This window comes from Niameybacter massiliensis (assembly GCF_001282685.1).
Lineage (GTDB): Bacteria > Bacillota > Clostridia > Lachnospirales > Cellulosilyticaceae > Holtiella > Holtiella tumoricola.
In genome coordinates, this window is the sequence record NZ_LN875035.1 from 901,053 (window position 1) to 958,723 (window position 57,671).

Genomic DNA, 57,671 nt, shown 5'->3' on the forward strand with positions numbered 1-57,671 from the left:
TCCTTGGCACTGACCTTCCTTAGCTTCTAGTTTTCCATTAACAATACCACTTCCACCATACTCCGTTGCATCACTTGCAAAAATTTCTTCATAAGTTCCAAGTTTATCAACACCAATATAATGTTCCTTATAAACTTCTGGTGTAAAGTTAACAACTATAATAAGGTCATCACCTTTTTTCTTACCTTTGCGCATAAACGCAATAATACTTAAATCTTTATTATCACAATCAATCCATTCAAATCCTTCATAAGTATCATCTAACTGCCATAAGCATTTCTCTTTTCTATATAGATGATTAAGGTCTTTTACATAGTGTTGCATTTGTCTATGTGGTTCATATTCTAAAAGGTCCCATGTTAACTCACGGGCTTCTGTCCATTCATTTGTCTGAGCAAATTCATTGCCCATAAAAAGTAACTTTTTGCCTGGATGCATAAACATGTATCCATAGCAAGCTCTTAAATTGGCAAACTTACGCCATTCATCACCTGGCATCTTATAAATCATAGGACTCTTACCATGTACAACCTCATCATGAGAAAGCGGTAAAATAAAGTTTTCATTAAAAGCATACATCAAACTAAAAGTAATCTTGTTATGTTCATACTTTCTAAAGAAAGGATCTGTTTCCATATACTTTAAGTAGTCATTCATCCAACCCATATTCCATTTAAATCCAAACCCAAGTCCACCTTGATCAACAGGATGTGTAACTCCTATCCAATCTGTAGACTCTTCTGCAATCATCATGACACCTGGATATTTTTCATATACCACCGTATTAAGACGTTGTATAAACTCTACTGCCTCTAAGTTTTCTCTTCCACCATATTTATTTGGAATATAACTTCCTTCTCTTCCAAAATCTAAATAAAGCATAGATGCTACTGCATCTACCCTAAGTCCATCAATATGGTAACGATCAAACCAAGACAAAGCACTATTAATAAGGAATAAACTCACTTCTTTACGTCCATAATTAAATATTAGAGTTCCCCACTGCGGGTGACATGCCTGTTCTTCAAGAAAATGCTCATATAAAGCGCTCCCATCAAACTTTTCAAGTCCAAAGGAATCTTTAGGAAAATGGGCAGGTACCCAATCCAGTAAAACCCCTATTTGATTACGGTGCATCACATCAATGAAGTATTTAAAGTCATCTGGTGTCCCATATCTGCTTGTAGGTGCAAAGTAACCTGTTACTTGATATCCCCAAGACCCATCAAAAGGATGCTCCATTGTACCAATAAGTTCAACATGGGTATATCCCATATCTTTCACATATTTGGCTAATGCATCCGCTAATTCACGGTAAGTGTAGAACGTACCATCTTCATGTTTTTTCCATGACCCCATATGTATTTCATAAATGGATATAGCTTCTTTGTACCATGCTTTTTTCTCTCTACGCTCCATCCATTTTGTATCATGCCATTTATAACTTTCTTCCGGGAAAATACAAGAAGCTGTATTGGGTCTTAATTCACCCATCATAGCATAAGGGTCTGCTTTATAAATCACCACATCATATGCTGTCTTTATTTCATATTTATAACAATCTAAATCCTTTAACTCTGGAATAAAAATCTCCCATACCCCTACTGATGGAATAAAGCGCATAGCATGTCTTCTTCCATCCCATAAGTTAAAGTTCCCTACTACACTTACACGTTTTGCCTCTGGTGCCCATACAGCAAAAAGTACGCCATCTACGCCATCTCTTGTTGTAAAATGTGCGCCGAGTTTTTTATATAATTCATAATGTGTACCTTCCTCTAAAAGTGTAATATCTTCTTCTGGAAGAAGTGTTGTAAAACTATATGGGTCTATATACTCCCATGTATTCCCCTGTGCATCTGTACAAAATACCCTATATTTGAAAAGATGCTTTCTTCTTGGCAAAGCTCCAAAGAAAAGGCCTTCACCCATTGACTCTAATTTATAACGTCTTTGTCTGTCGTCAATTGGTGCTATTGCAACTTCCACCGCCCCCGGCATATAAATGCACGCTGTAAGTTGTTCTCTCCCTTTTATCTGATATGTATGTAATCCAAGTAAGGAATGTGGCGCTTTGCATTCACCTTTTAATAGGCTACTTACTAAATCTTGATTTAATAAATTAAATTTTTCCATTTTTATCACTCCTTAACACTATTCTAACTACTTTTAGCAAATAATTCAATAAATTAATCCATATTTTTACAACCTGGATAGAATTAGACTTGCAACTTCTTTATAAATTGTATATTCTTAATAGAGCATTAAACGTGAAAGGAACAATATACTATGGATAAAAATCAAAAATCTATTTTTGCTGCTATATCTTATTCTTATATCTCTATGATAGAAGATTATTTAAATGTATTAAAAAATCCTTGTGCTTCTACTTTTGAGTATTTTGATCAAGATGTAGCTGGCATTTTAAAAGAAATGGGAACACTTTTCTTAACCCTTCCAAACCTTCTTAACGGTGAAAGTGAATTCAAAGAGACTTATGCAACAAATCTTGTTAACTACCGCATAGCTTTAGAAGAAAAATACCGTAGTCTAAATGCTTATAAAAGAGAGCTTATGCATCTGACATCTCTTTATAACTTAAAAAGTTCAATTACTGAAAGTACTTATGAAGACTATCATCTGACAGAAGATGATGCAAAAGATATGGACTTTGGGTTACTTGCTAAAGATTGTAGCACTTTTGTATTTGCAGAAAAAACTTCAAAAAAACGTCAAGAACGTGCAGCAAGTTTACTTCCATACGTTCCAATGCGTATGACAAAAGAAAGTTTCTTAGCTTACGTAGAAAAAAGTCTTGCTAAAGTAAATATTGAAGATTCAGTAGAAAGTGCTGAGTTTTTAACAAGCGTACTTCGTCAATTATTTGATGGACGCCTTTACACAAACTATGGTGAAAGCTTCCAAGATATTTATCATGGTTTAGAAGACTTAGCAGCAATTAATGATGCTGAAGAATTCTTCGAAGAAGCTGACCTTACAAATGAAACAATAGATTTCGCATTAGATCTTATTCAAAATCTTTATCATATGATTTGTACTTTTAGTACCTTGCTCATTTTTGATGAACTCACTTTTGAAACACTTACAGACTTACACGTAAGTTTCTATGACTTATTCTGTACCATTCAAAACATCTTAAATGAGAGTGAAGACAAAGATATCTTCCTTGAATCACTTCCTGAACGTGTATCTACACTTAAAGAAGAAATCTATCCAAACTATAAAAAAGCTTGTGAAACACGTAATCCTGGTCCAATCTTCACTCTGATCCTAACTTACAATAGCATGTCTGTTAGTCATGTATTTGGATTTGATGCAAGTAAGCATCGTCCATACAGTGAAGCTGTTCTAACCATTTTTAGTGACTTTATAAGTGATTTACGTAATAGATTATCTTCAATGGAACCTGTACCTCGTAAATTACGTATGCAATACTTCATGTCAGTTGTTCCATTCATTATGAATGAAGAAACTTTCTACAAATATATCATGCAAGGTTTCCAAAATGTAAGTGATCCAAAACGCAATCTCTTCACAATGATGTATTTAAGTAATGTACTTGAAGAGAGTGGTTACTTCCAAGCATTACCTGGTGGTAATGATGAAGGTTATGTACCTTACGACTCTGAATATGATTACCATGATGACAGCCCACTTTATGGCACTGAAGAACATTCACATGATCATGAATGTTGCGGTGGACATGGGCACCACGATCACGACCACGACCATGAATGCTGTGGTGGACACGGACACCATGATCACGACCATGAATGTTGTGGCGGACACGGACACCACAATCACGACCATGAATGTTGTGGCGGACACCATCATCCTGAAGATAATAAATAAAAATAAAGGAGGTATTGCCAAATGCAATACCTCCTTTATTTCTTTCTTTGTTTCTCTCTTCATTTCTAACATTGATTCACTTCTATGACCTGCTTAGCATCTTCTTGTGCTAAAACTCTAAATACAATTATAAATGCAAATACTAGCATAATAGCATCTGTAATAGGTTGTGCATAAATAAACCCTTCAAACCCTGCTAACTTATTTAAAATGATAAGAAGAGGTACATATAAAATGCCTTGACGTGCAATAGAAAGAATTAAGGCAGCTATACCTTTACCCATAGCTTGTACACTTGTTGTTGTAACCATTTGTCCACCAATAAAAGGAAGTGAGAAAATTAATGCTCTTAAAATAGTTGTACCAATCTCTACCACTTCTTGGTCTGGTGTAAAGACACTAATCAATCCACTTGCAAAAATACCAAATAAAGTAGCTAAGCATACACCTATAATAGAAGTAATAATAATTCCTTTTTGAATGATTTCTTTCACCCTACTATGATTTTTAGCACCATAGTTAAAGCCTACTAAAGGCTGACATCCTGCTGCAAATCCCATGAACACAAATGTACCAATTGTCATAATCTTCATCGCTACGCCCATTCCTGCAACAGTTAACTCACCATAACCAATAGCAATATTATTGGCAATAATCGTTGCAAAACTCATGAGCATTTGATTAAGTGAAGCAGGTACACCAATCTTAAAAATTTCTCCATAAATTTCTTTATCAAAACCAAATTGCTTTGGATGTATGCGTAATAAAGTCTTCCCTTTTGCGAAGCTCCATATATAATAGGTAAGACCAAGGAAGTTACCTAGTACAGTTGCTAACGCTGCCCCTACTATACCTAAATCAAACACAAAGATTAAGATAGGGTCTAAAATGATATTGGCAACTGTTCCAATCATCATACCGATCATTGCCTTCATTGCATCGCCTTCTGCACGTAAAAGTTGGCCAAATGCATAGTTACACATAACAGCTATACTACCCATAAACATAATACTTACATATTGTTTAGTATAGGTGAAAGTAAGCTCTGTTGCACCTAGCATCTTAACTATTCCATTTGTACTCAAGAGACCACCTATTGTTACAATAATACTTAAGATAACAAGTAAACCTGTAGCAATAGTCGTAACGCGATTAGCTTCCTCATAATTTTTATTTCCTAAGCATCTTGAAATATAGGAAGAAGCCCCTGTTCCTATAATACCTGCTATAGCCATAAGCATCATAAAGATTGGCAGTGCCATATTAGATGCTGCAAGCTGATTTGCATCTCCTAGTCTTCCTATAAAATATGTATCCACTAAATTATAAAATACTTGTACCATCATGCCCATTACCATAGGTATAGACATCTTAAAAATTGCTTCTGCTACTGGTGCCTCACTCATTAATCTAATTTTTTTATTATCCATTTTTATCACCCCTCAACTTTTCTTGCAAACTCTGCAAGCACATGCACTGCCTGCTTTATTGCTTCTAAATCTTCTTTATTGGTTGTATGAAACATTTTTCCTGCTTGATTCCCCATGTGTTGTTGCATCGTCGTGGCAACTTCTCTTCCTTCAGTTGTTAAAACAAGAGAAATTTTCCTTCTATCTTCTTCGCTACGTATACGTTCTAAATAACCTTTTTGAATCAAGCTATCTACAACTGTTGTAAATGATCCTTTCTCAAGACCAACTTCCTCACTTATCTTTGTCATTGTATTTACATTATTTTTTGCAACTGCCATCAATACGTGAGCCTGAGTACGATTTAGATCTACCTTCATCTCAACTGGATTGCAGCTTTTATGAAAATTTCTTATAAACTGATGTAATACACTTATATCTTCAAAAAATCCTTTATCCATCATAGATCCTCCATGCCTATAATTAGTTCGAAAAAATACTGTTAGATTTCTAACCTTTTTTAGTATACTCCCTTTCATACTTTTCATCAAGTCTCATTTTATTTTCTATCCATATAAAAAGGTACATATATAATAGGAGGCTAATAGCCTTCTATTATATATGTACCTTTTTCATTCTATTGAATTAGCTTTTCCATGGTCTTACTTTTCCGAGCCATCCCATCTTCTCCCAATGTGCTACATCTACATCATTGAGACCTATTTTCTTTTGCATAAGTCTACACCCATAGAACATAAGCTTTACTTTCACTCTAGGTATCATAGTATCTTGTCGCCTTTTGATTTTGGTGGCAACCTTTAGAATATCTTCTTTCATTTTATCTTGTTGGTCTTTTTTTATTTCTGTCCAATGGGCTGCCCATATAGGTTTTTTATAACTATAAACCCTTCCTACTCCCCAAAAATCCAAACTATCCTTTACATCCTTAACTGTAGATTTCATGCCCGCCCCTGCTGCTGTACTAATTACAAGAGCTTGTTTGTGAAACATCTTACCATTTAATTGATGTACCATCCACCAAAAACCAAAGTGATCAAGGAGCACTTTAACCTGCCCTGGTACATGGAAAACATAGACAGGTACAGTAAAAATAATAAGCTCTGCTTCCTCAAATGCCTCTTGAATAGGTTTTATCTGATTATAAGCTAGACATTTCTCTTGATGCCCTTCAAAACATTTAAAACATCCTGTGCAAAATTGGTTCATATCTTTCGGCAGAAAGAATGTTTTCACTTCATCCTCACCTTTTAATGCATCTATTACAGTCTGAGCTAAATGATAAGTTGTTGAACGTTCCTTACGTCCTGTACCATAAATAACGGTTATTTTCATGCCTTTCCCCCTATTATTATTAAGGTGCTAATTCAATATCATAGGTAAAGTAATTAATATTAGAATCTTCATAGATTGTCTGGTATTTAAATACATCTTTAGTGGGATCAAATTCATAACTTATAATACGTATGCCTGCTCCTTGTATATCATATACCACTAAATTCAAGTTATTATTTTCATCTAGATAGGTTGAATAATCTATCTTACCTAATTGATTATTCACGGGCCCAAAGATTGGATAAACTTTGTCACCTTCACGCACAATAATCCCCCATCTTTGTCCATCATCTAATACAAATGCTCCCTCTTCATCTATCCCTGCATCTGTATATCCTTCTATACTAAAATGTCTCTCTCCAATCGTACATGCTTGTTTTCTAAATAAGTTCATCCCATCCATGTCATTTCCTGAATGGGTCGCTACAATTTCCTCTACCCTATTCTCTACAGGATTACTCACTTTTACAACGGGAATAGCAACTTGCTCATTACTCTCATTCACTTGATTTTCCATCATTTCTTCAAGCTTATTAAATACTTTAGAAGCCATGTCATCGGACAAATTTTCCAGTTGTTTTGCATTCAACGTCACTGTATCTTCTTGTGTAAAATTAGGTTTTAAATTGACTGAATCACTCGCTTTGCTATAAGTTGCCTGACACCCTCCAAAGGCTAAACCTAAAACTAAAATACCCCCTAAAAGTACTTCCGTTTTTCTTCTCATGGTACTCCTCCTGCATTGCTTATTTTTCCTCAAAAGAATTATACCATATTTTACCATATTTTTAAATTCTTTCTACTTGTTTATTCAAATCTTTTAATTCATTTATAAGTTATAGCCTTTTACTTATAGGCCACCTCTCTTTCTAATCCCTTTTCTCTACTGTTTTGAAAGTACAAAAAAACTACCCTAACTTTCTAGGGTAGTCCTTTTTTAATCTCTAAATTTAATAAATCCTTCACCCATCTCTTCTACAATTGCAAGAGATTCAATTCTTAACCCTTGCTCCCTTAATGCATCACCTCCACCTTGGAAACCTTTTTCAATAGCAATACCAGCACCTACTACTGTTGCACCAGATTGGCCTAAAATATCAAATAGTCCTATAAGAGCTTTTCCATTTGCAAGGAAATCATCAATAACAAGTACACGATCCTCTTCAGTAATAAACTTTTTACTTACACGAATCATATATTCTTTTTGGTGTGTAAATGAATAGACTGGGCTTGTATAAAGATCGCCATCTAAGTTTTTTGATTCAGATTTTTTTGCAAATACTACTGGCACATCAAAATGTCTTGCTACAATACAAGCAATACCTATTCCCGATGCTTCGATAGTTAAGATCTTAGTAATTTTTTCGTCTTTAAATCTTCTTTTTAACTCCTCACCCATGGCATCAAATAAAGTAATATCCATTTGATGATTAAGAAAACTATCTACCTTTAATACATTCCCACTTTTTACTACACCTTCAGTTAAAATTCTATCTTTTAATACTTGCATTTTCATTCTCCTTTTCAAAATATGTCCAATCCTCTTTAGTGTCTAAGTCTTGAAGTTCTCTGGCATCTTCTATTTCAAAGTAAGTGACATCTTCTAAATGTTTCTTAAGAATAACTTTGCCACCTTTATCACCTTGTAACTTCTTAAGCTCCTCCACATATTGATGGTGGAAAAATACTGGATTGCCTAAGTTTTCACCTTTTTTAGCACATAATATGCCTTTTTCTGTAACCTTATACCTCTCAATCATAGCCTGTATAGTATCTATACTTAATGCTAATTGGTCTGCCACTAAGAAGCCATATACATCTGCTTCTCCTGCTGCTTCAAGACCTAGAAAAATAGAATGGCTAATGCCTTCTTCTGGTACAGGATTAAGTACAACTTGTATCTTCTTGCCACATGGGTTGACACCTTTTAGAGTTGTTTCATTGGTTACGAGTATAACCTGTTCAATTCTAGATTCTCTTTGTGCAAGTTCTTCAATTTTTTGTATGAGGCATCCAATGACTGTACTTCTACCATAGGACTGAAGCAATTTGTTTTCTCCAAATCTTGTGCTTTTCCCAGCGGCTAAAATGATCAATTTAAAGATATAAGGCACTTTGCTTTCCATTTCTCTCTCCATCTCATTTTTTAGTTATGTAGACTTACTTTTGTTGATTGTATAAGTATCACCGCTAACATAATTGCCCCCATAAAAGAAGTCAAAATGCTAATCGGTAACTCTGCTGGAAAGAGTGTCCTAGCACATGTATCTGCTCCTAGAAGTAGTATTCCTCCAAAACACATAGATGCGCATGCACAACTTAAATCTTCCCTTTTTGTATAAAGCTTAGCAAGATGTGGGGCAATAAGGCCAATCCAACTTACTAAACCTACTACTGAAATAATAGTTGCTACGATTAAAGTAGCCATACCTAGTGCTAATAAGCGTACCTTTTTTACAGATACACCTAGTGCTTGTGCTTGTTCATCTCCTAGCATCAGCACTTTAAGCTTCCATCTTAAGCTAAATAATATAATCATACCAACTGCTACACAAAGGCCTACTAGCACTACTGTATTATAATTGGCATTATAAAAACCGCCCATTAGCCAAAATTCAATACTAGGCAAGTGCTTTGTAGGATCTGCACTATATTTCATAAGCATAAGACCTGAGGATGCAATAGAACTCATTACAATCCCCCATAATACAAGGCTCAAAGTCTTATGCGTTGACCTTCTTGCTAAAGTTAATGTTAAAGTAACAACTAAAATTCCACATATAAAAGCAGTAGTTCCTACTATATAGAAACTTCCACCTAAAAATACCATTGCAAAAGCTGCTCCAAAAGAGCATCCCGAACCTACGCCTAATATATCAGGTGACACAAGTGGATTTCTAAAAACAACTTGATATACATGACCACTAAGTGCAAGTCCACACCCTGAAAGTATAACAAGTAATATACGTGGAATACGCATTCCAAATACAACTGTATGAGCCATTTTCTCTGGCTCTAAACCTATCAAAGTTTTTAAAACCTCTATAGGAGATAAATTATAACGTCCTAGACCTAGGCATACGATACTTAAGCCTAGAAGCATCACTACTAATACAGCTGTTTTAACCTTTACTTTTTGTAGGCTCATAGGCCAAGTGCTTCTTCAGTAACTTCAATGTTATAAAATTCCTTGTAGAAATTCTTTGCATCCGCTATGTAGGCATCTTGGCTATAAAGATCTGGATGAAGATCATTTAAAAGCCAAAGCATACCTAGCGCTGCTGAAGGCGTTGGATAATCCCATGGCTCAATTGAGGATGGGAAGAATTTAACATTTCCAGCTTGTACAGCTTGAATCTCTTTATAATTTGCCTCATCTGTAATCGCTGTCAAATCATAATCCGCATACCCCACTGCGTAGATGTATTCTGGATTCCATTTTAAAAGCTCTTCATTTGAAATGGTTTGCCAGTATCCATCTGTTAAATCCTTAGATACATTTTCACCACCTGCAAGTTCAATTAATGCATTTTGATACATTTTGCCTGTACATGTTACAAGTGGATTACCACTACCTGCAAAATAAACACTTGGACGTGCTTCTAAATCTTTTGTTGCATCTTCAACTTTTTTTGTTACCTCATCAAAATAATTTAAAAGTTTATTTGCTTCTTCTTTATGGCCAATTGCTGTCCCTATTAAATCAATACATTCTAAGAATTGATCCATACTTTCAGGTTCAATTGCAATAACAGGAATATCTAGTGCTTCAATCTGTGGAATAAATGATTCTAAGCGATAAGGTAAAATAATAAGATCTGGATCAAGTGCTAATGCTTCTTCTACGTTAAATGTTTTTCCTGAACCTACTGCTGGTAATTCTAAGAATTCTGGTGCAGCTTGTTTGTAGATTTCTCTTGTATCTGCTTTCATCTCAAGGCCAACTACTTTATCTTTTGCATCTAAAGCAATAAGCATGGATGAAGATATGTAATAAGAAGAAACAATACGGTCAACTTCACCTTCTATTGTTACTTCTCTCCCTAACTGGTCTACAACCGTTACACTATTCTTTGTGTCAACACTCTGTGCTTCATCTTGAGTATCTTGCTCTTTAGTTTGTACTGGTGCTTCATCTTTTGGCTGCTGTGCAGTATTTTGTGGCTGACTACTACATCCTACAAGTAAACTCATTCCCAATACTAAAAACATAAATTTCTTCATACTCCCACCTCATTTGTTATATTAAGATAAACACTTCATCAAATCTCTTTTTATCTCTTCTAGAATTTGATAAAAGTTTTCTCTTTTTAAAGTATATACAGCAGTATCTCCTCTTCCTTTAATATGATTTAAAAAAGGATGTGATTTTTCCTTTAGTACTCCTATTACAAGCTTATCACTATCTAGCACTTTAAAAATTGTATCTTGGAAAATATAAGCTTCTCGTTCTAATACACCTATCTCATCCATCACTATATACGGTTTCTCACATTGCATACTTGCCTCTAATAGATTTACGCCTAAAGTCTCAAAGGTACATGTAATCGGTTCACATGTCTCAGGTGTAAATTGCCATGATATAGGCTGATCATTGTTTGCAATATCTATTAGACTATGTAAATAAAACCCTCTTCTTGTAAGTTCATGATAGTACGGTAAAGTTCTAAATCCTACAACTTTATCTTGCCACTCTAAATCCCTTAATACATTTTGAAGTAAAGTGGATTTTCCTATTCCTCTAGGACCTGTAATAAAAAAGTTCTTTTTTTGCATTACTCTATTTCCCCCAAAAAATTATAAAAAAAGACTCCTCAAAAAAAGAGGAGTCTTAGGTTTTACATTAAGCAAAACTTTAAACACCTCGTAGTCCGCCAATTTAAGGTTGGCAGGTAGAAACTTTCGGACCTTATTACCGATTATATACGAATTACTGTTTGATACTTACTTAACTATTATCTATTATTATATCTAGTTTACCTAATATTTACAAGTAGGTAAACCATCTAATTTGTTAGTGCTGTTGGATCTTTTACAAAACCTTCACCTAATACTTCTCTCACATCAGCAATAGTCATAAAGGCTTTTGGGTCGATCTCTTGTACTAAGTCACGAAGTCTTGCAATTTCATTTTGAGAAACAACAACATAAAGCATTTCTTTATCTTCTCTAGAATATTTACCTGTTGCTTTAAGTCCTGTTACACCACGTGGAATTTTCTCCATTATTTCCTTGGAAATACGTTCATTCTCATCTGAAATAATGAATACAGCTTTTGCATAATCTATACCTTCTATAATATTAGAAATAATTTTATTTATCACAACTAGTGAAATAATACCATACATAGCTTTTTCCTGTCCAAAGATGAAAAATCCACTTAAAATAATACATCCATCTATCATAAGCATTAACTTTGTAATGGGGAAATTATTATGTTTAAATTTGATAATAGAAGCTAACATATCGGTACCACCTGTTGTTCCACCTGCACGAATAACAAGACCTATTCCACATCCAAGAAAAATACCTCCAAATAATGCTGGCAACAAAAGGTCTTCTGTAGAAGTAAATGGATTTGGTAAAAACTTGGTAAACCATAAAGCAAATGACACCCAAAGCACACTATAAAGTGACTTCTGAGCAAACTGAAAGCCTCTTTGTCTAATACTAATTAGAAATAAGGGAATATTTAACCCTAAGTTTGTAATCCATAGTGGTACGCCTACTCCAAACATACCTTTTGTCACTTCTTCAACAATGATAGAAGTCCCTGAAATGCCTCCTGTTACAAGTGCATTAGGAGATAAGAACCAATTAATAGCAAGTGCTAAAAGGGTTGAACCTGCTAATATCAAAAATAGTTCTTTTTTTGTAACACCAAATACTTTCATATGTACTCCTCTTCTTTTCTTTACTGTAATCATTTTCTAGCCAAAAAGAAAGAGCTGTTACTGCTTAGCAGTAACAGACTCTTGTTAGTCTTTTGTATTATAACCTAAAATTTATCTTTTGAATAGAGTATTAACCAAGCCACACTAAATCTAAGAAAAGAAAAATCAAAAAGTATCCAACTGCAAAAGCCATAACTAATGGTAAAATAGCAGCCATAACACCTTTATAAATAGCTCGTTTTTCACCTTTTGAAAGAACAATTCTTTCTTGCTCTAAGCTATTTTTCTTTTCCCCTTGTGGGGCTCCGGTATGGCGGTCACTTGGACCAGCATACCAAGGCATACCCGGTATATTCATCTCAGCTACTGTTCTTCCATCATCTTTATTGTTATTATTCATCTTATTTACCTTGGTCGTAAAGATGGCATGCTACATAGTGATCATTGCCATAATCTTTATAAACTGGTGCTTGTGTTTTACAGATTTCCATACATTCTTTACATCTTGTATGGAATTTACAACCTGCTGGTGGATTAGCTGGAGATGGAATATCACCTTCAAGAACGATACGGTTCATTTTCACTGTTGGATCAGGAACTGGAATCGCACTGAAAAGTGCTTTTGTATATGGATGTTTTGGATTAGCAAATAATTCTTCTTTTGGAGCCTTTTCTACTAAGTTACCTAAGTACATAACCCCTACTTCATCAGAAATATGTTCTACAACACTTAAGTCATGAGAAATGAATAAGTAGCTGTAGCCAAACTCTTCTTGAAGGTCTTTTAGTAAGTTGATGATTTGTGCTTGAATAGATACATCAAGTGCAGATACTGGTTCATCACATACGATTACTTTTGGTTTAAGTGCGATAGCACGTGCAATACAGATACGTTGTCTTTGTCCACCTGAGAACTCATGTGGATAACGGTCAATATGATGAGGTTGGAGACCACATTTCTCCATAACACTCATAACATATTGTCTATATTCTTCTTTTGGAACAATATTATGTTCACGTACACCTTCACCAATAATTTCTCCAACAGGCATTCTTGGGCTTAATGAACTGTATGGATCTTGGAAAATAAGTTGCATTTCTGGACGAATTTTACGAAGTTCTTTGTTTGAAAGACCAAATACATCTTTTCCATCAAATACAACGTTTCCGCCTGAGTTTTCTTGTAAACGAAGAAGTGTACGTCCTACTGTTGTTTTACCACAACCAGACTCACCTACTAAACCAAATGTAGAACCTTTTTTAATGTTAAAGCTTATACCGTCTACTGCTTTAACATGCCCTACTACACGTTGGATAACCCCAGCCTTAATAGGGAAATATTTTTTTAGTTCTTTAACTTCTAAAATGTTTTCTGACATCTATTTCCCCTCCTTTACATCATAAAGATGACAGGCAACTTTATGGTTTTCATCAATTATTTTAAGTCCAGGAATATCACCTTTACATTTTTCAATGCATTTATCACAACGATCTTTAAAGAAACAATGTGTTGGCATTTGAACTGGATTTGGTACTGCACCAGGAATAGAGTAAAGACGATCTACTGTTTTTCCTACTGCTGGTTTACTCTTAATAAGGCCCATTGTGTATGGATGTTTTGGATTAAGGAATACTTCATGAGCTGTTCCTTGTTCTACAATTTTCCCTGCGTACATAACAACAACATAATCTGCCATCTCAGCTACTACTCCAAGGTCATGAGTAATAAGTAAGATACTTGCATCAATTTTATCTTTGATATCACGAAGTAAATCTAAAATCTGTGCTTGAATTGTAACGTCAAGGGCTGTTGTTGGCTCATCTGCAATGATAAATTGTGGGTCACAGCAAAGTGACATGGCAATCATAACACGTTGACGCATACCACCTGAAAGCTCATGTGGATAGCTATCATAAATACCTTCTGCACGTGCAATACCAACTAATTTAAGCATTTCAATGGTTTGTTTTTTGATATCTTCTTTGCTCATATCAGGTCTATGTAGTGCAATGGTTTCATCAATTTGGCTACCAATTTTAAAAATTGGATTTAAACTTGTCATTGGCTCTTGGAAGATCATTGCAATTTCGTTTCCACGGATATGTTGCATTTCACTAATAGGTGTTTTAACAATATCAACTGGGCCACCTTTACGGTTATAACGAATTTCTCCACCTACGATTTGCCCTGTAGGCCCTTGTACAAGTTTCATCATAGAAAGACTTGTTACTGATTTACCACAACCAGATTCTCCTACTAGTGCAACTGTTTTTCCTTTTGGAATTTCAAGTGTTACACCATTTACAGATTTTACTGTACCCATATCTGTAAAGAAGAAAGTTTGAAGGTTATCTATTTCAATAATATTTTCTGGATTCTTCATTGTTGTTTGATACTCTGAAGGATCTACTTTTTTACGTTTCTTTTCTTTTTCAAATTTCTTAATGACTTTACTATTTTCTTTAGAAATTTGACGCATACGTTTTTGAGCTTCTTTTTGCTCAAGTTTCTTTTGTTTTTTCATTTCAGCTGTTATACCAGTCATGTTATCACCTACCTTTTCATTTTAGGGTCAAAGGCATCACGTAAGCCATCACCTACGAAGTTGAAGCCTAAAACTGTTAATAAAATACAAAATCCTGGTGGGAACCAGATGTTCATGTACTCTCTCATAATAACAGGGTCATTAACAGTGTTAACCATATTTCCCCATGATGCAAGTGGGAATGGTACCCCAATACCTAAATAGCTATAAGCAGCTTCTGCTAATATAATACTACCCATACCCATTGTTGCAATAACAATAAGTTGTGGCATTACGTTTGGAATAAGATGTTTCATAATACGTTTTGCTGGGTGAAGCCCAATTGCTTCTGTTGCTACCATGAATTCTTGTTCACGTAAGCTTAAAATTTGACCACGTACAATACGTGCAACACCAGTCCATCCTAAAAGACCCATTGCAAGCATAAGAACATAGATTTTAAGTTCTTGTGGAATTGCATAAGCTAACATAATCGAACTGATAATTAACATAATTGGTAAACCTGGTATACAGTAGAAGACATCGACTATACGCATGATAAAGTTATCTATCTTCCCTCCATAATATCCAGCTATACCACCTAATAAAATACCAAATACAAGCTGAATACCTACTACTACAAACCCGATGATAAGAGATACTCTACCACCATACATAAGACGAACAAGTACATCACGTCCATCTTTATCTGTTCCAAGCCAATGAGTTTTTGAAGGTTTCGCTTTATTATATACCTTTACACCTTCTGCAGTTGGATCCATACCTTTGTGGTCCTCTGAACTAAATTCTACACCATCTTTTACAAAGAAAATAGTATACTCACCATAGCTTGTAAAAAGTGGCCCTAAAAATGAAAACAAGAACATTGCTACAAGAATAACTACCCCACCTATAGCAAGCTTATTACGTAAGAAACGCTTCATAACAAGCTGACCAGGAGTAACGATTTTCTCAAGGTTGATATCTTTTTGTTTGTTTGTTTCTAACTTTGTATTTTCAGCCATTTTCATCACTCCTTATTTAAGTCTTACGCGTGGGTCAACCACTGCATAGAGAATATCTGATAATAAAGTACCTAATAATGTTAAAACTGCAATGAACATTGTAAAGGCCATCATAAATGGAATATCTCCAGAACGAAGTGCTTTAAGTCCTACATATCCAAGCCCCTCAATAGAGAAAATACCTTCAGTAATCATAGCACCTGAGAAAAGCCCAGGAATCATACCACCAACCATAGTAACGATTGGGATAAGTGTATTACGGAATGCATGTTTATAAATAACTTTATGTTCGCTAAGCCCTTTAGCTCTTGCTGTACGTATGTAATCTGCATTTAATACTTCTAACATATTTGTACGACTATAACGCATAAGCCCACCAATACTAAGTACAGTTAAAACTGTAATTGGAAGAATAAAGTGCCATGCCATATCCATGATGAGCGCAAAGCCTTCATAGTCCATACGTGCTGTTACCATCCCTTGAAGTGGGAACCATTTAAGTCCCATAGCAAATATTCTTTGTAAAATCGCTGCAAAGAAGAAACTTGGTAGAGAGATCCCTACTAATGCAATGGTTGTAACAGTATAGTCTGTCATTGTATATTGTTTTGTTGCCGAAATAATTCCCAACGGTATCGCAATTAAAAGCTGTAATATAAAGGATGGAAGTGCCATCCAGAAAGAAATCCACATTTTATCTTTAATAACTGCTGTAGCTGGTTTACTGTATACTAAAGAATCACCAAAATCACCTTTGACTGCATCACTTACCCAGTCAATATATCCTTCTACTACCCCTTTATTAAGTCCATAGAGTTCAGCTAATTGGTCTTTCATCTCTTGTGTAACATCTGGTCTACCTTGTGTAATTGTACTTACATAATCTCCTGGTGCTAAACGTAGTAAACCATAAACAATCATAGATACACCTAATAGTACGAAAATTGATATAAACAATCTTCGGATAATATATTGTCTCATCTATTTCACTCCTTTTCTAGAATCTATAGCATTTTGTGATTAATATCAACTTACAATAAATAGTTTTATTTCATCTATTTTACATAATTCTTATTATAGGCTGATATTAATCACCAACCCCTAAGGAGTTGGTGATTAGTTTCATGCCTTATTATTATTTAAGTCTGAATGATTCAACTTCTGCAAAGTATGTGTAGTAAGGAGTCATATCTTTTGGAAGTGAATCCATATCTACGATTTCTTGGTTGAATACATACATATTCTTTCTTTGGTATACTGGCATTTCAACCGCTTCATCCATAATGATGTCAAGCGCTTTACTATAGCATTCTTTTCTTTCTTCAATATCATTTGTTAAACGTGCATCTACAATAAGTTGATCTAAATCTGCATTTTTAACTTTGTAATGATTTGATGGACCTTCTGAGTGGTAAACTTGGTACATATCTGGGTCAACTGATGCACCCCAAGCTGCTACCCACATATCCCAGTCACTTTGGTTAAGTCTATCGAAGAATACTGTTCCATCTGTATCTGCGATTTCAAGTACAGCACCGATTTTTTCCATTTCAGTTTTCATTTGAGTAAGTACTGGAGCTGTTGGATGGTCCATAGTACCGCCACCTGGAATACCTACTTCAATACGAAGTTGTTTACCATCTTTTTCAAGACTTGGTTTACCATTTTTATCTACTTGTGTGTAACCTGCAGCTGTGAAGTACTCTAAAGCTTTAGCTGGATCAAAACCATAGTATTCTGTTGCACCTTCTGGATATGCCCAAGATACTTGTGACATTGGTCTTTCGATAACTGTTGCAAGTTCACCATAGTATGATTCAACTGCTGGACGACGGTTCATAAGGTGCATTAAACCTTTACGAACGTTAACGTCTGTAATACGTTCTGCATTCATACCGATGTATCCGTAACCTAAGTTATCTACTAATCTGTACTCAAGACCTGCATCTTCTACGTTTTTAACCATTTCTACTGATGCTGATGGGTCAGAGATATCAAACTCACCAAGTTTTAAACCTTCAAGTTTGTTAGACTCAGCTGTAACTTGGTATTTGATTGTTGGAGTAGCTGGTGTACCTTTGAAGTAACTTTCATTTGCATTAAGTGTTACTACGTTGTTTTCAAAGCTTCCAAATGTGTAAGCACCTGCACCCATTGGTTTAGCATTTCTTGATTTTGGAACACTCATATCCCCTTTAGCGTACTCTTTACCACTATCATCTACACCGTAGTAGTGTTGTGGAGCAACTGCCACACCACCTAATTTCCAGATAGCCGCTGGGTCAATACCTTTAAGTGTAACTTTTACTGTTCTATCATCTACTTTTTCAACACCGCTGATTTCTGTAGCATCACCTTTTGCATATTCTTCAAGACCTAAAACTGGTAATGTTACAAATGTAGATGGACCATCGTATGATGGATCTGCTAATACTTTATATGTAAAGATAATATCATCTGCTGTTACAGGTTTACCATCACTGAATGTAACACCATCTTTAAGTGTGAAAGTATAAACTGTTTCTGCTACTACACCATCATCACCTTTAACTTCTTCAATTGCAAATTCTGCAAGCTCAGATTGTGGTTGTGCATTACGATCTGCTTTAATAAGTGGTGCAACTACCATTTCTGCAACACCCATGTCATAACCTGTAGTTGCAAAGAATGGACTGAATATACCATTCATTTCAAGTGATGCAACAACAGTTGTTGTATATTTAGATTTAGAAGTTTCTTCTTTTTTGTCGTCTGTTTTATTTTCTGTTGATTGATTTTGCCCCTCTGGTGTTGTTTGACTGTCATTGCCATTGCTACAAGCTACAAGGCTAGTTGCTGCAAGACCAGTCGCTAATGATAATACTACGAACTTTTTAGCAAATTTCTTCATTATTAATCCCTCCATTATCTTTCTTATTGTTATTATAATTTCATTCAAAGCCTGAACGTTTTTGCAACTTAATGATTGTATACAATCATTATGCAAGACTTTATTAACAATTTCTACTTCATATTACCATAAATCTGCAAGTTATTCAATGCATTTATTTAATTATGTAGTAATTTTTATGTATATTTATAAAAAATGGCTTATAGCCATGATTTTTTACCGTTTTAATCTATCATATTTTTGAATTTAAACCTCTCATTGCTTTTCTAACAGGTACATTTGTCTATATGCCATTTCTAAATTTTAAAATTTGTCAGCCTTTTTTATCATATTTTCTATCTATTATATACAACTGCATTTAGAATTTATGACAACAACAAAAAGAAAAGGGGACTAACTAACTCTATTTCTTACTTTTCTATGAGAGAAGGATCTTTATTCTTTTCTTTCATATATGCAAGTACTCTTTTCTAATACCTGTAATTTTATAAAAGCAATCTATATCTATTCATTTCTTTTTTATATTTTTATTTCATTCAATTTTCCATATTTATTCACCTATTATTCATCAAATATTTATATCTTACTGCTATATAGCTTTGTTAAACTCCTCTAAGACCTTATTTTAGTCATATCTTTACTATTTTTCCCATAATCATTTTTTATTCATATTGACACCTAAGTATTCAAAATGTTAACATTAATTATAGTAAATTAAGATAATATTCAAGGGGGTATTTTATGGCAGATCCAAAAACTATTTCTAATTCTTGCGGCTTATTAGATGAACTTACTACTTTAGCCCTGGAGAACAATTATATTGACCCTAGCCTTTTTGGCAAATATGCAGTTAAACGTGGCTTACGTGACTTAGATGGTCGCGGTGTACTTGTAGGCTTAACAGAAATCGGTGAAGTTAACTCTTACATAGAGCAAGATGGAAAGCTTGTTCCAGCTCCTGGTCACCTAATCTATCGTGGGATTGACATTGAAGATATTACACAAGGTTATCTCTCAGATGGGCGCTTTGGTTTTGAAGAAACCACTTACTTATTACTATTTGGTAAATTACCAACACAAGAACAGCTTACTAACTTCCAAAAATTATTAGGCGAAAAGCGAAAACTTCCTGATGACTTTGTAAGAGATATGGTCTTAAAAGCACCTAGTAAAGATATTATGAACAGCATGGCAAGAAGTGTTCTTGCTCTTTATAGCTATGATGAAGGGAATCCTGATGATACTTCCCTTACTAATACACTTAGACAATGTATTAAATTAATTGCTACCTTCCCTTCTTTAGCAGTCTATGGCTATCAAGCTTATGCTCATTATCACAGCAACCAAAGTCTTTACATTCATACACCTCAGCCTGAGCTTTCTACTGCTGAAAATATCCTTTATATGTTAAGACCTGATAGTAAATATACCCAATTAGAAGCAACCCTTCTTGATTTAGCTCTTATTCTTCATGCGGAACATGGTGGTGGTAATAACTCTACTTTCACAACTCACCTTGTCACTTCATCTGGCACAGATACCTACTCCTCTATCGCTGCTGCTCTTGGTTCTTTAAAAGGACCAAAACATGGTGGCGCCAACTTAAAAGTTGTTAAAATGTTCGAAGATATGCGTGAGAACATCAAAGACTGGAAAGATGAAGAAGCTATTTGTGACTATTTAACCAGACTTCTTAATAAAGAAGCTTTTGATAAAGCTGGTCTTATTTATGGTATTGGTCACGCTGTCTATTCCGTGTCTGACCCTCGTGCTACCATTTTAAAAGAATATGCTGCTAAACTTGCAAAAGCTAAAGGTATGGAAGACGAATTCGATTTCTATACACGTATCGAAAAGCTTGCGCCTCAAGTGATTAGCCATTCACGTAAAATGTACAAAGGCGTTAGTGCCAATGTAGACTTCTATTCTGGTTTTGTTTATAGCATGTTAAACTTGCCCCTTGAACTCTACACACCTATCTTTGCTATTGCCAGAATTTCAGGTTGGAGTGCTCACCGCATCGAGGAAATCGTTAATGCTGGCAAAATCATTCGTCCAGCCTATAAGAGCGTTGCCGAAAGACGTGAGTATACCGCACTTACTGCTCGCTAATATAGTACAAATAAAAAAGAGATATCCAAATTACATTGGATATCTCTTTTTTGTTGTTCTAACTATTTATTAAATTTTTCAAGACGTGCTACTATTTCAGCAAGCATTGCTTCATATTTAGCTTGTTTTGCTTTTTCTTCTTCAATAAGTTTAGCTGGTGCTTTTGCTACGAAACCTTCATTTGAAAGTTTTTTCACTACACGATCAACTTCACCTTGAAGTTTAGCTTTTTCTTTATTTAAACGTTCGATTTCTTTTTCAAAGTCTACAAGTTCTGCAAGTGGAATGAATAGGGATGCATTTGGAATAATTGTTGATACTGCATCTTCTTCAATACCTTCTTTATCTCCTTGGATAATTACTTCTGAAGCAGAAGCAAGTGTTGCAAAGAATACTTTACCACGTTCAAAGAGATCACGTACACCAGCATCTTCTGATACTACGAATACTTGAGCTTTTCTTGAAGGTGGTACATTCATTTCACTTCTTACATTACGAATTGAACGAACTGCTTCTTTAATAAGAGAGATTTCTTGTTCTTCTGTTGCAAAATGCCATTCTTCTTTATATACTGGCCAACTGGAAATCATAATACTTTCTTCTTGATCTTGAAGTCCCATAAAGATTTCTTCTGTGATGAATGGAATATATGGATGAAGCATTTTAAGAACATTAATCATAACTGTTTTAAGTGTCCAAAGTGCAGCATGACGTGTTTTATCTTCCTTATTATAGAGACGTGGTTTCACCATTTCAATGTACCAGTCACAGAATTCTTCCCAAGCAAAATCGTAAAGTTTTTGAACAGCAATACCAAGATCGTATTTGTCCATGTTATCTGTTACTTCTACTGCAAGGTCATTTACTTTTGAAAGAATCCATTTATCTGCAGCTGTTAAGTCATCAATACTTACTTGAAGATTACTATCTTCACCTTCATAGTTCATAAGAATGAAACGTGTTGCATTCCAAAGTTTATTTCCAAAGTTACGGTTAGCTTCTACACGTTCGTAGTAGAAACGCATATCATTACCTGGTGCATTACCTGTGATTAATGTAAGTCTTAATGCATCTGCACCGTATTGATTGATTACTTCAAGTGGATCAATACCATTTCCTAATGATTTGCTCATTTTACGTCCTTCTGAGTCACGAACAAGTCCGTGAATAAGAACATCTTTGAATGGAACTTCTCCCATTTGCTCAAGACCTGAGAATACCATACGTACTACCCAGAAGAAGATGATATCATATCCTGTTACAAGTACACTTGTTGGATAAAAATGTTGAAGCTCTTCTGTGTTATCTGGCCAACCAAGTGTTGAGAATGGCCATAATGCAGAACTGAACCATGTATCTAATGTATCTTCATCTTGAACTAAATGTGTATGACCACATTTTGTGCATGCTTCTGGCATACTACGTGCAATCACAACTTCACCACATTCCTCACAGTAGTAAGCTGGAATTCTGTGTCCCCACCAAAGCTGACGAGAAATACACCAGTCACGGATATTTTCTAACCAGTTAAGGTATGTTTTACCGAAACGTTCTGGTACGAAACGTAAATCCCCTTTTTTAAGTGCTTCAATAGCTGGTTTAGCCATTTCTTCCATACGTACAAACCATTGTGCTTTAACCATTGGCTCAATAACTGTTTTACAACGGTCATGTGTACCTACATTGTGCATATGTGGTTTAATTGCAATAAGAAGACCTTGTTCTTCTAGGTCTTTAAGCATTGCTTTACGTGCATCATAGCGATCCATACCTGCGTATTTACCAGCTAAGTTGTTCATTGTACCATCATCATTCATGACACAGATTTCTTCTAAATCATGACGACGACCTACTTCAAAGTCATTAGGGTCATGTGCTGGAGTAATTTTAACAACACCTGTACCAAATTCCATATCAACATAGTGGTCAGCAATTACTGGAATTTCTCTATCTGTAAGTGGTAATTTAAGCATTTTACCAACTAAGTGGCTATAACGTTCATCTTTTGGATTAACAGCAACAGCTGTATCTCCAAGTAATGTTTCTGGACGTGTTGTAGCAATTTCTACGAATTCATCGCTCCCTACTACTGGGTAACGTAAGTGGTAGAAATTACCTTGGCTTTCCATATGCTCAACTTCTGCTTCTGAAATAGTTGTTTGACATACTGGACACCAGTTAACAATTCTAGAACCTTTATAAATATAGCCTTTTTCATGAAGACGAATAAATACTTCTTGAACAGCTTTTGATAAACCTTCATCCATTGTGAAACGTTCTCTTTCCCAGTCACAAGAAGAACCAAGCTTTTTAAGCTGACCGATGATTGTACCACCGTATTGTTCTTTCCATTCCCAAGCTTTTTCTAAGAATCCTTCACGACCTAGGTCATCTTTTGTAATCCCTTCTTCAGCCATTTTAGCAACGATTTTTACTTCTGTTGCAATACTTGCATGGTCTGTTCCTGGCATCCAAAGTGTGTTGTACCCTTGCATACGTTTGTAACGGATTAAAATATCTTGAAGTGTATTATCAAGTGCATGCCCCATGTGGAGTTGCCCTGTAATGTTTGGTGGTGGAATAACAATTGTAAATGGCTCTTTCTCCTTATCTACTTCTGCATGAAAATAACCATTATCCATCCACTTTTTATAAAGTCTTTCTTCAACGGTACTTGGATCATATACTTTTTCTAAGTTACTCATTTTCATAAACCTCCTTTTATTTTTCACAACTTATAAGTTGAACTTAACACTGTTTCTATCATTTCATTTTTAAAGTCTTGCTCATATCATTGAATACCATTAAGTAATGAGTCATTTTACCTTTTACTTAACGGAGTATTAAAAACAAAATACCAACTAAAGCAACAATAAAACCTGCCACTTTGACAGCAATGACGCCACCTTGGGCAAGCATTTCCATCTCTTCTTGATCCTGCTTTTCAAGTTTGACTTTGGCAAGCACAATACGCTTTGCCGCGAAGACCAGCATGATGCCTATTACAAATAATACAAATCCAACAGCTTGCACAAAACCACCCCTCTTTCGAAATACAAAAAGGCAATAAAAAAGAGCATTCTCCTCCTAAGGACGAAAATGCTCGCGGTACCACCTTAATTCCAGCTATCACTGGCTCTTTATGCTATAACGGGCCTACCCGCTACTTTCTACTAAATTTCAAAAGTAGTGCTCCAAAGCTACCTTCTAATAGTCTTATCGTAAGAAACCTTTCAGCTTATAAGTTTCTCTCTCTAAACGCAGGGGCTATTATACTCCTCTTCTTCATTGCATGTATTTCGATATGATATTACTAACATTTTATGCATCTTGCTTTTCTTTGTCAAGTAGGCTGATATATTCTTCGATATTTTTCGCATACTGTGGATCTTCTTTTAATACAAAAAGTTCTTTCCACAGCTCTGCTTCATAAGCCTCTAACGCTTCTATCTGAAGTAATACTTTTTTCTTTTCTTCCTCTACTTGCTCATAAGCTTCAGCCTTTTTCGGTGCCATTATCCACTCTTCTAAATGATCAAACTCATCTTCATAATTAAGTGCTTTACCTTCAAATATTTCCTTAATAGATAACTCTATTTGCATCAATGCACGATTAAATTTATTATATTCCACTTCGTTATTTTTATTTTTAAGATAGCGATTATAATACATTTCCAGTTTAGCTGCACTATCTACACCTAATTTATCAAATTGGTATTGTAGATAGGAATAGTTATTGAAATAACGGATTTTTGCCTTATTTAAATACTTAACGGCTTTTTGCTGTAATTTAGCATTATTTCTAAGACCTGTTTCTAATTTCTCTTTTGCAAAGAGAATAGCAAAAAGAACAAATACAAGAATAATACTTACACCAGAAAGATAAACCCATATTTTATCTCTTAGCATTTGTAACATAGCAAAACCTGCAAATAACATAAAGATCATAAGTAACATAAAGAAAAAGCTTGCACCTTTTAAAAAGCTGTAACCTTGCAACAAAGCTTCTCTTTCTTCTTTAAGTTCTTCCTTCTCTTCTTCTAAATAAAAGATATCTCTTTCATTCTCTTTTACTTTACGTTCTGTCTCATTCACTTCTTTTACAAGGTAAGGCAGTTCTTCTTCATAGGCTTCAAGTCGTCTAAGTCCTTGATTATTTTTAATGAGTCTACCTTTTAAATGTTGTTTTTGTTCTTCTATACTGCGATATTGCCCCACATAAAGAACCAATTGATTGCGGTCTTGTTCATCTAACTGTTCATATACCTTAAGTTCTTCCGCCTTTTCCAATAGACGATTCATATGTTGTTGCAGGCGTTCCTTTTTTGTAGCAGTCTGATCCAGTTCTTCCATTAGACCAGCTGCTCCTGACTTTTCATATTTTACATGAAAAGGTTCTTTTTTGATTTTTGATGAATTAAAAAGTTTTTGGAACCATTTCATTCTTCAACCCTACTTTTCTATTAATAATGGAATCAGTTCACTTATTGCTTCAATTTTATATGCAGCATGTTCTACCTCATGTCTTCCAAAGCCATAGAGTGCTGCTACATAGGGTAAGCCATTGATCTTCGCGGCCTCCATATCGTGAATACGATCCCCTACAATAAGTGCATTTAAACCTTTATACAACCCTAATATTTTTTTGATAAGTTCTGGTTTTTCAAGTCCATTGTCTTTCACACATTCCGTATAATCTACATATGGCTTAACCCCTGTCACCTCTAGCGCACCTTCTAAATAAAGTCTTGAGCAATTACTATAAAGCACTAATGTAAAACCTTCTTCATAAAGTGTCTTAAAAGTCTCTATCACTCCAGGAAAAGCATGACCATATTCTGCCATAGCTTCTCTAATATGTGCTCTATTTTCTGCACGTATGATTTCCCAATTACTATAACAACTTTCATCTAGAACAGCTCTATAGAAGTCTTCGGCCGTACCACCTAAGTTATTTCTTATAATCTCTTCTGTTACACGGTAATCATACCCCATTTTTTCTAAAGTACGATTCATATTAAATGTGTTAAAACATACTGAATCAAGTAGTGTACCATCTATATCAAATATAACTAATTTTATATTATCAAGCATTTTGTCATCTCCTTTTATGCATCCATTCCTATAAAAACTACAACTAGTTTACCATGACTCCATAAAAAAAGTAACTCTCTTTACTATAAGACTCAAAAAGGGGCTGTTTATCAACAACCCCCACTTTTACTCTTTATTATTTAAATAAATCTTTGAAGGCATTTCCAAGAACATCACCCATTGTTGAAATAGACTCTTCATCTTCTTGCATGTATGCCATCATAGATGGATCAACTTCTTCTTCAACTTCTGTCATGCTTAAGCCAATTTTTTTGTTTGTTTTATCAAGTTGAATAATTTTAACTTTTACTTCTTGTCCAATTTCTAATGCTTCTTCTGGTTTAGAAATACGTTTTTCTGTAATCTGAGAAATGTGTACAAGACCTTCTACATTATCACTTAATGAAACAAAAGCACCAAAGCTCATCATCTTTACAACTTTACCTTTTACAATTTGTCCTTTTTCAAGGTTAGCTGTTTCAAGGTACCATGGATCCATTGCAACATCTTTTGCGCGAAGTGCAATTTTTCCTTTTTCATGATCAATACTAATCACTGTTACTTGAAGTTTGTCTCCTTCTTTCACTACATCTGAAGGATGTTTGATACGTGTCCAAGAAAGGTCTGTATTATGTACAAGCCCTTCTACACCACCAATATTTACAAATGCACCATAAGGCATAAGTTTTGTAACTGTACCTGTGTATTTTTCACCTTCAACAATACTATTAAAACGTTCTTTTTTAAGCTCGGCAGTTTTTGCTTTTGCAATTTCTTTTCCTGAAAGAACGATTTTTTTATTCTTAGCATTAAATTCGATAATTTCAACTTCAACTTGTTGACCTACAAATTGTGCCAAGTCTTCTACATAAGTATCAGTAAGTTGAGAACCTGGTATGAATGCACGCATACCTTGAAGTATAGCAATTACCCCACCTTTAACAACTTCTTTTACCTTTACAGTAAAATGTGCATGAGTTTTGTAAAGCTCTTCAATGTTTTCAAGAGCTACTTCAGACTCTGCACGTCTTTTAGAAACAATAATATTGCCGTCACCATCATCTGTATTTAAAACAAGTACATCGAATTTGTCACCAACTTGTACATCTTCTTTATTTACTTCTTCATAACTATATTCATTCCAAGATACGATTGCATCTGCATGTGTACCTATGTTCGTTATAATTCCAGCATCTTCAACAGATACAACTGTTGCTTCTTTAATATCGCCTTTACGAATGCGTACCATTGATTTATCAATTTCATCCATAAAGTCTGCCATTGTTAAGTTGTTTTCATCCATCTTTAAATCCTCCTTTTTACCATCTTTTCTTATTATACACATTTTACAAACAAAAATATAGTCCGAAATTTATTCAAAATAAACTTGCTATTCTAAAAATAGCATTTTAAATTGTGCTCCAATACATCTTTCTGTATAATCATACCTAATTCACATAATAACTTTACAAAAGTAAACAAACTGAACAAAAGAAAGAAGGTGGAGATTGTGAATGAAAGAGATTCTTTCTCAAGTAAATTAGGGATTATAGCAGCAGCCGCGGGGTCGGCAATCGGGTTAGGAAACATATGGAAATTCCCATATATGGCCGGTGAAAATGGTGGAGGTGCCTTTATTGTTGTCTATCTTTTAGCAACCATCCTGATGGGATATCCTCTTATCTATACAGAATTTGCAATAGGTCGTAATGCAAGAAGTAATGCGATAGATGCATTTTCTAAAGTAACAAACAACAAAAAATTTAATATTGTAGGCTACTTAGCTGTGGGGACAGTATTCTTAGTAGCAACTTTCTATGCAATGATTGCAGGATGGGTAATTTATTACTTCTTCCTTTCACTCACAGGTGGACTTTACGATGTTCAAGTAGGGATGAACGTAGCTGACCACTTTGATATGGTCTTCGCCACAATGAATCAAAACATTATCTGGCCAATCTTAGGTGCAGTTGTAGCTATTCTTGCTACAGGATTCATTAACTTCTCAGGAATCAAAGATGGTGTAGAAAAATACTCAAAAATTCTTATGCCTGTCCTTTTTGTCATCTTTATTGGACTTATCCTTTATTCAATGACTTTAGATGGTTTCAAAGAAGCTGTAACATTCTTATTCAAACCTAACTTTAGTGAACTTACACCAAAAACAGTTATTTCTGCTATTGGTCAAGCATTCTTCTCACTTAGTTTAGGTATGGGACTCTTAGCAACTTACGGAAGCTATATTCCTAAGTCAGAAAATATCCGTGCCGTATCTCGTCAAGTTGTTATTGCAGATACAATTATTGCACTTTTCTCTGGGTTATTAATCTTCCCAGCAGTATTTACATATGGTGGTTCTCCAGCAGCTGGTCCATCTCTTATTTTCAAAGCTTTACCACAAGTATTCTATCAAATGCCAGGTGGTAGATGGTTCGGGGCACTTTTCTTCCTACTTGTTATTGTAGCATCTATTACTTCTATGATTTCAATCTTCGAAATTATTATTACATGCCTTATGGAAAAAGCACATCTTAATCGTCATAAAGCAACTTTAGTGGTTGTAGCAGCTGTACTTCTTGGATGTATTATTAACATTTTAGGTGAAGGTCCATGGTCAAGTTTCACTGTAGGTGGTATGTCAATCTTCGGACTTCTTGATTACATTACTAATAATATTACTATTCCTCTTACAGGCGCACTTACTGCAATTGTTGCAACATGGTTCTGGAAATATATCAAAATGGAAAATGAACTTACAAGTGATGGTATTTACAAATCTAGTGCAGAAGGTCCATTCTTCTTCGGTCTTCTTAAATGGGTTATCCCACCTATGATCGTCGTACTTATTATCACTTCTTTATAAAAGCCTCTACCAGATAAGGTAGACTATAGCAAAAAAAGACTACTTACATAAGTTATGAGTGTTTCTCATAACTAGTAAGTAGTCTTTTTATTGTTAACACCTGTAAATGTATATAAATAGTCTTTAGTAACGCTTATTGATTTCTAATTTTCTCATCCAGCTCATTTAGGTATTCCCAGCGTGCCATCTTTTCTTCTAATGCAAGTTCTACATTTTCCTTTTCGGCCATAAGCTCACCTAATCTACTATAGTTACTTGCTTCTTTCACCATTTCCGCTTCTAATGCTTCAAGCTTTAACTCTAGATTTTCAATATCACTATCTATAGATTCAAATTCTTTTTTTTCATTGTAACTCATTTTAAGTTTTGTTTGAGTATTTTTCTTCCATGTATCTGCTTTTGCTTTAGATTCTTGTATAGACGAATTGGCTTCTTTTACTTCTTCTTTACGATAAGCAATATAATCTGAGTAGCCACCAACACTATCACGAATCACTCCATTTCCTTCAAATACAAAAAGTTTATCAGAAATACGATCCAAGAAGTATCTATCATGAGATACTGCAATCACAGGCCCATTAAAGTGCTCAATATAATCTTCTAAGATCTGAAGAGTTTGAATATCTAAGTCATTAGTCGGCTCATCCAGCAAGAGAACATTCACATCGTTCATAAGTACACCCAGTAGATAAAGACGTCTTCTCTCTCCCCCTGAAAGTTTACCAATCGGTGTATATTGCATATGAGAAGGGAATAAGAATCTTTCAAGCATTTTACTTGCAGATACTAAGCTTCCATCTTCAGAACGTACGTACTCTCCACGTTCTTTGACATAATCTATAACGCGCATGCTATCATCCATGTCTTTACTCTCTTGACTATAGTAACCAATGCGTACCGTTTCGCCAATTTCAATTACGCCACTATCAGGAGTCAGCTCACCTGTAATCAGATTGAGTAACGTAGACTTACCAAGACCGTTATTCCCAATAATTCCAATACGCTCACCTTTAATGAAGTTATAAGTAAAATCACGAATCAGTATACGATCTCCAAAGGCTTTAGATACATTTTCCATCTCAATGACTTTTTTCCCAAGTCTAGAAGTTGCAAGACCAATATCCATTTTATCTGTTTGTTTAAATTGCATATTGTCTTTCAGTTCGTGGAAGCGATCTTGTCTCGCTTTTTGCTTTGTACGACGTGCCTCTACCCCTTTACGCATCCATTCTAATTCTTGCTTGTAAAGTGTTTTTTGTTTTTCTTCTAAACGTTGCTGCATGATGGCACGTTCTGCACTGATTTCTAAGTACTTTCCATAGTTCCCATCATAAGTATAAAGTTTACCATCTTCTAGTTCTGCAATTTTATTGGTTACACGATCTAAGAAGTAACGGTCATGGGTTACCATCAGAACGGCACATTTTTTATTTTTTAAGATTTCTTCTAAATAATCGATGGTATCATTATCTAAATGGTTAGTCGGCTCGTCCATAATAAGTAAGTTACAAGGACGAATAAGGGCACCCGCTAAAGCTATACGCTTCTTTTGCCCCCCTGATAAGTTGCCAACCTTTTGATTGAAATCTGTAATACCAAGTTTAGTTAAGATTGCTTTAGCTTCACTTTCTGCCTGCCATGCATCTACTGCATCCATCTCAGTTGTTAAACTAAGAAGCTTTTCTTGAAGCTTTGTGTTATCTGGATCTTTTTCTAAAGCTACAGATGTTTCTTCATAATTTTTAAGAACTTGCATAAATCTAGATGTCCCTTTAAAGATTTGTTCAATCACTGTGGCATCTTCTTCAAAGTATGGATTTTGAGGAAGATACTCTATCATCAACTCATTAGAAGTTACAAGATCTCCTCCATCTGCTGTTTCAAATCCTGCTAATATTTTAAGGAGACTGGATTTACCTGTCCCATTAATCCCAATTAAACCAATTTTATCTTCACTATGGATACTTAAGGATAATTGATTGAAAATAACTTTTTCTCCATAGACTTTACGTATATCCGTTGCTGCTAATAAAATCATATTTTTCCTCGCTCTCACTTCTTAAAATGATATCCCTATTATAGCATATTCCACTTGTTTTGCATTGTTTTTGTAATATGTGATATACTTTTCTTAATTGGATTTAATTATATTACTAAAGAAAGCTGGGATTAAAATATGGTAAACGAACCTGTCATTAAACGTTTTTTAGACTACGTAAAAGTGGATACAACTTCTGATTCTCGGAGTACAACCTTTCCAAGCACAACTACACAAATCGAATTTGCTAAACAGCTTAAAGCAGAATGTGAAAAAATTGGTTTAACAGAAGTCACTTTAGATGAGTACGGCTATGTTATGGCTACATTACCTGCTAATACAAACAAGGTCCTTCCTACTATTGGCTTTATTGCGCATATGGATACAGCACCAGACTTTACAGGAAAAGGTGTAAAACCTCAAGTAGTAGAGAATTATCAAGGTGGCGATATCCTTCTTAATGAAAAAGAAAATATTAAACTTTCTCCTACTCAGTTTCCAGTCTTAAATGAAAAAATAGGTGAAACACTTATTACAACAGATGGTACAACTCTTTTAGGTGGAGATGATAAAGCAGGAATTGCCGCTATTTTAACAGCTTGCGAGCACCTTATAAATCATCCTGAGCTTCCTCATGGCAAAATCCGTATCGGCTTTACACCTGATGAAGAAGTTGGTCATGGTGCTGATCACTTTGACGTAGCTAAATTTGGTTGTGACTTTGCGTATACTGTAGATGGTAGTGGTGCGCCTGAGCTACAATCTCAAACTTTCAATGCTGCTTCTGCACATATTGTTGTACAAGGTGTAAGTGTTCATCCTGGAGCTGCTAAAGATAAGATGAAAAACAGTTTACTTATGGCCTATGAACTTCATAGCTTACTTCCTGCCGATGAAGTACCTGAAAAGACAGAGCTCTTTGAAGGCTTCTACCTCCTTCATGATTTAGCAGGTTCTGTAGATCTTACAACCATGGATTATATTATCCGTGACCACAGTAAAGAAATCTTTGAACAACGCAAACAAAAAATGAGTGAAGTTGTTGCTACAATGAACGCACGTTATGGTGAAGGTAGCTTTACCCTTACACTCACAGATAGCTATTACAATATGAGTGAAATTATTGACCAACATCCACACGTTATGGAACTTGCTACAAAAGCTTTCCAAAACCTAGGTATTACACCAAATACAGATCCAATCCGTGGTGGTACAGATGGTGCAAGACTTTCCTTCATGGGACTTCCTACACCTAACTTCTTTACAGGTACTTATAATGGACACGGCCGCTATGAATTCGTAGTCGCAAGTGAGCTCATTGCCGCTTATAAAGTAATCTTAGAAATCGTAAAAGTTAGTACCCAAAATTAATTTTAAAAAGAGTGCGCATAAAGTTTATGGCGCACTCTTTTTTATTCTTCTTTAGAATCTATTATTAGCACACTACATCTTTCACCAACTTCTTGACTTGTATTAAGTGCTTGAAAGGCTTTAAGCTGGCGCATAATCAAGTTATCCTTTTCATATTTAATAGACCAAGCTACTATAGGTACAAAAATCCCCCCTATAACAACACATATAATCATATCTTCCATGGTATCTACTAAACTTCCCAGCTGAGCATTTGTCCCAAAGAAGGTATCTCCAACAAATTCGCAGATTTCCCAAAAGACTGCACTTGCAGATACAGTCATAAATAGGAACCAGCCAATGACCTTATACTGTCTTTTCTCAAACAATATAAATTCTGGATCTATAAGTCTTAAAAGGACTACGCCTGCAATAACTACCAATACTGCTGAGAGGCCATGTAAGAAAATATCCCACCAACTTATATAATCATACGCTCTTAAATAGGTCCCTCCCCACTGCGCTAACATGGAGAAGATCACAAGAAAGTTCCTCATAAATTTCGTCAGTTGTATATGAAATACTTTATTTAATACTTCTGGTATAAAGGTAATAGCAATGACTGAAGTAATAATAACCATATTCAACCACTGTCCTATAAGTCCTAGAACAACTAAATTTAAGATAAGCAAAATACGTATACTATAAATAAACCACATATTGTTCTACCTATGCTTTCTATTCTATTTATTCTTATCTTATGAATTAAATCCTTCTATTTATTCATCACTATTTTAAATAAAACTTTAAAATTATCATTGACAAAAACTTTATTTGTAACTATAATCATCTTAACTAAATATTATATATTATTTATAAAATTCATTTTTGGATTTTATAAAATGTTAAAAGGGAGTAGTTAAAATATATCATCAACAATCGCGATTGCTTGCAATCTGGTGATATATACCATCTCATGGTTACAAGACTTTTAATATGATTTTCAGGTGATACTAACTGGAGATTATATTAAAGGTCTTTTTTTATTACTGTACCTTTTTTCATAGATTAAACACTCATAGGAGGGAAATTATGAATAAGTATTTTAACCAACCAACTTCTAAAGTACTCGATGAATTTAATGTTTCTTTAGAAGGACTTTCAACAAACCAGGCACAAAAGCAACTTGAAACCTACGGCCCCAATGCTCTTTCAGAGGGCAAAAAGAAAAGTGGTATTATCGTATTTCTTGAACAATTCAAAGATTTACTTGTTATCATTTTAATTGCTGCCGCTATTATCTCAATGCTCTCTGGTAATGTGGAAAGTACAATTGTTATTTTTGCAGTTATTATCTTAAATGCGATCTTAGGTACAGTCCAACACTTTAAAGCTGAAAAATCTCTGAGTAGCTTAAAAGCCCTTTCAGCACCTACTGCAAAGGTCATCCGTAATGGCTCTAAAATGGAACTTGCTTCAAGTGAAATTGTTCCAGGTGATATTCTATTTTTAGAAGCAGGAGATTTGATTGTTGCTGATGGTCGTGTACTTGAAAGTTATTCTCTACAGGTAAATGAAAGCTCACTAACAGGTGAATCTGAAAGTGTTTCTAAAATCACTGATGCTGTAGAAAAAGATGAACTTGCACTTGGTGACCAAGTGAATATGGTTTTCTCTGGCTCTCTTGTTACTTATGGACGTGGAATCATCCTTGTTACTGCTACGGGTATGCAAACTGAAATTGGTAAAATTGCTACTTTAATGAACCAAACACAACAAAAGAAAACACCTCTTCAAGCAAACCTTGATGACTTTAGCAAAAAACTTGCTTTTATTATTCTTATTATCTGTGCAGGTGTATTTGCACTCAGTATTTATAGAAAAGTGCCAGTACTTGATTCTTTAATGTTTGCTGTTGCACTTGCTGTTGCTGCTATTCCTGAAGCTTTAAGTTCTATTGTAACCATTGTACTTGCTTTAGGCACTCAAAAGATGGCTAAACAAAATGCCATCATGAAAGAACTTAAAGCAGTTGAAAGCTTAGGAAGTATTTCTATTATTTGTTCTGATAAAACAGGTACATTAACGCAAAACAAAATGACTACTAAAAAAGTATATCTTGACCACGCACTTATAGATGGTGAATCTCTAGATTATACAAAAGGCCTTGGACGTATTCTTCTCCAAAATGCTATTTTGGCTAATGACTCTACCAATCAAGGTGGGCAAGAAATTGGTGATCCAACAGAAGTTGCCCTTGTTAATTTAGGTGGTCGTCTAGGACTTAGTGAAATTTCACTTAGAAATGAATATCCTCGTCTTAGTGAATTACCTTTTGACTCCGATAGAAAATTAATGACAACACTCCATCATATTGATGAACAATATCTTATGTTTACAAAAGGTGCAGTAGATGTTCTCCTTGGACGTACAACACATATCGCTACTGCTTCTGGCATTCGTCCGATTACAGAAGAAGATATGGATAAGATTACTGCTGCAAATCAATCCCTTTCTGAAAACGGTCTACGTGTCCTAGCATTTTCTTACAAAGTCTTAGATGCTCAGAAAGAACTTACATTAGAAGATGAAAGCAATTATATTTTCCTCGGTCTCATTTCTATGATTGACCCACCTCGTGAAGAATCTAAAGCTGCTGTAGCAGATGCGCGCCTTGCTGGTATCAAACCTATTATGATTACAGGCGACCATCGTGTAACAGCTTCTGCTATTGCTAAAGAAATCGGTATCCTTGGACCAGATGATAAAGCAATCGAAGGTCAAACGCTTGATAAAATGACAGACACTGAACTTGATGAGCAACTTGAGCATATTGCAGTCTATGCACGTGTTTCACCAGAAAATAAAATTCGTATCGTTGATGCATGGCAAAGAAAAGGTAAGATTGTTGCTATGACCGGTGATGGTGTAAATGATGCACCAGCTCTTAAAAAGGCTGATATCGGTATTGCCATGGGTATTACAGGTACTGAAGTTTCAAAAGATGCTGCTGCTATGATTTTAACTGATGATAACTTTGCAACCATTGTTAAAGCCATTACAAATGGACGTAATGTGTATACAAATATCAAGAATGCTATTAAGTTCTTACTTTCTGGTAACACCTCTGGTATATTAGCTGTTTTATATACCTCTTTAATGGCACTTCCAATGCCATTTGCACCTGTTCACTTACTCTTCATCAACTTAGTAACAGATAGCTTACCTGCTATTGCAATTGGTATGGAACCTGCTAATGATGATTTATTAAGACAAAAACCTCGTGATCCTAAAGCTTCTATTTTATCTAAAGACTTCTTAATGCGTATCCTTGTAGAAGGTAGTATCATTGGTATATTTACAATGATTGCTTATTATATAGGATTAGAAGTAACACCAGCTCATGCAAGTACAATGGCTTTTGCAACCTTATGTCTTGGTCGTTTATTCCACGGTTTTAACTGTCGTGGTAAAAAGTCAATTGTTCATCTTGGACTATTCTCTAATAGATATAGCGTAGGTGCTTTTGTTCTTGGTTTCTTACTTTTAAATGCTGTACTCTTTATACCAGGTGTTAAAGATTTATTTGTTATTGCACCACTTACAATGAATCAAGTCTTCACCATTTATGGTTTAGCATTTATGCCAACCTTAATCATTCAAGTTTATAAATTTATCCGTGAAATGGTTATGAAAAATAAATAGCAAAAAAATAACCTTCATTATATAGGAGCCTCTAAACTTTGGCACTGCCTAAGTCTAGAGGCTCTTTTATTTATTATTACATAATTAGTTTATATATTTTTGATATAATAACTTTAGACCTCAAATTGAAAGGAGATCTTAGATGAAAAGAAAATTATGGGGATACCTACTTGTTTTAGTAGGTGCACTTGCGTACATTTACGTTGAATTACCTGTCTTTAATCCTCGTTTTACATCACTTTATGTGTTTGTAGCAGGTATCGCATTATTGCTCGGCTTCTTCTCTTTAAAAGGACCAAGTTTAATTACAGTTGAAGGTGATCACTCTCTCTTCAATGTACCTAAGCTTGCCAAACTCTTCTTTGGTATTGGTATACTTGCCATCATTGTAACCGTTGCGGCGCCTTTCGTCCTTTCAGCACCTTTTCTTCACTCTAGTAAATATCGTGAACTTTTAGGTACTGTACAAGAAAGTCAGTTTACTTCTGACATTAGCCCTGTCAGCGTAGCAGATATTCGCCTTGTAGACCGTGAGACAGCTATTCGTCTTGGGGATAAAAAAATCGGTGAAGTACCTGCTCTTGGTAGTATTTCAAAACTTGGCGAGTTCCATATTCAAAGTGTTAACGGCTCACTTTACTGGGTTGCACCTCTTGTGCACCGTGATACCATTAAATGGCTTACTAACTTAGGTGGTACAACAGGTTATATTATGGTTTCTGCAACTAACCCACAAGATGTTCGTTTTGTTCAAGAATTAGATGGACAGCCTGTTAAAATTGTTTATCAACCAGATGCTTATTTACATCAAGATTTAGCAAGACATGTTTACTTAAACGGCCATACCAATATAGGCCTTACTGATTTCACTTTCGAAATTGATGATAATGGTATACCTTATTGGGTTGTCACACTTTATGACCACAAAATTGGCTTCGGTGGAAGTGATGCGGTAGGTGTTGCTACAGTTAATGCCACAACAGGAGAAATTGCATCTTATAGCATTGAAGATGCACCAACTTGGATTGATCGTATCCAACCTGAAAGTTTCATTGGTTCACAAATCCGCGACTGGGGTGTCTATGTAGAAGGTTTCTTAAATGCTGTGATTACAGAAGCTAATGTACTCGTTCCAACAACAGGCATGTCACTTGTATATGGTGAAGATGGTAAAAGTTACTGGTACACAGGAATTACTTCTTCTGGAGCAGATGAATCTACTATTGGCTTTATGCTTGTAGATACACGTACAAAAGAATCTAAACTCTACAAACAACCAGGTGCAACAGAGGTTGCAGCCATGCGTTCAGCTGAAGGTAAAGTACAAGAAAAAGGTTATACCGCTACCTTCCCTGTTATGTATAACATTTTAGGACAGCCAACTTATGTTATGTCTTTAAAAGATAAAGCAGGACTTATTAAAATGGTTTCCTTTGTCTCTGTTGAGGATTATAGCTTAGTAGGCCTTGGAGAAAACAAAGAAGAAGCCCTTCGTAGTTATCAAGAAGCTCTCAAATCAAAGGGCAACCAAATTAACATTGGTAATCAAGCAACACACCTTGAAGCAAAAGGGATTATTACACGCTTTAATGCAGATGTTCAAAGCGGTAATACCTACTACTACTTCACTATTGATACCATGCCAAATAATGTGTTCATTACTAATTCTGCTCTTTCAAAAGAACTTCCTCTTACTCAAGTAGGAGATTCTATTACACTACTTTACGATGACTATGGTCAAGGCAATGTAGATCTTGTAGAATTTGATAACTTAGCACTGTCTATTAAATAATTCAAAAGGGACTCACCTATTACTGGTGAGTCCCTTTAATCTATATAAGTTAAGTTATTTTCTTAGGAAGTGTTACTTAGATAGTGTTAAAAGTTCTATATGAACTTGTTCTTCAAGGTGTAAGCGTACCATTGTGAGTGGTAATCCAAATCGTCTCTTGCCACATCCACCTGGATTGATCCAAGTAGTTTTACTTGAGTAATGTAAATCAAATTGATGGGAATGCCCACTGATTACAAAATCATATCCTTTAGGCAATATTTTTTCACTCTTTAAGTCATGTACCATATAAAATTGGTAGCCTGCTATTTCAATCTCTAATCGTTCTTTTAACCCTAAACTATCGCTATCATTATTCCCTTGAATTGCATAAGTAGTCGCTATACTTTCTAGTTGCCTAAGAATCTCTTGATCTCCTACATCTCCTGCATGAAAAATATAATCACAGGTTGATAATGTATGAATAACTTCTTCTTTTAATATGCCATGAGTATCTGATATAATACCAATTTTCATCTTATGAGTCTTTGCTCCTTTATGTCATTTGAAACCATTATCTCATACTTCTACAGCTTCTTCATCCCATTTTGTCACACATGCTTTCACATTATGTGAAAAAGCTTCTAATAATGTTTCTTTATTTTGATAATAATACTTTTGCATGCGTTTAGATACACTTGGTGGATATTCGTAACGTATTTGCTTAATCCCTGCCTCAAGCCCTGCTACTGCCAAGTCACGCATACTATTTTCATCCATTTGTGCTAAAAAACTTTCAGCATTTCCACCTATCTTTTCCTCTACCATTTGACGTACATGGTCATTGTCTGTAAGTTGTTCTTTTGCTTGATATAAAATTGTGTAAGCATCCATATGTGTTGTCATACTTACCACTCCTTTCCCCTTTAAAACTCTTCTCATAATTTACCCTTTTGTCATTTATTATTGTATTATTATTTCCAAATTTTGTAAAGCTATTTTTTAGCAAATTGCATTATTTTCTGAAATAAACATTGAGCATATATACAGTTATATAGTCCCATCATAAAAGTCACTTTTAGTAATTATGAATACATTCTATATTTCTTTTTATACATTTTGCCTTTACAACTTATTCTCTATACATTTTATCTAGTTATTGATGCTTTTTTGTTATCATTTTATAAAGTTATTTTCCTTTTAGCCAACTTTACAAGAAGTCTCTACTTCCTTTTATAATCAATTTATATTGCTATATAATCTCTATAATCCTATTTATTAATCTATAGATTTAATGATTCTGGACAAACTATATCGTATGGACAAAATTGTTATCTAGGAGGTTTTGACTTATGAAAAAAAGAGGTATCTTTTGGCTTGCGTTTCTCCTTATAATCTCAACACTGATCCCGGTTTTTGCAAGCCAAGCAGATAATACTAAAATTGACTGGTGGCTTGTACGTAGCAAAGATCATTCTACACCTCGTGTTAATGATAAACTCAATTTTCAACTTGCAGATTATGATGCCTATTATGTAGGAGATACTTCATCAAAAGTACTTTATCTTACTTTTGATGAAGGTTATGAAAAAGGTTATACGCCTCAAATTTTAGATACTCTAAAAGCAAAGAATGTTAAAGCAATCTTTTTTGTAACTTCACCTTATGTAACAACAAATCCTGAGCTTATCAAACGTATGGTAGACGAAGGACACATTGTAGCAAACCATTCCAATCACCATCCTTCTATGCCATCATGTGCAGGCAACCCTGATAAGTTTGCTGCTGAACTAAGTGATGTGGCAAGTAAATATGAAGCAATCACCGGTCAACCTATGGTTAAACTTTTCCGTCCACCAATGGGACATTACTCACAAAAAAGTTTAGCCATGACTAAAGAGTTAGGTTATAAAACTATTTTCTGGAGTTTTGCTTATAGTGATTATGATGTGAATAAGCAACCAGCACCTGACACTGCAAAGAAACTCATTCTTAATAATCTTCATAATGGTTCTATTATGCTATTACATGCTATTTCTAAAACCAACACTCAAATTTTAGGTGATGTGATTGATGAAGCTCACAACATGGGCTATACTTTTGAATTATTCCAATAACCTATTTTAAAACAAAATATGTCTTAGACCACTACTAAAGTGATCTAAGACATGTTTTATTTTTTCATATTCTATTAAACAAATAATGCATTAAAATCTAATTCAAATGGAAGTTCCTGTGGAACCTCTTCTAAAGCTTGAATCCTATCCCATACTACAGCCGCAAAAAGTTCCCCTTCTCTGATGTCATCAACCTCTATATAACTGTTTTTATAAATAAGTCTTCTTGCCTTATTGACGTTTTTACACTGCGCATAAGCATAAGCTCTATATAGACTAATACGTGTATTGTGCTTAACTTCTTCTGGTAAGTATTCACTCACTTCTATAAGTTCTGTATAGGCTTCATTTTGCACTAACAGTGACATGCAACTTTTTACTAAGCCTATATCATCTTGACGTCTTAATATAGCTTTCAAACTATATGTTACCGTTTGTGCTTGGTCTCCTTTTAGGTTCCAAGCTACAGCTAATGCATGGCTATTAAAAGCATTTGCTTCTAACCTTAAAGATTCTTTAAAACAATCGATTGCTTCATCTATTTTTTGTCTCACTAAATGATTAAGTCCTAAATGATACCAAGCATATCCATTTAATAAATCTTTATTTTGTACTACATCTTGCAATAACTCATAGTAGGTATCATCAATCATGTAGCTACCTGGTACTTCAGGCCAAGCACCTATAGTCCCCTCTTTTAAGAGTTTAATCCATTGATTGTCCACAGGTATATGACCAAAGTCTAGATGACTACTTAATGGTGTTAGTCCCTTAGATTCTCTTCGTCTATTTTCCACTGCACCAAAGATTCCACCTTCTTTGATGACTTGTGCTGGCTTTAGCGCTATACTTTCTCTTGTTTCTGATAGACACTTTTCTAGCATTTCAGCAGGCAATCTGCTTTCTAACTCCCTTGTTACCAGTTCTCTTAATTGATACCAGTCACCTTGTACAGTCTCTTTATCCACTTGCATAGGGCCATACGCTTCTATCCATTCCCATTCACTTTCTTCTGGCATAGGTAAGCAACCATATTGAGTCTTTGCTAAGCCTGCTTGAATTTCTATATACGGACCTGCTTGCTCATTGAGATACTGTTGCCATCTCTGGCTTCCTCTTGTTTGCCCCCACACAAATAGCTTACGTCCTTCTAATCTACTTGTCGACGTTTGGATTAATCCATATCCTTCTTCATTTAAGTATGTAATATATTTTCGTTTATTTTCATCAATATCAAAGAAATAATCTACAGAAATAGGAATTTCCTTTGGATTAGTAATATCTATACCATTTACCTTAGGCACTTCTACTTTGTAAACTACATTATCTGCATTAGTATAGGCTGATTCTGCCTCTACAACAAGTCTTCCTTTTTCTTGTTCATTTACAGCAATATTACTCCACCAATACATTGGTACAACTTCTTTATTAGGATTTACAATACGCATACGGCACATGAGATATCTAGAATCTTCAGGTAGGAAGAAGTCCATTTGATAAGTTACCTTACGAATACGTTCATATTCATACATACGAAGTACCGGCATACCATCCACTTCTAATTGACCCACAAAAAGTTGTTCACACGTAAAAGGTGAGTGACCAATAACACCTATATTCCACTCAACCCCTCCACTTACCCATGCATTACGTACAGCTAAATTACTTGGTCTAATGACATCATTCACATACAACAATTCTTTTTTAGCTACTTTATCATAAAGAGACCACAATCTGCCTCCTAGACTCGGTATAAAAAGTGCACATATAAAATCATTTTCTAACTTTACAACCTCTACTTCTGTTTCTTGCAATTGCCTTGTATACACATTTTGTTCTGTATAAGGGTAAATGGTCGCCACCTTTCCATAACCTATATTCGCTTTGTCATCTGGTACTAATTGACTTTCTAATGAATTTTGCAAAATACTGATTCCAGAAATAAAAGGTACTGTTGCCCCTTCATTCCACTTACTTACTCTCATCCATTGTTTCTCAAAAGTTATTGTTGTTTGCATAGTTTTCTCCTTGTAAATGATTAAAGGCTACTCTATTTTATTATAAAGTAGCGCCTTCATTATACCTATGCATTATTTTTACTTTGTTATGTATTTTTTATATTCTTTTATATTTTAGTTTTTTGTTAGTTTATGGGTATATGTTCTTAATTTAGTATCTTCAAGAAGCATATGTTGCATAATCCAAAGCTCTATATAGCTTTTTAGCTCATTGATAATAGGCAATGGCTCTTTTTCTAATTGAATATAGTTAATTTTATTAATTTCTTCTTTAAAAGCTATATGCTGTTTTCTATGGTTATCTAGCTCTAAAAACTCTGTAACTTCCATAATTTTTTCCTCTTCATAAAAGTGATATGTTGAATAATCACGTACTTCACATATCAATTTAACAAAATCATTATACTCATACTGAGAACACTTCGTCAAAACCATTTGTTCTAAGTCCCTAAGCATTCTAAAAAGTTCTTTATGTTGTGCATCTATCGTTTCAATCCCTATTTCAAAGGCATTATTCCAAGTTGAAACCATTTTAGTCCTCCCTCATTATGTCGTCCTTCTATTATATAACAAATTTTCCCATTATCAAGAACATAAAAAAGAAAGTTAAAGTTATTTTCTCTTTAACCTTCTCTTGATTACTCCCATTTACCACTTATTGCGTACACTTTCAGCAAATCCTAATAAGTCTCTTACCTTTATTTCTGTCCCATCATCTAAAATCACTTTCCCTGTATATTTCCCAAATACTTGCTGTTGATCACTTAGGATAATACCATAAGAATGATAATCTTTACGATTGACAATTGGTTTAAATTCCATTTCGAATCTGCCATCACTTGAATGAAACTTCCATAGTATTCCGACTTCATCTTGTTTTGGGACGATTGCTTTAACAGCTTCTAACTTATACTGCAAACCTTTATAGAAAAAGCAGTTTTCACTGGTTCCATTTGTATCTCCAAAACCACATCCTATATTAAAGCCTATTTCTTCATTGTCTACTGTTCCCATTGCAGCACCCCAGTACCAATGACTTTTGTAAGGCCATACACCTCTTCCCCAATCCAAGAGCGCTCTCGCATTATTTTGCCTAAAGGTTAAAAACTGCTTTCCTGCTTTTACATAACCTCTTGCACACATACCTATTATTTTTTGATTATAATAAAAAGCTTTTTTATCCTCTTTAAAAGGTGTAACCGTTACAATACTCTCTTTAGGCTCATCACTTAATATAAATTCACATTCGAAAGGCTTATCTTTCTCAAACTCTTTCATGTAACATCTCAGACGTCTTTCTTTTTTATGAGTATAAAAATGCACTTCCACCTGATGATCTACATAACGTATATCTCCTGTCTTAGATGTATGAGGTAACTTTAATTTTCCAAAAGTAAAAGGAATCATATGTGTCTTCGTCTTATAAGTCTTGTTTTTAAAATCTAATAGAGAAATACTCACAAGACCCATGTAGCTATTATCTGCAATGGTTAATGCTACGCCATAATGAGATGTTGTAATTAAGTAATAATCCCATTCCTTAATCCTCCACTTTGAGGCCTGAATATCTTCTCTATCATACTCTAATATAAGTGAAGTGCTGTACCCTCTATCACATAATTCTCCCTCAGTATTTAAAAGTTTTCCTTTTGTTGTAAGCTGTTGTTGCATAACCTCACCCTCTTTGCCCTATATCTCCTCACTAATAGTTTATGCATATGAAAATTGTAATACGCCTGTTACCAAGTATTCATTTTTTTGTGATATGATAATAAACATATAATATCAAAACACTAGTAAAAAGGAGATTCAAATATGCCTAAGCGCCTTTTTAAAATATTTATTAAGTCTGCATGTATTACTTTAGGAGGACTATTTTTAACTGGAATTGCAAGCTTTTACATTTTAATTATGTCTGGTTGGGTACGCCCTACACAAGATTTATGGGTAACAACGGCCATGACAACTTTAAATCATAAATGGCTTGCAACAGCTTTTATTAAACAAGATAAAATAGATGAAATTATGAAACGTAATGAAGTGGATGACTCTGGTTATCAAACCTCTACTGATCTTGTAGAAATTCCAAAGCAAGAAGATTCCTCAAATGAAGATATCCCTCTAGAAGATACATATCTTGCTCAAGGTTATAAAGAACTTGAAGAAGGGATTTATCTTAAAGATGTATCAGGTAGTACTTGGAAAGGTAAATTAATGCTCATCAGTGACCCTTCTCGTGTCACACTTGCCCAAACACGCTATCAATATGAACGTGGCGATCTGGTCAAAACAATGGTTGCTACCCATGAAGCACGAGCAGGTATTAACGCTGGTGGTTTTGTTGATGGTCCCAACTATGATTCAAACGGCGGAACACCCGCTGGGCTCCTCATCGTAGATAATCAACTTATTCAATCTAACGGAAATATGAAACATAGTGTGATTGGCTTTAATCAAGATAATGTCTTAGTCCTTGGCAAAATGACGAAACAAGAAGCCTTAGATGCTAACTTACGTGATGCCGTAGATTTCAAACCCTTCCTTATTGTAAACGGTGAAACCACAATCAAAGAAGGTACAGGAGGTTGGGGTATTGCTCCACGTACAGCCATTGGCCAACGCCCTACAGGTGAAGTACTCTTCCTTTGTATCGACGGTAGACAGCCAGGCTATAGTATCGGTGTAGACTTAGATGTTCTCCAAAATACCTTACTTGCAGAAGGTTGCATTAATGCAGCTATGTTAGATGGCGGTAGCTCAACTGTTATGTACTATGACAACGACTATGTAAACAAACCAAGTTTAGGACACGAACGTTATATCAACAACGCATGGATTATTAAATAACAAAAAAGATGTGTACGGCAGTAAATGCCTACACATCTTTTTCTATTTAGTCTAGTAAAAAGTCTCTGATATCCTAATTTTTGGGGAAGTAATACTCTCTAGTAGCTTATAAAATAAATATTTGGTTAAGTGTGAGGGCATGTAGGCAAGTTTATTGTATTCCAACTTCTAGTCCTCGACTTTTAAGAGAGGCTAAGTTCATTCCATCAAACTAACGGTCAAAACTCAGAAAAGAAGTTCACTTTTCTTCAGACATTTCCCTAAAACCAGTTTGATTCCATTCTCTAAGCCTCTCTAAAAAGTCTGTGGAGAAAGTTTCCATACACTAACTCACCTTACTGCCCATCACATCATAACCCTTCCGGTAGAAAGATAGCAAAACTACATGACCCATTTTCTAAACATCCTTCATATGAAAGTGCCTAATCATTTCCGAGTTTAGATCAAAAGTACTATCAATTCTACAAAGCGTGTCTTACTTAACCCAGTAGCAAAAGGCATTGATACCTGCAAGGTTTTGCCTTCTGAAGAAGAAACATTTACTCCGATCTCTTCACCACGGTGAACTACTGGAAGTGAAAACTTACCTAACTGAGTAGAAAAGGGCGGTGATGCGTGGGTGACCTCCATGTAGCTTTTTTCGAGGATGGGCTTAGAATGTGTTAACGAATATGAAGGAAGGCTTTTGTGCGAGTGTCTGAGCGTTAGCGAGTTTTCGCACATTCTGACTGAATAGGAGTTTACACATTCTTAGTCCATTTGAGCAAAAGCGAAAGGGAGAGCACATACGTAGTGCCGACCGGTCTACCTCAACTACTAAGTTTTCACTCCATAAAATATTTATTTTATAAGGCTATAATACTCTGTGTCGCCTTCTACACCCGTAATCAACCAAAAGCCTTTACCGTTTTGGTCTACATGTTCCACAAATACTTTTTGCTGAATATGTCCACTTACTTTTCCTTGAAGCATTTCATCGTATTGAAGTGTATAGACTTTATGCCCTTCATCTACTACTTCTGCTTGTTGGCTGACAAGTTTTCCAAGAGATGGACTAGAGCCACCTGTTACCCAACCTGAAAATTGCTCCATCACCTTTTTTTGTAGTGGTTCACTTAATGCACTATACTGCAAAGCACCACTTCTAGTTTGTTGTCCTCTACTCCATAAGGCAATAGCTTGTTCAGCTGTCGTTGGCTTGATCAGGCCTTCTAACGTTTTTACCTCTTCCTCAAGCTCACCCTTATCTAAATACTGAACTTGAAGTTTATCCTTTGATTGAATCTTGATAGAATCTGCTAGAAAAATAGTGTTTAGCCATTCTTCTCCTAAATACAAGGTATTGTCTGCTATTTTATAGTCATAAACTGCATAACTCGCACTATAATCTCCATCTTTAAGTTCTAAAGTAATAGACCTTTGTTCTAATTGTTGTCCATTTATTCCCTTTAGTGGATAAGGTGGCAACTCCATATTTCTAAGACGTGGAGGTAAGGGTTCTACATACTCCCTATTAGTTTCTTCTAAACCATTTAGGTAAGACAGATACAAATGTGAGAGCTTATAATCTACCTCCATAGAAAGGATATGTTCCTTTTTATTCCATGTTATAGACTTTGCTCCTAAGGTCTCTGCTACCTTTCGAATAGGTATGAGATTTTCTCCCTTTTCACAAATAATAGGTACACTCACTTCTACTTCTTTAGCTTGAATAGTATTAATCGAAGATAACATCAATAACACTGTTCCTACTAAAGCCGTTTTCTTCAAAGCTTGCTTCATACTACCACTTCCTTATATGGATTTATTTACTTTGTGCCTCTATGAAATACCTCTGAAATCTATTTTTATTATAACACTCTATCTAACTATGAATAATGTTTTTATTCACTTAAACCTAATACTTTTAAACCTTTTATAAAATATTGATCTAATGGATTTTTAATAATCATATTACGTACTTCTATTTCTTGTGGACGCCAACCTTTTAAAAGATTAAACGCTTGCATTGTCTTGCTATATACTTCTTCTGGCGTCCCTTCTTGAGGATTACATCCTAAGTGAATTACAACTTGTACCCATTTCACAAATTCCATATCCTGCTCATTAAGATACTTACTAAGTGCCTCTTTTGATGCTTTATCTTTCCCTTCTTCACACTGACAATAAGCTCTTAATAATTCTAATAATGTCTCACTTTGGTTTTTATATTCTTTAAACATATTCTTTCCCTCCCTAGTATTCTATATTTTGAACAAATAGTTTCTGCCCATTATAATCAACGTCTACTAATCTAAGTCCTAGTATTTCACAGCTCTTTCTAAGAGGTACATAAAGTTTTTCGTTAATCATTAGCGTCTTTATTCCTCCCCCATTAAGCCAATTATCACCTGCTACTAAATAATGTCTGCCATAGGTTAAACTACTCATTTGTGTTCTTGATGTATATTCAACAGTACCACCTATACGATTGCCTAATTCTCTTAATCCTATATATAACACACCATCTTCATTTATAATAGGTACTTTTTGTATACTTGTTGCCCCGTCTAACTCCATATTCATCTCAGTAATTTCATAACAACAGCGTATAAGTTCTTCCATTGTTAATCCACTAGTATGTAATTTTGTTGCAAGTTCTTTTCCTACATAGCGTACGTGCCATGGTTCATATATAATACCTGTAATATCTGTCTTATTCTTTGGATAACGAATAATATAACCATATTTGTAGCAATTAGCCGCTAGCCATTTACCTTCTTTTGTGTTACCAAAGCTTTCCTGTATTGTTCCTCCACTAAGGCCAGTGATATCCATAGCCAATCCTGTACGGTGCTCAGATTCATTAGGCGGAGCTGACCCTTTTTGATTAGGACCATAATTTTTAATAGCACGTGTATAAAGTATGTTTTGATAATCATAGCTTCTATAGCCACTTACTGCAATTAAGGTGACTCCACTTGCTTTAGCATCTTGAAACATCATTTCAAGTGCATAAGCTGCTTCTCGTTCCATATAATTTTTTTCTATGTTGCCCGGTGTATTAAACCTAACTTTAGGCATGACTAAGTCTTTGGGAACATAATCATGACTGACTGGATTTTGCTTATTAACTAATATGTGATACGGGTTATGCCTAGTCGCAAAACTTGGCTCTACAGCTTGTACATTCATACATAGCTGAGTCGCTAAAAGTCCTATGACCGCTATCCTCCAATATTTCCTTTTCATTGCTATCCTCTTATTCTATATGTATAGTTTAATGTCTTTATACTTATAGCTTATTACAAAAAATCTTAAATTTCAACATGACTTCCACTTATATTACACAAAATTAAAAGGCTCAGCATAAAAAAAGAACTGCTACACTTTTAAATGTAACAGCTCATCTTATAAGCTAAATTTTAGTCTTCAAAAGAATTAAATCCATATGAATTTACTACAGCATCTAAAGGTTTCTTTGCTTTACAATCTTCACATGCATTTGGATCTGATAATTTAAAGTTTGGTAAATCATCACGTGTAAATACTGCATGTACTGGGTAACCATCTACCTCATCCACATTTGCAAAAATAACAGATAAACCTGTTACTTTTCCACCATATGCTAAGATTGTTCCAATAGCTTTAGAAATAGTTCTACCGCTCATTGCTGTTGCTAATACGATTAATACATTTTTCCCATGAATCATTGGTTTGATATTTTTGTTAACAACCATTTGTCCACTCTTATCAAATTCTGGTGTAATAACATAGAAAGAATGATGTTTATTATTAGATGGGAAACCACCTATACTAAGTTCTTCTGCTAAATAAGCACCAATTACTTCGCAACCATCCATACAAATAATTGTATCAATAGGCGTTTTAGTCGCTCCAAGGTTAACCATTGATTCCCAAGCTGGTTGCATACCCATAATATCTTTATCTAATTTTACTTTTTTCACATATTGTTCTGCCATTACTTCAGCAACTAATTTAGACTCTCTTTGACGCATTTTTAAAGTTGTCATGTCAATGTAATAATTTACATGGAAACGATCACTTGAGAAATGTCCCGGAATGGCTTTTAAAACTAAATCAGCATTACTTTTTGATGAAATTTTGACTTGTTCTTGCATAGCTTAACACCTCTTCTTATTTAATTTTTCTTAAAGCAAAGCAGATTTAGAGTCTTCTTCGCTTCTAAATCTGCTTTGTACCAGTTTCTAACTTGGAAGAATGATATTATTATAATACCTCTAGCAAGTAATTTGAATTCCTGTTTCGTATTTTTTATCCTCAATAATTACACGGATATCATAAGTACCTTTTAAACCTGTTTTAGTTACACATGTTCTAGTATTACGATCATCTGTGTCTAAGAAAGAACCACAGCACATTGCTTTTGATGGGACAGCTGTTGTAGAAATGTAGTATCTATGTACTTCATCTCCTTGCTCAAGTAACATCATTGCAAGATCACCTTTTGTGAAGCGGCAGAAGAATGTAAACATATCAAATTGCTCTTCTACTCTTGCATTGCAAGTCTCTGGTAACATTTCTCCACAAGCTTCAGCTGGGATACCTGTACCAAACTCTTTTGTTTCACTTAAGTAACCTAAGATTGTACCTTCACCCATTTCTAAATTAATACCATCACAGTATAATTTAAGTTTTTCAGCACGGTAGAAGTTACCATGTGCTTTCATTTCATACATCTTTGTATCATTTACTAATTCTACTGTAATAGAATTTAAAGAACCACCTGTCATTTTAGCAAATGCACCTAATGCTTCTGATGGCACACCATCTTTATCATAAGCAATACCACCTGAATGCACTAAATAATGTCCTTCATTGTAGTATTCTACATTACAGATATATGGAGAGAAGAATTCTGCGCCTCTTTCTTTTCCATATTGCCATACTTGCTCAATTGTCATATCTTCTGTATTAATTCTATATCTTACACCTCTAGAGTAGTTGTTATATGCAGGTACTTTTTTTGCTTCTACTTTTGTAGAGTTATGATGGTTATCAAAACACATAACATCTCCGTTTGGTGTAATCACACAAGCATGTTGCTCATATTGCCATTCAAAATTGTTACCGATTGGTTTGAAGAAATACTTTTGCATATGGTCTGGCCAAGTTTCTGGATCCCCAATAATCCAGTTTAACTCACCACTATCATAATCAATATTTACCATTACGTCAACATGACGTCCTGAGAATGTTAATGAATTTGTATTTTCATCATACCAAACTGCGTTATTGTGGAACCAGTCTTCGTCTGTGAATGATAAACCTTTTCCTTCTCCTGGTGTTAAGAATTTTTTATAATCCCAAGTTTTAAGGATTTCACCTGTATTTCTATCTAATAATACACAGACATCTTCTACTGTTTCACTTGTTAAGTCTTCTGTTAAGCATAATAAGTTACCATCTGGCATTTCAAATTGATCATGGTGATATGCACCTGGTACACGATACTCTTTATAAATTTTTCCTACTGGAGACATTTCATATAAACCAGACATATAGTATGGCATTTTAATCAAACGATCTGTACCAAATAAGAAGTTACCATTTCTTAAACGTTTTAAGTCAAATACACAAAGTGTTGTTAAATACCAACGAATATCCCCAGCATAGTCAATCCCCATAGTTGTTTCTGTTCCTGCTGGACAAAGAATCATAATATTGTCTTGGAAGTATTCTGGTGTAGTTTGTACATATTCAATAACCTTTTGATCTGCAACATGACCTACTTCAATTTGAATCGTTGTTGTTTTTCCTCTATAAGGTGTAATCTCTACTGTATTATTGTAATCACTGTATAATCCTAATACTGGTAAAATATGAGTTGTTGCTTTTGGGAAAGTATGTACCATATCCGCTGCTTTTGTTTTACCTTTAACACGTACTGTAACAGCTACTTCTTTTTCTGTACGGAATAATACAACTGCTGATAATGGGTTAATAAGATATGCATTGTATTTTACAAGAGGATTTTCTATCGTATAGTTTCCTGCCTCAAATTCTGCTAACATTTCTTTTTCCGCTTTTGCTTGAAGTGGAATCCAGTGTTCTATTTCTTTGTATTCTACTGCCATGATCAATCTCTCCTTCACTTTTATTAAGTATTGTTAAATCTAATTTTCCGCTCTACATGAATAGATTTACGAATGGTATACCAAGTACTAAAATAACAAGTAACTCTATTACTACTGTAACAACTGTATACTTATATACTTCTGTTGTTGTTAAGTATTCTTTATTTCCAAATAACATGGCTGCAAATGGAGATGCTGCTGGTGTACAAGCTGCTGTTAATAATACTGTAAAGATCAATAAAGTAATAATTGGCGCTGGACTAACACCTGCTGCTACACAATAAGTTAATACTACTGGTTGCATAATCATACCAATTACTAAAGAGTTACAGATATTTGTTAAAAGCACAACTAATACTAACAATACAACAGTAAATACTGTACCTGACATACCATTAAAGATTGGTGAAAGTATAGTATTTAAGAATGGTGTTACACCTGTTGCTTCATTTGTTAATACACCACCAATTAAAATGGCTGAAGTGCAAAGGAAAAATGTAGGCCAAGCAAAGTCTTGCCCCATTACTGGACCAAAACGTAATACTGGTCCATCTTCAAATTGAATTAAAGATAAGATACAAACTAAAACGATTGGTACAAGTAAGGAATTTTTATTGATAAAACTTAATACTGGTACATTTGGTAATAAACTTGGGATGAGCATGCAGAAAATAAAGATACATAAGAAGATACCATATGTTTTTTGTGCTTTAGACATTGCTGGTAATGGATTTCTTTCTAACATCTCAATACTCATTTTCTTCATAGGTGTTACATCTGGTCTAAAAATGAATTTCATAATACCTACAAAAGTAACAACTAACACTAAACCTAAAATAAAGCAAGCAATAAAGTAAGTTGCATCAGAGATTGCAGTGCCTTCTGTTAAGCTTGGGAAGTTACCTAATAAACCTCTGTAGTTTCCAAGTAATGCTAAACCATTTGACATATATGGTGGCACTGGGAAACCAGCTAATGCAGAAATAACAACACCAATTACCATTAATTTTGGATACTCATCTGTTTTCTCATAACCTACCTCTTCAAATACCCCATATAAAATTGGCCAGAATAAGAAGATTGGTGCAAATGCCCCAATAAACACAGACATTAAATATGTACCTAGCATCATTACTAATGTAAATACCCAAGGCTTTCCTTCTATGAACTTTCTTGTCATTATCCAACGTGCAATATAAACTGTAAGCTTTCTATTTGTTAATCCCCCCATGAAGACCATTAAGAAGAACATTTGTACAACTGTTGGATTTCCAAAGCAAGTACTTAATACACCTCCTGCAGGTGCAAAATCAGTCATTGCTAACATACATATACTAGCAATACTTGCAACTGTAGGATTTACTGTTGACCAAAGGTAGATCGTACCAATAAATACGCCCATTACCTGTAATCCAATTTCAGTTACATTTGGCAATACTCCCAATGGAATAAAGCGGAACAAAATCATAATTGCAAAACCAATTAGAAAATTAACATATGATGCTTTGACTTGTTTTTTCATATTATTATTCCCTCCAGATTATTAATTGTTAAAAAATTATCATATAATTATTATACAATCCTTTCTAATCTTTTATAATGGGAATTTTTTAGATTCTATTATAAAACTCTTATAAGATTTTGGTATATATTCATATCATTTTGTTTATAGTGCTATATTAATCGCTACATTTATAGCTAAATTGCCTATTTCCTGATCTATTATTTGCCTTAATTCTTTCGCTTCAAATAATTGTTCTGGCGTTTGTACCATAAATGAAACCTTTAATTTTTTCATTTTACCACCCATTAACTTTAGAGCGGATAACTTCATTGTATTAATAAATAATTCTTTTTGCTCTGGTTCTCTTAAATAGCGATATGGATAAACTAAATGCAAAGAAATTTTAGATTTATAAATCTCATCTATGAGTTCATTAAAATAATTATACACTTGATAATAAGGATCAAATTGATCGCCCATATCACAATAAGGATTAAGTATAATTTCTGTTCCCTCTAAATCAAGGGGTTCCATCTGTTTCATCTGTAATAAGTGCTTATATAATTTACTACTACTCGTTTCTTTACGCTCTTTAATATGATACTTGTCCATAAATTTCTCTAAAACCTGTTCATCACATACTCGGGTATACTCATCTTCTAATTGCCAACTTTCTGCACGCCACGTTTTAGGCGCCTTTTTAAAGTACCTTTTAAAAAGACTATAAAAAGATTTCATATCATAAATCCCTACTAAATTAGCAATCTCTGTCATACACAAGCTATAATCTAGCATGTAACCTTGGATCATAATTAGCTTACGATACTGTACAAAATCTTTAAAATTAACACCACCCACTTTTTTCATGAACTGAGAAAAATAAGTAGCATTCATGTACAATTCCTTTAAAATATCCTCTACCATTATCTTTTCATTTGTATGCTTCATTACATATTCTACAATCCAATAATACCTATCTTGTAATTTCCCTGTTGGGTATTCCTCTTCCTCTTTCATATGAGATATCAATTGATAAGAACTAAATAACATATGCACAAGATGCTGCTCATTTAGCTTTCTTTCCTCCACTCGATCTGCCTTATCTAAATCCTTTTCATAGAAATATTGACGGATTAATAAATCCATCACAACCTTATTTAATCTATTTTTTAATGGTCTATTAATATCTAATAGCTCATCATTATTCATAAACTCTACATACTCCATCTTATCAAAGATATCCCTAAACTCAGATAAACGTATTTTAGCAGATAAGATATAAGCCCCTTCACTTTGAATACTATGTACAATATAACGATTAACTAATGTAAATTCACCTTCATTGACTGTTACGACACGTTCTACTTTTTGAATAGTAATACTTCCTTTAAGAACAAGAATAATCTCTAGATCGTCTTCAGAGAAGTGAGGTTTTATAGTCTGTACATATAACATTGTTGATTTTACTCGATTTTCTGTCATCTTATCACCATCTATGCCTAATTTAAAATTTTATACACTTTTTAATTATAGTTTATATTATCAATCATAACATAGATTAAGATTTTATTATATAAAATACTGTCATGAACAAAAGGCATCATCCTATTACAGATGATGCCTTTTACACATTCTCTTTTTACCCTTTTACTGCCCCTACTACCATACTTCTCTAAAATACCATTGCAACAAAAGCCAACCTAAGTTGCCCCCTCTCCAAAATCATAGGCAAACTTAAGTCGGCTTTGTTGGTGACATGATTTACTAGAATTCATAGTAGAAATCTCATCAACTATTCTATATGTAATAGATTGGTGTGCTCCTTCCTAGCCGATTCTCGTTCTTACTAAACGCCTGGTAACCCTGCCGGTGAAAGAGGTCGCAATGACTTTACACCATTAATCGTCTGGCCATTTGTAACTCATAAAACGTACTATCCGTTTCACTAAAACCTATTACCATCTAGTCATTATTGACTTGATTATGTGATTGAATCCTTTTAAATCCATATTCATCAGTTACTTTACTGTCACCGTCAAAGCACTGAACCTAAGAAAAAAGTGATTGACTTCTGGGAGAGGAGGCAGAAATATTCCTCTTTCTTCTTAGTGGTATAGTTTCTACTACTTATCTAGAATAGCAGCTTCTCTATACTTTTATATTAGATAACCTGTAATTAAATGCTGTGTATCTTGATATATAGAGTATATAACTTTTAATCTATAGGTACAATTGATAAACATTACAAAATAAATTCTTAGATTATGTACAATAAAAAGGTTGTCTTTTTCAAAACGCTTCTTCGAAATCAAGAAAGTGAATTTCTAGATTTGACATAAAAATGCTAAATAGCAAAAAAGTGCACAATTATATAAAATAATCTTGTGCACTTTTTTATTTTATAACGTACTAGCTTAAAACCTCATCGAGATTATAATACACCATCATACATTTCTTACTCTATTCAACTGTTACCGATTTTGCTAAGTTTCTTGGTTTATCTACATCAAGACCTTTAAGGGTTGAAGTATAGTATGCTAAAAGCTGAGTAGGAATAACAGATAAAATAGGCATAAGAATATCGCATACTGCTGGAACTTCTATTATTTTATCTGCCACATGCCCAATATGTGGTGTGCCTTCTTTAGCAATTGCTATAACATAGGCTCCTCTTGCTTTTACTTCCTTCATATTAGAGATCATTTTTTCTGCTAGGCGCTCTTGTGTCACAATAGCAAGGACTGGTGTCCCTTCTTCAATAAGAGCTATTGTACCGTGTTTTAATTCACCTGCTGCAAAGGCCTCTGTATGAAGATATGAAATCTCTTTTAATTTAAGTGCTGCTTCCATAGCTGTTGTATAGTCTAACCCACGACCAAGGTAGAATGCACTTGTTGCCTCTACAAGTATTTTAGCTACTGCTTCAATAGTTTCTTTTCCGCTTAAAATTTCTTCCACTTTGTTCCCTAAGCCTTCAATAGCATCTACATAAGCTACATATTCTTGGTCTGTAATCGTTCCTTTTGTGTTTGCAAAATGTAATGCTAACATATAGAATGCTACAAGCTGAGCTGTATAAGCTTTTGTTGAAGCTACAGCAATCTCAGGACCTGCCCAAGTGTAGAATAAATCATCTGCTTCACGTGCTACAGATGAACCTACTACGTTGGTAATAGCAAGTACTCTTGCACCTTTACGTTTTGCTTCTTTTAGAGCTGCTAAAGTATCCGCTGTTTCTCCTGATTGTGAAACAACAATAAGAAGTGTCTTGTCATCTACAAACGGATCACTATATCTAAATTCTGAAGCAATATCAACTTCTACTGGTATACGTGCTAATTTTTCAATTGCATATTTACCTACTAAACCAGCATGGTATGCAGTTCCACATGCAACAATGTAGATTTTATTTAGTTCATCTAAATCTTCTTTTTGAAGTTTAATGTCGTCTAATTGAATATGACGTTTTTCATCTAGACGTCTACATAGTGTTTCACGAATAGCTGTTGGTTGATCATAGATCTCTTTCATCATGAAATGGCTGTATCCATTTTTAGATGCTGCTTCTGTATCCCAGTCAATATGTGTAAGTGTTTTACTTACTACATTTCCTTCTAAATCTTGAATACGTAACTGTCCTTTTTGTGCAATAATAACTTCATTATTATCCATATAATAAACATCTCTTGTAAAACCAAGTAATGCTGGAATATCTGAAGCAATTACATATTCATTGCCCTTTACACCAACTACTAAAGGGCTCTCTTTTCTTGTGGCGATTAAAGTATCTGGATACTTACTACTAATAATACCTAAAGCGTAAGCTCCTTTAAGTCTACCTAATGTCTTATACACTGCACTTTCAAAGTCACCTTCATCATATAAATCAATAAGGTGTGCTACAACTTCTGTATCTGTATCAGAAACAAAGATATAACCTTTTTCAATAAGTTCATGTTTAAGCTCTAAATAGTTCTCAATGATACCATTGTGTACAACTGCAATTGTTCCTTCTGAATTAAGATGAGGATGGGCATTTTCTTTTGATGGCACGCCATGAGTCGCCCATCTTGTATGTCCAATACCAATATGACCATCTAAACCACTTTCTTGTACAGTTTCTTCTAAAACCTTAAGTCTACCTTTTTCTTTGATACACTTTAAGTCCTCATGTTCATCAATAACAGCAATTCCTGATGAATCATATCCCCTGTACTCGAGTGCGCTAAGCCCCTCTAAAATAATGTCTCTTGCACTGTGTTTTCCATAAAATCCAACAATTCCACACATATTCGTACCTCCTGATTATTTTGATCAGGGGGAACTCACTCAAGATGTTTTGTCCTCTAAGTCACCTTATAGATTTGTCATCTTGTTAGGTTGTGATCCCTCTAGAGCATCCGCCGAATTTTCGATAACTCTAGTCCTCGTCAACTTGATCGCTTCAAGTTCTGGCGCTTTATTCATTTTTTCCCCCACTTGAACTAGGATACTCTAATAGTTTATGCAAGTCAATACTTATTGGCGCCTAAATATTTAAACCCGCATTTTTTCGACATCAAAAAAAGCTAGTTTAAGTCATCCTTCAACTTAAACTAGCCCCTCGCCTACTGCATACCGATAAACATTCCTATAAAGTATGGTACAAGCCATACTGCCCATACAACAATACTAAATTTATGGAAAGAATGCTTCATATTTGTATCACCTTTATAAAGTACCCAAGTTGCCCATCCTGCGTGGAATAACATCAACACAATGGCAATAAAACCTGTAATTCCATGTATTGGTGATGCCACTTGTGTACTGCTTCTAGCAATGGCTCCCATAGTCAAAGTCCCAATGGTATCACAGACTAAACCTAGCCAGAAAATCAATACATGCCTTTTCTCTAGTGAGCCAGCCTTTCTTTCTCCAAATACACCTATTGTATAAAAAACAAGTGCCAATGTTATTGTTATAATTGCAAAAATTAATTTTGAGTCCATATTTATTCCTCTTCTTTCATTTTATGCTTTAATAATCTTAATGCTCTTGTAATTTCTTCTATTTCTTCTTCTGTTAAGCGTTCAAAAACTTGATTGAAACTATGGTTCATACTTCCTCTAAATTCTTGTGCAAAAGCCTTTCCTTTTTCAGAAAAAGTAATATAGGTATTGCGCTTATCAGACTCTTTTTTTTCTTT

48 protein-coding genes, 1 riboswitch and 1 other annotated feature (2 of these 50 cut by a window edge) are annotated in these 57,671 nt (G+C 34.6%); of the genes, 8 read left to right on the top strand and 40 right to left on the bottom strand.

What is annotated here, in order from left to right; translation table 11 throughout:
- Positions 1–2,136: the 5' portion of a 1,4-alpha-glucan branching protein GlgB gene (gene glgB, locus BN2390_RS09975; RefSeq protein ID WP_053984210.1), read on the bottom strand. The gene continues 66 nt to the left of window position 1, outside the view; 2,136 of the gene's 2,202 nt are visible here — the first part of the coding sequence; the start codon lies at positions 2,134–2,136; its stop codon lies off the left edge, out of view.
- Between the two features lie 153 nt (positions 2,137–2,289).
- On the opposite strand from glgB, the gene BN2390_RS21705 reads away from it, so the two are divergent.
- On the top strand, positions 2,290–3,873 hold the full coding sequence (locus BN2390_RS21705; protein ID WP_053984211.1) for a hypothetical protein: 1,584 nt from the start codon (positions 2,290–2,292) through the stop codon (positions 3,871–3,873).
- A 65-nt stretch (positions 3,874–3,938) separates the two neighbouring features.
- On the opposite strand, the gene BN2390_RS09985 is transcribed toward BN2390_RS21705, so the two are convergent.
- The 16 genes from BN2390_RS09985 to BN2390_RS10060 all read right to left on the bottom strand — a co-directional run bounded on the left by BN2390_RS09985 (position 3,939) and on the right by BN2390_RS10060 (position 18,969).
- Positions 3,939–5,303, bottom strand: a complete 1,365-nt coding sequence (locus BN2390_RS09985; protein WP_053984212.1) for an MATE family efflux transporter — start codon at positions 5,301–5,303, stop codon at positions 3,939–3,941.
- A gap of 5 nt (positions 5,304–5,308) precedes the next feature.
- A complete protein-coding gene (locus BN2390_RS09990) occupies positions 5,309–5,743 on the bottom strand; it encodes a MarR family winged helix-turn-helix transcriptional regulator (protein ID WP_053984213.1) in 435 nt (144 codons plus the stop codon).
- Between the two features lie 184 nt (positions 5,744–5,927).
- Positions 5,928–6,635, bottom strand: coding sequence for a flavodoxin family protein (locus BN2390_RS09995; protein WP_053984214.1), 708 nt, complete (start codon positions 6,633–6,635; stop codon positions 5,928–5,930).
- A 19-nt stretch (positions 6,636–6,654) separates the two neighbouring features.
- The gene (locus BN2390_RS10000; protein WP_053984215.1) at positions 6,655–7,362 is read right to left on the bottom strand and encodes a hypothetical protein; all 708 of its coding nucleotides are present in this window, start codon (positions 7,360–7,362) and stop codon (positions 6,655–6,657) included.
- Positions 7,363–7,572: 210 nt separating this feature from the next.
- Positions 7,573–8,145, bottom strand: coding sequence for a xanthine phosphoribosyltransferase (locus BN2390_RS10005; protein ID WP_053984216.1), 573 nt, complete (start codon positions 8,143–8,145; stop codon positions 7,573–7,575).
- Entirely contained in the window at positions 8,126–8,761 is a 636-nt protein-coding gene (locus tag BN2390_RS10010; protein WP_053984217.1) for a nucleotidyltransferase family protein, read from the bottom strand. Before BN2390_RS10010 ends, BN2390_RS10005 begins: the two co-directional genes overlap by 20 nt.
- 20 nt (positions 8,762–8,781) lie before the next feature.
- Positions 8,782–9,783, bottom strand: a complete 1,002-nt coding sequence (locus BN2390_RS10015; RefSeq protein WP_053984218.1) for a FecCD family ABC transporter permease — start codon at positions 9,781–9,783, stop codon at positions 8,782–8,784.
- Positions 9,780–10,859: an ABC transporter substrate-binding protein gene (locus BN2390_RS10020; protein ID WP_053984219.1), complete on the bottom strand. Its 1,080-nt coding sequence runs from the start codon at positions 10,857–10,859 to the stop codon at positions 9,780–9,782. The genes BN2390_RS10015 and BN2390_RS10020 overlap by 4 nt, the downstream gene beginning before the upstream one ends.
- A 21-nt stretch (positions 10,860–10,880) precedes the next feature.
- Complete coding sequence (locus BN2390_RS10025) at positions 10,881–11,411, bottom strand: nucleoside-triphosphatase (RefSeq protein ID WP_053984220.1); 531 nt, start codon at positions 11,409–11,411, stop codon at positions 10,881–10,883.
- Positions 11,412–11,482: 71 nt separating this feature from the next.
- A riboswitch (purine riboswitch) is annotated at positions 11,483–11,584 on the bottom strand.
- A gap of 57 nt (positions 11,585–11,641) precedes the next feature.
- The gene (locus BN2390_RS10030) at positions 11,642–12,529 is read right to left on the bottom strand and encodes a YitT family protein (RefSeq protein WP_053984221.1); all 888 of its coding nucleotides are present in this window, start codon (positions 12,527–12,529) and stop codon (positions 11,642–11,644) included.
- Positions 12,530–12,659: 130 nt separating this feature from the next.
- A complete protein-coding gene (locus BN2390_RS10035; RefSeq protein ID WP_053984222.1) occupies positions 12,660–12,929 on the bottom strand; it encodes a hypothetical protein in 270 nt (89 codons plus the stop codon).
- Between the two features lies 1 nt (position 12,930).
- On the bottom strand, positions 12,931–13,908 hold the full coding sequence (locus BN2390_RS21930; RefSeq protein ID WP_053984223.1) for an ABC transporter ATP-binding protein: 978 nt from the start codon (positions 13,906–13,908) through the stop codon (positions 12,931–12,933).
- A complete protein-coding gene (locus BN2390_RS21935; protein WP_330373737.1) occupies positions 13,909–15,075 on the bottom strand; it encodes an ABC transporter ATP-binding protein in 1,167 nt (388 codons plus the stop codon).
- Positions 15,076–15,083: 8 nt separating this feature from the next.
- Positions 15,084–16,079: an ABC transporter permease gene (locus BN2390_RS10050; RefSeq protein ID WP_198524896.1), complete on the bottom strand. Its 996-nt coding sequence runs from the start codon at positions 16,077–16,079 to the stop codon at positions 15,084–15,086.
- Between the two features lie 12 nt (positions 16,080–16,091).
- A complete protein-coding gene (locus BN2390_RS10055) occupies positions 16,092–17,060 on the bottom strand; it encodes an ABC transporter permease (RefSeq protein WP_053984225.1) in 969 nt (322 codons plus the stop codon).
- Positions 17,061–17,214: 154 nt separating this feature from the next.
- Positions 17,215–18,969 (bottom strand): ABC transporter substrate-binding protein, encoded by a 1,755-nt coding sequence (locus BN2390_RS10060; protein ID WP_053984226.1) that lies wholly within the window; start codon positions 18,967–18,969, stop codon positions 17,215–17,217.
- Between the two features lie 741 nt (positions 18,970–19,710).
- On the opposite strand from BN2390_RS10060, the gene BN2390_RS10065 reads away from it, so the two are divergent.
- A complete protein-coding gene (locus tag BN2390_RS10065) occupies positions 19,711–21,081 on the top strand; it encodes a citrate/2-methylcitrate synthase (protein WP_053984227.1) in 1,371 nt (456 codons plus the stop codon).
- A gap of 62 nt (positions 21,082–21,143) precedes the next feature.
- Here BN2390_RS10065 and BN2390_RS10070 read toward each other — a convergent pair whose 3' ends face one another.
- From BN2390_RS10070 to rpsA, 5 genes are all read right to left on the bottom strand, one after another.
- Positions 21,144–23,786 carry a valine--tRNA ligase gene (locus tag BN2390_RS10070; RefSeq protein ID WP_053984228.1) on the bottom strand — a complete coding sequence of 881 codons (2,643 nt, stop codon included), beginning with the start codon at positions 23,784–23,786 and terminating at the stop codon, positions 21,144–21,146.
- A gap of 127 nt (positions 23,787–23,913) precedes the next feature.
- On the bottom strand, positions 23,914–24,114 hold the full coding sequence (locus BN2390_RS10075; RefSeq protein ID WP_053984229.1) for a hypothetical protein: 201 nt from the start codon (positions 24,112–24,114) through the stop codon (positions 23,914–23,916).
- 53 nt (positions 24,115–24,167) lie between these two features.
- Positions 24,168–24,379, bottom strand: a binding site (T-box leader).
- Positions 24,380–24,402: 23 nt separating this feature from the next.
- Positions 24,403–25,524 carry a hypothetical protein gene (locus BN2390_RS10080; RefSeq protein ID WP_053984230.1) on the bottom strand — a complete coding sequence of 374 codons (1,122 nt, stop codon included), beginning with the start codon at positions 25,522–25,524 and terminating at the stop codon, positions 24,403–24,405.
- 9 nt (positions 25,525–25,533) lie between these two features.
- Positions 25,534–26,175, bottom strand: coding sequence for an HAD family hydrolase (locus tag BN2390_RS10085; protein ID WP_053984231.1), 642 nt, complete (start codon positions 26,173–26,175; stop codon positions 25,534–25,536).
- A gap of 136 nt (positions 26,176–26,311) precedes the next feature.
- A complete protein-coding gene (gene rpsA / locus BN2390_RS10090) occupies positions 26,312–27,478 on the bottom strand; it encodes a 30S ribosomal protein S1 (protein WP_053984232.1) in 1,167 nt (388 codons plus the stop codon).
- A gap of 207 nt (positions 27,479–27,685) precedes the next feature.
- Here rpsA and BN2390_RS10095 point away from each other — a divergent pair, with 207 nt between their 5' ends.
- A complete protein-coding gene (locus BN2390_RS10095; protein ID WP_053984233.1) occupies positions 27,686–29,038 on the top strand; it encodes a sodium-dependent transporter in 1,353 nt (450 codons plus the stop codon).
- Between the two features lie 133 nt (positions 29,039–29,171).
- Here BN2390_RS10095 and BN2390_RS10100 read toward each other — a convergent pair whose 3' ends face one another.
- On the bottom strand, positions 29,172–31,076 hold the full coding sequence (locus tag BN2390_RS10100; protein WP_053984234.1) for an ABC-F family ATP-binding cassette domain-containing protein: 1,905 nt from the start codon (positions 31,074–31,076) through the stop codon (positions 29,172–29,174).
- A 138-nt stretch (positions 31,077–31,214) separates the two neighbouring features.
- Here BN2390_RS10100 and pepT point away from each other — a divergent pair, with 138 nt between their 5' ends.
- Positions 31,215–32,447 carry a peptidase T gene (gene pepT / locus BN2390_RS10105; RefSeq protein ID WP_053984235.1) on the top strand — a complete coding sequence of 411 codons (1,233 nt, stop codon included), beginning with the start codon at positions 31,215–31,217 and terminating at the stop codon, positions 32,445–32,447.
- A 41-nt stretch (positions 32,448–32,488) separates the two neighbouring features.
- Here the strand turns inward: pepT and BN2390_RS10110 are convergent, their stop codons facing one another.
- Entirely contained in the window at positions 32,489–33,145 is a 657-nt protein-coding gene (locus BN2390_RS10110) for a DUF2238 domain-containing protein (RefSeq protein ID WP_053984236.1), read from the bottom strand.
- Between the two features lie 373 nt (positions 33,146–33,518).
- On the opposite strand from BN2390_RS10110, the gene BN2390_RS10115 reads away from it, so the two are divergent.
- A complete protein-coding gene (locus tag BN2390_RS10115; RefSeq protein WP_053984237.1) occupies positions 33,519–36,131 on the top strand; it encodes a cation-translocating P-type ATPase in 2,613 nt (870 codons plus the stop codon).
- A 142-nt stretch (positions 36,132–36,273) separates the two neighbouring features.
- On the top strand, positions 36,274–37,923 hold the full coding sequence (locus BN2390_RS10120; RefSeq protein WP_053984238.1) for a hypothetical protein: 1,650 nt from the start codon (positions 36,274–36,276) through the stop codon (positions 37,921–37,923).
- A 72-nt stretch (positions 37,924–37,995) separates the two neighbouring features.
- On the opposite strand, the gene BN2390_RS10125 is transcribed toward BN2390_RS10120, so the two are convergent.
- Both BN2390_RS10125 and BN2390_RS10130 read right to left on the bottom strand, forming a co-directional pair.
- Positions 37,996–38,439, bottom strand: coding sequence for a metallophosphoesterase family protein (locus BN2390_RS10125; protein ID WP_053984239.1), 444 nt, complete (start codon positions 38,437–38,439; stop codon positions 37,996–37,998).
- Between the two features lie 42 nt (positions 38,440–38,481).
- Positions 38,482–38,808, bottom strand: coding sequence for a hypothetical protein (locus BN2390_RS10130; RefSeq protein WP_053984240.1), 327 nt, complete (start codon positions 38,806–38,808; stop codon positions 38,482–38,484).
- Between the two features lie 446 nt (positions 38,809–39,254).
- Here BN2390_RS10130 and pdaA point away from each other — a divergent pair, with 446 nt between their 5' ends.
- Entirely contained in the window at positions 39,255–40,019 is a 765-nt protein-coding gene (gene pdaA, locus BN2390_RS10135; protein WP_053984241.1) for a delta-lactam-biosynthetic de-N-acetylase, read from the top strand.
- Positions 40,020–40,093: 74 nt separating this feature from the next.
- On the opposite strand, the gene BN2390_RS10140 is transcribed toward pdaA, so the two are convergent.
- The 3 genes from BN2390_RS10140 to BN2390_RS10150 form a co-directional block, all read right to left on the bottom strand.
- Positions 40,094–42,037, bottom strand: coding sequence for a DUF5107 domain-containing protein (locus tag BN2390_RS10140; RefSeq protein ID WP_053984242.1), 1,944 nt, complete (start codon positions 42,035–42,037; stop codon positions 40,094–40,096).
- Between the two features lie 114 nt (positions 42,038–42,151).
- Positions 42,152–42,568: a bacteriohemerythrin gene (locus BN2390_RS10145; RefSeq protein WP_053984243.1), complete on the bottom strand. Its 417-nt coding sequence runs from the start codon at positions 42,566–42,568 to the stop codon at positions 42,152–42,154.
- A 117-nt stretch (positions 42,569–42,685) separates the two neighbouring features.
- Complete coding sequence (locus BN2390_RS10150; RefSeq protein ID WP_053984244.1) at positions 42,686–43,708, bottom strand: DUF2804 domain-containing protein; 1,023 nt, start codon at positions 43,706–43,708, stop codon at positions 42,686–42,688.
- A gap of 144 nt (positions 43,709–43,852) precedes the next feature.
- Here BN2390_RS10150 and BN2390_RS10155 point away from each other — a divergent pair, with 144 nt between their 5' ends.
- On the top strand, positions 43,853–44,884 hold the full coding sequence (locus BN2390_RS10155; RefSeq protein ID WP_053984245.1) for a phosphodiester glycosidase family protein: 1,032 nt from the start codon (positions 43,853–43,855) through the stop codon (positions 44,882–44,884).
- Positions 44,885–45,322: 438 nt separating this feature from the next.
- Here BN2390_RS10155 and BN2390_RS21940 read toward each other — a convergent pair whose 3' ends face one another.
- From BN2390_RS21940 to BN2390_RS10205, 11 genes are all read right to left on the bottom strand, one after another.
- Positions 45,323–45,514 (bottom strand): hypothetical protein, encoded by a 192-nt coding sequence (locus tag BN2390_RS21940; protein ID WP_198524898.1) that lies wholly within the window; start codon positions 45,512–45,514, stop codon positions 45,323–45,325.
- Positions 45,515–45,724: 210 nt separating this feature from the next.
- Positions 45,725–46,666, bottom strand: a complete 942-nt coding sequence (locus BN2390_RS10160; protein ID WP_053984246.1) for a hypothetical protein — start codon at positions 46,664–46,666, stop codon at positions 45,725–45,727.
- Between the two features lie 101 nt (positions 46,667–46,767).
- Positions 46,768–47,106 (bottom strand): hypothetical protein, encoded by a 339-nt coding sequence (locus BN2390_RS10165; RefSeq protein WP_053984247.1) that lies wholly within the window; start codon positions 47,104–47,106, stop codon positions 46,768–46,770.
- A gap of 13 nt (positions 47,107–47,119) precedes the next feature.
- Positions 47,120–48,115, bottom strand: a complete 996-nt coding sequence (locus tag BN2390_RS10170) for a D-alanyl-D-alanine carboxypeptidase family protein (RefSeq protein WP_053984248.1) — start codon at positions 48,113–48,115, stop codon at positions 47,120–47,122.
- 173 nt (positions 48,116–48,288) lie between these two features.
- Positions 48,289–49,005 (bottom strand): phosphoribosyltransferase, encoded by a 717-nt coding sequence (locus tag BN2390_RS10175; protein WP_053984249.1) that lies wholly within the window; start codon positions 49,003–49,005, stop codon positions 48,289–48,291.
- A gap of 120 nt (positions 49,006–49,125) precedes the next feature.
- Positions 49,126–50,982, bottom strand: a complete 1,857-nt coding sequence (locus tag BN2390_RS10180) for an aryl-sulfate sulfotransferase (protein WP_053984250.1) — start codon at positions 50,980–50,982, stop codon at positions 49,126–49,128.
- A gap of 52 nt (positions 50,983–51,034) precedes the next feature.
- Positions 51,035–52,504, bottom strand: a complete 1,470-nt coding sequence (locus BN2390_RS10185; protein WP_053984251.1) for an SLC13 family permease — start codon at positions 52,502–52,504, stop codon at positions 51,035–51,037.
- Positions 52,505–52,648: 144 nt separating this feature from the next.
- On the bottom strand, positions 52,649–53,968 hold the full coding sequence (locus BN2390_RS10190) for a helix-turn-helix domain-containing protein (RefSeq protein ID WP_053984252.1): 1,320 nt from the start codon (positions 53,966–53,968) through the stop codon (positions 52,649–52,651).
- A gap of 978 nt (positions 53,969–54,946) precedes the next feature.
- Positions 54,947–56,776, bottom strand: coding sequence for a glutamine--fructose-6-phosphate transaminase (isomerizing) (gene glmS, locus BN2390_RS10195; protein ID WP_053984253.1), 1,830 nt, complete (start codon positions 56,774–56,776; stop codon positions 54,947–54,949).
- A 317-nt stretch (positions 56,777–57,093) separates the two neighbouring features.
- Positions 57,094–57,474, bottom strand: a complete 381-nt coding sequence (locus BN2390_RS10200; protein WP_053984254.1) for an HsmA family protein — start codon at positions 57,472–57,474, stop codon at positions 57,094–57,096.
- A 2-nt stretch (positions 57,475–57,476) separates the two neighbouring features.
- Positions 57,477–57,671 carry the final stretch of a MarR family winged helix-turn-helix transcriptional regulator gene (locus BN2390_RS10205; RefSeq protein WP_053984255.1) on the bottom strand. It continues 237 nt past the right edge of the window, so 195 of the gene's 432 nt are visible here — the last part of the coding sequence; the start codon falls outside the window, past its right edge; the stop codon is at positions 57,477–57,479.

Coding starts and splice junctions, on each gene's coding strand:
- BN2390_RS10140 (WP_053984242.1), bottom strand. CDS start 42,037: ATGCAAACAACAATAACTTTTGAGAAACAATGGATGAGAGTAAGTAAG.
- BN2390_RS21935 (WP_330373737.1), bottom strand. CDS start 15,075: ATGACTGGTATAACAGCTGAAATGAAAAAACAAAAGAAACTTGAGCAA.
- BN2390_RS10180 (WP_053984250.1), bottom strand. CDS start 50,982: ATGGCAGTAGAATACAAAGAAATAGAACACTGGATTCCACTTCAAGCA.
- BN2390_RS21940 (WP_198524898.1), bottom strand. CDS start 45,514: ATGGAGGTCACCCACGCATCACCGCCCTTTTCTACTCAGTTAGGTAAG.
- pepT (WP_053984235.1), top strand. CDS start 31,215: ATGGTAAACGAACCTGTCATTAAACGTTTTTTAGACTACGTAAAAGTG.
- BN2390_RS10050 (WP_198524896.1), bottom strand. CDS start 16,079: ATGGCTGAAAATACAAAGTTAGAAACAAACAAACAAAAAGATATCAAC.
- BN2390_RS10080 (WP_053984230.1), bottom strand. CDS start 25,524: ATGAAATGGTTCCAAAAACTTTTTAATTCATCAAAAATCAAAAAAGAA.
- BN2390_RS10065 (WP_053984227.1), top strand. CDS start 19,711: ATGGCAGATCCAAAAACTATTTCTAATTCTTGCGGCTTATTAGATGAA.
- BN2390_RS10155 (WP_053984245.1), top strand. CDS start 43,853: ATGCCTAAGCGCCTTTTTAAAATATTTATTAAGTCTGCATGTATTACT.
- BN2390_RS10120 (WP_053984238.1), top strand. CDS start 36,274: ATGAAAAGAAAATTATGGGGATACCTACTTGTTTTAGTAGGTGCACTT.
- BN2390_RS10165 (WP_053984247.1), bottom strand. CDS start 47,106: ATGTTTAAAGAATATAAAAACCAAAGTGAGACATTATTAGAATTATTA.
- BN2390_RS10170 (WP_053984248.1), bottom strand. CDS start 48,115: ATGAAAAGGAAATATTGGAGGATAGCGGTCATAGGACTTTTAGCGACT.
- BN2390_RS10020 (WP_053984219.1), bottom strand. CDS start 10,859: ATGAAGAAATTTATGTTTTTAGTATTGGGAATGAGTTTACTTGTAGGA.
- BN2390_RS10200 (WP_053984254.1), bottom strand. CDS start 57,474: ATGGACTCAAAATTAATTTTTGCAATTATAACAATAACATTGGCACTT.
- BN2390_RS10070 (WP_053984228.1), bottom strand. CDS start 23,786: ATGAGTAACTTAGAAAAAGTATATGATCCAAGTACCGTTGAAGAAAGA.
- BN2390_RS10150 (WP_053984244.1), bottom strand. CDS start 43,708: ATGCAACAACAGCTTACAACAAAAGGAAAACTTTTAAATACTGAGGGA.
- BN2390_RS10015 (WP_053984218.1), bottom strand. CDS start 9,783: ATGAGCCTACAAAAAGTAAAGGTTAAAACAGCTGTATTAGTAGTGATG.
- BN2390_RS10025 (WP_053984220.1), bottom strand. CDS start 11,411: ATGCAAAAAAAGAACTTTTTTATTACAGGTCCTAGAGGAATAGGAAAA.
- BN2390_RS09985 (WP_053984212.1), bottom strand. CDS start 5,303: ATGGATAATAAAAAAATTAGATTAATGAGTGAGGCACCAGTAGCAGAA.
- BN2390_RS10160 (WP_053984246.1), bottom strand. CDS start 46,666: ATGAAGCAAGCTTTGAAGAAAACGGCTTTAGTAGGAACAGTGTTATTG.
- BN2390_RS10060 (WP_053984226.1), bottom strand. CDS start 18,969: ATGAAGAAATTTGCTAAAAAGTTCGTAGTATTATCATTAGCGACTGGT.
- BN2390_RS10055 (WP_053984225.1), bottom strand. CDS start 17,060: ATGAGACAATATATTATCCGAAGATTGTTTATATCAATTTTCGTACTA.
- glmS (WP_053984253.1), bottom strand. CDS start 56,776: ATGTGTGGAATTGTTGGATTTTATGGAAAACACAGTGCAAGAGACATT.
- BN2390_RS10125 (WP_053984239.1), bottom strand. CDS start 38,439: ATGAAAATTGGTATTATATCAGATACTCATGGCATATTAAAAGAAGAA.
- BN2390_RS10035 (WP_053984222.1), bottom strand. CDS start 12,929: ATGAATAATAACAATAAAGATGATGGAAGAACAGTAGCTGAGATGAAT.
- BN2390_RS10010 (WP_053984217.1), bottom strand. CDS start 8,761: ATGGAAAGCAAAGTGCCTTATATCTTTAAATTGATCATTTTAGCCGCT.
- BN2390_RS09995 (WP_053984214.1), bottom strand. CDS start 6,635: ATGAAAATAACCGTTATTTATGGTACAGGACGTAAGGAACGTTCAACA.
- BN2390_RS10145 (WP_053984243.1), bottom strand. CDS start 42,568: ATGGTTTCAACTTGGAATAATGCCTTTGAAATAGGGATTGAAACGATA.
- BN2390_RS10030 (WP_053984221.1), bottom strand. CDS start 12,529: ATGAAAGTATTTGGTGTTACAAAAAAAGAACTATTTTTGATATTAGCA.
- BN2390_RS10130 (WP_053984240.1), bottom strand. CDS start 38,808: ATGACAACACATATGGATGCTTACACAATTTTATATCAAGCAAAAGAA.
- rpsA (WP_053984232.1), bottom strand. CDS start 27,478: ATGGATGAAAACAACTTAACAATGGCAGACTTTATGGATGAAATTGAT.
- BN2390_RS10000 (WP_053984215.1), bottom strand. CDS start 7,362: ATGAGAAGAAAAACGGAAGTACTTTTAGGGGGTATTTTAGTTTTAGGT.
- BN2390_RS10190 (WP_053984252.1), bottom strand. CDS start 53,968: ATGACAGAAAATCGAGTAAAATCAACAATGTTATATGTACAGACTATA.
- BN2390_RS10110 (WP_053984236.1), bottom strand. CDS start 33,145: ATGTGGTTTATTTATAGTATACGTATTTTGCTTATCTTAAATTTAGTT.
- BN2390_RS21930 (WP_053984223.1), bottom strand. CDS start 13,908: ATGTCAGAAAACATTTTAGAAGTTAAAGAACTAAAAAAATATTTCCCT.
- BN2390_RS10115 (WP_053984237.1), top strand. CDS start 33,519: ATGAATAAGTATTTTAACCAACCAACTTCTAAAGTACTCGATGAATTT.
- BN2390_RS10175 (WP_053984249.1), bottom strand. CDS start 49,005: ATGCAAGAACAAGTCAAAATTTCATCAAAAAGTAATGCTGATTTAGTT.
- pdaA (WP_053984241.1), top strand. CDS start 39,255: ATGAAAAAAAGAGGTATCTTTTGGCTTGCGTTTCTCCTTATAATCTCA.
- BN2390_RS10005 (WP_053984216.1), bottom strand. CDS start 8,145: ATGCAAGTATTAAAAGATAGAATTTTAACTGAAGGTGTAGTAAAAAGT.
- BN2390_RS10100 (WP_053984234.1), bottom strand. CDS start 31,076: ATGATTTTATTAGCAGCAACGGATATACGTAAAGTCTATGGAGAAAAA.
- BN2390_RS10185 (WP_053984251.1), bottom strand. CDS start 52,504: ATGAAAAAACAAGTCAAAGCATCATATGTTAATTTTCTAATTGGTTTT.
- BN2390_RS21705 (WP_053984211.1), top strand. CDS start 2,290: ATGGATAAAAATCAAAAATCTATTTTTGCTGCTATATCTTATTCTTAT.
- BN2390_RS10085 (WP_053984231.1), bottom strand. CDS start 26,175: ATGCTTGATAATATAAAATTAGTTATATTTGATATAGATGGTACACTA.
- BN2390_RS09990 (WP_053984213.1), bottom strand. CDS start 5,743: ATGGATAAAGGATTTTTTGAAGATATAAGTGTATTACATCAGTTTATA.